Raw genomic sequence first — 57671 nt, forward strand, 5'->3', positions numbered from 1 at the left:
CCTTGAGCCCTGGTTTGGAGATTGCTTCGCTCCTACGTCGCTCGCAATGACGGGCTGTAACGAAGCAATCTCCTTATGCTCTGGTTTGGAGATTGCCACGCTCCTACGTCGCTCGCAATGACGGGATTAAACGGAAGTTCTAAGACATTAGATGTGAGACGTTAGGATTATGTACCTTAACAAACTGACGGGAAACCTCCATCGTTTTAGGTTCGACAAGGAAATCACTTAGCCTTTTCCAATGTCTGCCAAACCTGATACATGGCCCTGGGCACATGGAAACAACCCTTCCACTTGCCTCCTTTGAGGGTCAGCAAGGGATTTCCCCGCCGGTCAAGGTAACCAAACCACTCTCCATATTCCGGATCGGCAAAATGCTTCCAACAATATGCATGAATCCGCAAAAACCACTCGGCACACCGCCTGTCCCCGGTAAGCTGATACCCCTTTGCCAAGGCTACCAGCGCTTCCAAATGCACCCACCAAAGTTTTTGATCCCACTCCAACTGCTGAGGAGGATATCCCTTGACATCCTTAAAGTAGAAAATTCCTTCAAATTCCGAATCCCACCCGTATTCAACGAGGCTAATGGTCACGTCCACGGCCCTTTTTATCAGCACCGTATCTTTCTTGCGAACAGCCAAATCCATCATAAACCACATGGCTTCGATGCCATGTCCCGGATTGATCAACCTACCTTCAAAGCTGTCACTTTTACGACCGTCGGTATACAGGTTTTCATAGACCAAAAGCTGCTCTCGATCCAAAAACACCTCCATCACCTCGTATTCGCATTTGGCCAAGGTATCTTCTACCAAATGGGGGTCCAGCAGAGGTTCCAGCTCTAGGCACAAATTGCTTAGGATCATCGGCAGGGAAAAACCTTTCAAAGGTCGGGTGCCGGGATATGTTTTGCTATATTTTCCCTTCGGATTGTCTTGACGGGAAAGGATCTGTGCAAAGGTGCGCTTGGCCAAGTCAAGGCTTTCCTCGTCTCCCGCCGCCAGACCAAACTGGCTAAATGCCATGGCCGCAAAGCAATCTGAAAAAACATTATAGGGCTGCACCAAGGGAGCCCCTTCACGGGTAAGGGAAAAATAGAAATGACCGTCACGGTCCATTCCGTGCTTCTTGAGGAAATCTACGCCCAGCTTGGCCTGTAGTAACCAATTTTCATTCGTTGCTACCTTCCGATACAGCATGGAATAAGTCCAGGCCTGCCTACCCTGTAGCCACAAAAACTTATCCGTGTCAAACACCTGACCATCCCGCTGCAGGCAGGTGAAATAACCCCCATAAGCCTCATCCGGCGAATACCTGTCCCAAAACGGAATAACATCTTCCAGTAAGGCCGTCTTGTACAGCTTGCCCAATTCCCTTATTCCTTCCATTATCGGATCAGCTCATTAATGGGAACTACCTGAAAGGTCATGTTTGCCTGACTGCTTTCATAGAGGATGCCAAGATGGTCTTCGTCTATCACGGTCAGGCAGGTATACCCCCACCCGACTCCCTCATCCAACAGCAGCTGATTGGTCTCGGGCCAGGTCTTGCCTTCGTCAAAGCTGCTTTTAATGGTGATATTATACCTGCCGTCTGTGGTATTGGGATTGGAAAAGAAGAATATCGGAGAATCTTGTGCATAGGGATTGGCAATGATACTCGCCATGCAAATGGGCTCGACCAATGCACTGCGGTGGGAAACATGCTCTTCCCATGTTTCGCCCAAGTCCTTGCTTACCATCACTGCACGTGAACCTCCCCGATCATCGCGCATGTTTAACATAATGGCTCCGTCGTGCAACTCGACTACCTGAGCTTCGGTGGTGTGGCTACGGGCTCCTTTTCCCATATGCCAGGTATTTCCGTGGTCTTTACTATATATTATGGTACTGTGAGGCACCTTATCCGCATCCTTATACTGACCTGCAAACACGAGCGTGCCGTCGCGCAGGGTAATGCCTGCACCGGGGCCCGCCAAAAACAGGTGCCACGAGGGATCCTTTAGCGATGAGGTCAAATTTACCGGTTCAGACCAGGTGATGCCGTCATCCTCAGACTTCACCATCACCAATTGGCCCGTTTCCTCGGGTTTTATACCTGGCTGCGAACTGTTCCAAGCGGCCTCGGCAGGTTTGCCATGCATCCAAAGGGCCACTACCCAGATGGTACCTGTTTGTTCATCGACTAGAATGGCCGGATCACCCACGCCATTTTGATCTTGGGGCAAGCCACCCCATTCGCCCATATCGATAATCGTCTTCATAGGCTCCCAAGTCTCCCCTCCGTCGGTACTTCGGCTAAGACCAACATCCACATGGCCTTGCAAGTCGTTGGACCGCTCCCAACGCATATCGTACACGGCAAGCAAGGTTCCCCTTTTAGTAGTCGTCAAACCGGGGATGCGAAACGAATGCACCCCATCGTCTCCATGGTGGCGCAGGGCTTTCGCCAGTCGCCATTCGGACATGGTGTCTGCGGCACTTGGAACCGCCTTCTCCCCTCCCCACTCCAGAAAATCAACTTTTACCTGTATTTTTCCCAACAGGGAGGCATCCGTAGAGGGCTGCACCTGTAGCAAAAAAGACCGGACGTTTTCCTGCTTGTTACCGGAAAGTGGAATGGACAGTGGTCCGGAAATGGATCGGTCGGAAAATACTTCCTTGAGTTCCTCACCGATTTTTTCCAGCAAAACCACCCGTTCCAGGGGTGTTTGGGAGGTGAACGTCAGGCGAAGCTGCTCCAGTTCGCCGGAAATCGAAGGATCAACCTCCAGTTCACCCACCGTGGTCAAGCGTCCCTGAATAATCGGAATGCGCTTCATTTGCCATACGGCCTTCTCAGTCTCCAAATAGGCTGTATTATCTTTGCAACCAACACCTGCCAACAAGCAAGCAAGAATAAGAAAAACCATGTATAGTCTTGTCATACGATATCAGTTACCTACCGGTAAATTATGGGTTCCACTTAGCGCTTCAAAAAAACCCACCTGACGGAGTTCCTTTTCAAGCTCCAACCTTTGCGCTTTGCTCAAAGATACGACAGGGGCGCGAAACTGCCCAAAATCAAAGCCACACAATCCTAAAATAGCCTTTCCTGCAGCCGGTCCACCGTACTTTCCGTACAGCGCAATAAAATCAATGGACTTTTCCTGCAAGCGCAGGGCCGTATCCATATCCCCCTTTGCGTAAGCGTCCTGTATCTTTAGGTACAGTGGGGCCGCAAAATTATAGGTACTGCCTACCGCACCCTTTGCCCCCATGGATAGCCCCGCCAAAAACAACTCGTCCCAGCCCCAAAGCACATCGTACCTTCCTCCCTCAAAGCGGAGACACCGGTTAAACTCCATCAGGTCATTGTGGGTATACTTGATCCCGGCAAAATTGGGGATTCGCTCACTAGCCTGCTCGAGTAGTTCCAACATGGGCAATTCTACCCTCGTCAGTAGCGGGATATGGTAGAAATAAAGGGGCAGGTCACCGGCTGCTTCGGCGATAGGCAGCAGGTATTCGATCAATTGGCCTACATGGGAAGGCCTAAAATAATAGGGGGCAGTAACAGCGGTACCGTAGATTCCTTGTTCGCGGGCGGCCTTGGCTAGGGTAATTGCTTCCCGCTGACTCGTACCGGACAACATCAACAGCACCTTGAACCGGTCCTCATTGTGAGGTGCGTAGGCTTCCAATAAGTGCAGCTTTTCAGACAGCAGCAAGGAAGCGCTTTCACCGGTGGTACCTGCAATGAATGCCCCGCTGACTCCATCAGACCGCAGGCGATCTATCAGTGGCGGAATTGCTGCGAGGTTCAGTTCGCCGGAAGATCCATACGGGGTGAACGTGGCCGCAATCAACCCGGAAATTTTTGGGTATTTCATCTGTTTATAATTTGTTCTTTAGCGGTCATATGGAATCTCGCACGAATTACAATTGTCCCTCCGTGTGTCGCTTGCGTCGTGCTCGATTTCATGTGTCTATAATTGTTTTTTCAAAGGTCACATGGAATCTCGCATGTTTGCCCCGATAGCTATCGGGGCATCCCAGTGTGTGTTGCTTGCTTCATGCTCGATTTGATGAATTTTTTTATCAAAAATAACCCAAAAAACCCACCATTTCCAAACGGGCATTTTCGTTACGGAAGGTTTATCTAATGATTACGCCATTGTTACTGAAAGATTCGTCTCCCTTTTTGGTCATTTTAGGAGAAGTATTTGAAAGATTTGCCCACCTTCTTGCAAGATTCCTCCACCTTTTCCGCTTTCCCATTCTGTAATTTTATCGAAGCAACATCTAACTAATTTTCGTATGAAGAAAAAGTATTACTTAATCACGGTCTTATTGATCTGCATCGCTGCCCTTGCGCAAGCACAGACCAGGACCGTCAGAGGAACCGTTGTCTCGCAGGAGGACAATAGCCCCATCCCCGGGGTATCGGTTTTGGTGAAAGGTACGGGAACGGGAACCGCCACCGACATCGATGGCAATTACGCCGTGACGGTTTCCGGAGAAAACGCTGTACTGGTATATTCCTTTGTTGGCCTTGAATCACAGGAAATCTCCGTGGGCAATCAGTCCGTGATCAATGTATCGCTCAAGGCGGATATAGGGCAGCTAGGTGAAGTAGTGGTCGTTGGCTACGGTACCAGCCGACGCGCTGACCTGACCACGTCGATCGGGCAACTCGAAGACGTGCAGGCGACGGTCAATAGGCCCATTTCCAGTGTGCAGGACATGCTACAAGGACAAATCGCCGGTGTAACTGTCGTAGCTGGTTCCGGCGAACCCGGATCTACGCCCCGCGTGGTAATCAGGGGTGTGGGCACTTTTGGCGATGAATCTCCTTTGTATGTAGTGGACGGAATGCCCTATTACGGAGGCAGAATAAACCCCAACGACATCGAAAGCATGGTGGTCCTAAAGGATGCGGCAGCGGCGGCCATTTACGGTGCACAAGCCGCTTCCGGTGTAATCGTAATCACCACCAAGAGTGGCAAAAGCGGCGCGCCCAAAGTCAGTGTAGACTTCTACCAAGGGATGCAATCTGCGTATAAAACGCCGGAAGCCTTAAATGCCGAAGAATATGCCTCAGCGTACCGGTCAGCAGCGGCACATGCCGGAGCGGTGCCTCAAGCCGCCCACGATCCCTTGCTTAATCCCTGGAGCCAGGTAACCCGAACGGTATGGATGGATGAGATCTTCCGTACCGGGGCCATCACCAATGCGAACATCCAACTCAGCGGCGGAAGCGATCGAGGCAGGTTCAGCACATCCTTTGGCTACCATAACAAAGAGGGAATTTTGCTCAACACCAACTACGAGCTGTTTTCATTCCGTTTAAAATCAGAGTATGACGTAACGGATAAATTCCGAGTAGGGCAAAATGTGTACTTCAACCACTCCACTTCCAGAGGTGTGAATACCAGTAGTAGCTACAGCGGCGCAATCATCAATGCGATTTACATGAACCCTGCAGCACCTGTGTACGATGAATTTGGACAGTTTCATGGAACCGTTCCTTTTGAGCTTTCGCAGTTTGCAGGAGCCTATGGAGACACCTACAACCCGGTATCCCTATTGCTGCGTCCAACGGTTGCAAATCCTCGGACTAACGTCAATGCCATTGCCTATGCCGAGTACGATCTAATGGAGAACTTAACCTTTAAGTCCAGCTTTTCAATAGACCTTTGGAACTGGAGCGATAAAAATTTCAGCCCCAGAGCGCCGGAAATCGGAAGGCCCAGCAATATGAACTTCCTAAACCAAGGATCGGGAAGCAGCAATCGTTGGATATGGGATCAGCAGTTGAATTATAACAAGTCCTTTGACAAGCACAACCTAGGTGTCACGGCGGTATATACCGCGCAATTCCGAAAAGAGGAGGCCTTCAGCTTTCAAGTGCAGGATTTTGACCGGGAAGACGATTGGTTCCAATATGCTGGCAACGCAACGACCATCCTCCGGGTGCCGGATGCCTATGGCAACGAAGATGCGCTGACATCTGCCATCGGACGGGTAACCTATGACTTTGACGACCGCTATTTCTTTATGGGAAGCGTGCGGAGAGATCAAACCTCCAGGCTGCATGCCAACACCAAAACCGACTTTTTCCCGGCCGTTTCCGGTTCTTGGAAGATCTCCTCGGAGCGCTTCTTTAATTCCTCTCTGGTCAACCTGTTAAAACTAAGAGGCTCTTGGGGGCAAATAGGCAATATCTCCTCTGTTGGTCTGTATGCATTTAACATCCCACTGGCTTCGGGCAACAATGTAATTCTGGGTGAACCCGGCACCCGCAACCGGCACGTTTCGTTAAATGAAATGTCGAACTCCAACCTGCGTTGGGAGCGTTCCGAAACCGCCAATATAGGCTTGGATGCGGCATTTTTGGGCAATAGGCTGACATTCACCGCAGAATATTACGAAAAATACACGCGAGGCCTTATCTTGAGAAATGCCCCAGACCCCCACTCAGGTGTACCTACAGGTGCCCTTTCCAATGTGGGAACCGTGCTGAACAAAGGCATCGAATTAAGCACCTCCTACCACGGCGAAATCGGACAGCTCCGCTACCGGGTAAACGGGAACTTCTCCACGATTTACAATGAGCTATTAGACTTGGATGAGTTTACCAACGACTTCATCGTACACGGAAACGATCTGAGGGGCACAGTACGGCCGTTTAGAAGTGAACCCGGACAGCCTTTGTATGCTTATCATTTGATCCCTCACGATGGCATCTTTCAAAACCAAGCACAGATCGAAGCCTACGTAAATGCCAATGGAACGAAGATCCAACCCAATGCAAGGCCTGGAGACTTGATTTTCAGGGATGTGAATGGGGATGGTAGGATCTCAGACGACGACCGGGTATTTATGGGCAATGCCATGCCGGACTTCACCTACGGGCTGAACTTGAACCTGGAATACAAAAACTTCGATCTCTCCATCTTTGGTCAGGGAGTTGGCGGTGTGATGCTGTTCAACGGTTACAAGCATACCGCTTACAATGCCGGCCTTCAAGGGTACAACCTAGACCGAAGGGTACTGGAAGCTTGGACACCCAACAATCCCAATGCAACAATTCCAGTACTCTCCACCCAAGATCCTAACGGAAACTTTGGACAGCCGTCCGACTGGTATTTGGAAAAAGGGGACTACTTCAGGGTAAGGAACCTGACCCTTGGCTACACCGTGCCAGGAAACCTCATGAGCCGGGTCAGAAACGGCGCAGATGTGCGATTCTATCTCTCGGCCGAAAATCTGGTGACCTTTTCTCCCTATTCCGGCATCGATCCAGAGGTGGGTTCCGGAGCCGTGATCGACAACGGTACCTTCCCCGTTCCCAGAACTTTCTCAGCTGGATTTAATCTCAACTTCTAAGCAGGCATTCGAAAACAATTATGAAAAAGATTCTCATACCTTTCTTGGTGTTGGCTGGCATGCTCAGTGCGTGCAGCGACACCTTTACGGAACTCACCCCCTTGGGCAGTCCCACTTCCGGCAACTTCTGGTCTTCTGAAGAAGATGCCATTACGGCCGTCAATGGCCTCTACCAACACTGGGACGACGACCACCTCTTCGGTCGTGGACTGATGTACCTGATTGCTGCCTCGGATGACATCATGCAAGGAAGAACCGACGCAGCTGCAGCGGCTATTCGCAATTTCCAGGCCACCGGTCAAGAAGGGCGGATGGCGAATATTTATCCGCGTCTATACACGGTCATTCAGCGGGCAAACAATATTATCCGCTATGTGCCTACCATGAATATTCCGGAAAGCGTCAAAAACCGGGTGCTGGGCGAGGCTTATTTTATGCGCGGCCATACCTATTTCTGGCTTGCCCCTCGATTTGCCGATCACCGTGCGGGCATTCCGATCGTAACGGAGGAAAACATGGAAGACCTTTCATTTACACGACCCGCCAGTATCGTAGATAACTTCCGTCAAATTGAATCCGATCTGCTTCGGGCTGCTGAGTTGCTACCTTATTTTACGACGTATTCCAACACTGACCTCGGCAGGGCCCACAAGGATGCCGCACATGCCTTCCTTGCCAAAACCTACTTGTATTGGGCAAATCACGATGCCAGCAAATGGGCCAGTGTGGTAACTTACGCTGATTTGGTCATAAACTCCCCTACCGGACGGGCATTGATCAATACGGGCAATCCCGCAGAGGATTTTGCGAGTGTGTTCTATGTAGACAACAATTTCTCTTCCGAATATGTGTTCTCTTCCGTATCCAGCAACGAGCGCGGACAGATTCTACCCGGTGTGATGCTTGAAAATACCGGATGGGGCCTCTACAACGGTTGGGGTACCTTTTCGGCAACGCTGGAACTATACAATGCCTTTGAAGAAGGCGATCACCGTAAACAGGCTACATTGCTTGAGTTTGGTGATGAGTTCATGTTCTTGGGCAATCCCCGACGGTATTACTCCGGGAACTCGTGGACCGGTCTGCAGATCAACAAATACATGCACCCTTACCGGTTCCCCGAAGAGGTACATTTGAATCCGAATGGAAACTACGTGACCACCAACTTGAATATCCCGCTGATCCGATTTGCCGAAATCCTGCTGATGAAGTCAGAAGCCTTGATCATGCAAAACCAAAATGGCGACGCCCCACTTAACCAAGTGCGGCAGCGGGCAGGATTGGCGCCCAAAACGAACGCTACCTTGGAAGACCTTAAGCAGGAACGAAGGGTGGAATTTGCCGCTGAATATGCCGATCGGCATCTTGACCTGATCCGATGGGGTGATGCAAGAGAGGCCTACGCTAAACCAGCCACGGGCAGAAATCATTTCAATAAAACCGACCCCGATTCCGACTTTGAGGTCTACGAAGTGTGGCCTGGCAGGACGTTCAACCCGGAGATCCACCATGTTTGGCCTATCCCGCCCAATACCATCGCTGTTTCTGGAATTCCTCAAAACCAAGGTTGGTAACCCTTAAAATCACCCAAAGCACAAGCCACAGAGTGAAATCACTCAAAGGCTTGTGCGCTTTAAACCAAAACGTATGAAGAAATATATCAACTTGATTCTGCTTGCGGTGATAGCCATTTTCAGCAGCTGTCAGTCAGATGACAGCATCACCGTGGATGACCGCTTGTTAGGCGAGGAAATAACCTTCTCTCACATCAACCCACGAACGGGAGCACCCTACACCGGAAACGACGACCGCCCCTATAACGAGTTTCAGGATTTCTACCGAAGCAATATGAACGTGGAACTCGACATCGAGTCCACCTACGAAATCGAACGCATTGAAGTAGTGAGTCTGTTAAAGCGCGAACTGTTGGAGACTTTACAGGTAAACGGTACAAGTGCCAGCTTTTCCCACCCGGTAGCAGACCTAAACGTGCCGTTTGCCCAAAGCTCTCCACTCCTCTTTCACGTATATTTCAATGATCGGGGAGTGAAAGGTTTTGACTATCCCTCCATGAAGTCCTTTACCTACCTGGTAAGTGACGATGTGCCCTCTCCAGTGAGCTTTAAGCGCGCGGATGGTTCCATCACGGAAGTCAAGACCACCACCATCAATGTGGCTAGCCTTGCACCCGCACCCCAAAATGGCGGCATCATTGCCACCTTCAAGCCAAACGAGATTTCCTGCTTGCAACTGGAAAATGCCAGCTACCTGAAATTTGGCAATAATCGGAGCTTTTCCTTCAGCTTTTGGTTCCGTTCAGACCACAATGTAAGCGACCCGGCCATGATCGGCACCATGAACTGGAACAGCTCGAACAACACCGGCTGGGTGTTGGCTTACCGACGCGGTAACCTTCGGCTCGTGGCAGGGGAAGCCGGCGTAGGAAAGGTGGATTTTGCCGAGCCGAGTGAGGGTGAAGGCGGAACCCCTTGGATGACAGGCCAATGGCATTTTGTAACCTGTGTGCTAGACCGTGCAGGCACTGCTGCCATTTACGTGGACGGGCAACTAAGTGCCGAACGACCCATGACCCAAACCAATCTGGACAATGATAACCCCATTTACATCAACCAAGATGGTACCGGAACCTACGGAGACCGACTAGGTGCAGCGTATAGAAAAATCGTCATCTACGACTATGCCCTATCCCCTCAGCAGGTCGCTTCCGAATTTGAAGCTTCAAAAATCAATTAAATAAACGTACATTTAAACCACGGCGGCCTGCTGCGTGGCAGCGGGCCGCCGTATTTCTGATCGAATCTCCTTGCTATGTTGCACGTATTGACACGCGATAGTCTTCTGATAATACACCTCTTTCTGTCCGGTCTGACGGGACTTGCACAGGGAGAAACAAAAATCCACAGCCACAACGACTATATCCGGAATGCACCCTTTTGGGAAGCCTATGCAAACGGTCTGGAATCCATTGAAGCAGATGTCATCCTGATGGACGGCGAACTATACGTGGCTCATGAAAAAGAAAGTATTTCAAAGGAGCGGACCCTAAGAAGCCTTTACTTGGAACCGATTCGCCAAGCATACGCACTCCACATTCAACAACGGAAACCTTTTCAACTACTTATCGACATCAAAACCGAGGCTTATTCCACCCTAAAAATCATACAGGAGCAGCTCGAAGAGTATCCGGAAATTTTCGGTATAAACGGACAGAAAGCCATGGCCACCGCGGTCATTTCCGGAAATAGACCCAAACCGCAGGATTACCAAAAATACCCTGATCACATTTTATTTGACTATCAAAGTATCACCGAAACGGCCAACCTGCCACTGGAAAAAATCGCACTTTTTAGCCTGAGTTTTCGGGGCTTTTCAGACTGGAACGGCAAGGGCCGCCTCATTGACGAACACGAAGAAAACCTCCTAAAGGCCATTGCTGTGGCACATTCCTTCGGAAAACCCTTCCGCTTCTGGGCTACCCCCGACAGCAAAACCGCATGGAAAGCCCTCAAAGAGCTTGGAGTGGATTATATCAACACCGATATGCCCTTCCAGGCCCGGGAATACCTCTCCACCTTGGAAAACCGCCTTTACATTAGCCCCAACGTTCGAGAAATTTACACACCCACTTTTGCAACCGACGGCATCCAAGCGCCCGTAAAGAACGTAATCCTGCTGATCGGAGATGGATTCGGCCTCGCACCCTTTGCCGCTGCAATGTATGCCAATCAAAACCAACTGAGCCTGGCCACGCTACGCCATGTAGGACTGATCAAAACCCAATCTGCCGATGATTTCACCACCGACTCAGCGGCGGCGGGGACCGCACTGGCCTCCGGACAAAAAGTCAAAAACAGAAGCGTGGGGGCTCTGCCTGACGGATCTCCGGCACAAAACCTGCCGGAGTACCTGCAACGCTATCGGTTTCAAACGGGCATCGTTACGACAGATAACGTAACGGGAGCCACGCCAGGGGCGTTCTATGCACATCGGACAGAAAGGGATCTCATCCAGGAAATCGCCAGTGACCTCCCCAAAAGCCCACTCAATCTCTTTATTGGAGGAGGAAAAAGTGATTTTTTACGCTATGGAAACCCCGAACTGGAAAACTTGGAAAAGGCAGGATTTCAACTGGTCCATCGCTTGGATGACGTGGCGGAAAATCCCGGTCAACGGGTTGGGTATTTCGCCTCAAATCATCATTTGCCGAAGGTATCTCAAGGGCGAAAAGGCTTCCTGAAGACGGCCTTAGGCGCATCCGTATCCTTCCTTTCCAAGAAAGATCTTCCTTTCTTTCTAATGGTAGAAGGAGCCTATATCGACTCAGGTGGACATGCCAACGATCCTGAAATGGTGATAGAGGAAGGGATCGATTTCGATGAGGCTGTAGCCGAAGCCTTACGATTTGCAGACGAAAATGGGGAAACCCTGGTAATCATCACGGCCGACCACGAAACCGGTGGCATCACCCTACCACAGGGAAATATTGAAAAAGGGCAGGTAGAACTGGAGTTTTCCACCCAAGACCATACCGGAATCCTCGTGCCTGTATTTGCCTATGGGCCCCACGCCGACAGCTTTCAGGGCGTATACGAAAACACCGAAATCTTTCACAAACTCCTGGAAATCGTGGAGCAATATGTAGATGGGAATTAATTGGATAAGCCCACTTGGGGAGATTTTAAGGTCCCATCAAGTGGGCTTACAAGGGCAGACATTAAAATTAGCCCCGCATGATCGCCATAAGTCAGTTCCAATCCCATTCCTATTTAACGAGGTGGAAAGATCAATCAAAAGGGTACTGGAAACCAGTTTACCTATCGTTCCTGCAGCGCTCTGTGAATTTCATCAAAATTTGCTGGCTTCATAAAATATTGGCTTATTAACCCTGAATCCAATGCCGCTTGAATCTTTTCATCAATTTCAAACCCGGAGAGCATGAAAAACCTTTTGTCTTTAAACCTTTTTGAAGCCTCACCAATAAACTCAAGCCCATCCATTCCGGGCATTCTCATATCGGTAATAACAAATTTCAGGTCCGGTTCTTGATTTAGAATCTCTAAGCCCAAAAGTGCATTTTCAGCTGTATAAACCAGATACTCAGTGCCTAGGATTTTTTTTAAGATTAATAGGTTGATCGGCTCGTCATCCACACATAGGACTTTTCTGGTTGCATTCATACGTTTTTTGATTTGGGGACTTTAATACTAAAGACTGAACCTTCATTTACCTTTGAGGAAAACAACAATTGTCCCTCATGCTCGCGGATTATCGAATTGGCAATTGACAAGCCTAATCCTGTGCCCTTGCCAGGTGGTTTTGTGGTAAAAAAAGGATCGGCTATAACACCAAGATACTTATCTTCAATCCCACAGCCATTATCTTCAATAGTTATATGAACGAAACCGTTGCTTAAACGTGTTTCGATTATAATTTTACCTTCAGTATCAATGGCATCAATAGCATTTGCTAACAGATTTAGAATTGCTTGATGAAGCTTTCCATCATTACCTCGTATAGAGACTGACGATTCGGTAAACTTTTTTACAATCTCTATCCTATCCTTAGTCTTGTTATGCAGCATTAATAGACAATCGTCAATTACCTGGTGAAGATCGCAATCTTCCTCTCTTTCCTTATCGGTTCTGCAAAATAGGCTAAGACTTTTAACAATACCAATTGCCCTATCAGCTCCGGTTTTAATCCAACTTAAATATTCTTTTAATTCTTTCTTGTTGCACGCTTCCTTCGATTCGAAATCCTGCAATATAGCCGTATAACCACCTACAATATAGTTTAGCGGATTATTTAATTCATGTGCTACGCCTGCAGTCAACACCCCTAGTGAAGCCATTTTTTCGGATTGAATCAATTGCGTTTGCGCTTCCTTTAGGGTGTTGAGGGCCTTTTCTCGTTCATCTGCCAATTTCATTTCCCTGGACACATCCCAATTGGTCCCATAAATTTCTATGGGATTTCCCTTATCGTCATACGCCAGTTTTCCTTTGGCTCTAATATGGGATATATCACCCGTTGTGTGCCGAACTACCCGAAACAAAGAATCAAACTCGTTGTTTTTTTCAATTGCTTCATTTAACTCTTTGACTACCCTTTCCTTATCTTGGGGATGAAGACTTGACTCCCAAGCCTCATAAGCTCCGGAAAAGCTATTTTTATCAAGACCATAAAGGTCATACATAATAGCATCCCACGCCAAGGACTTGTTTATGATATCATAGCGCCAGACACCCGATTTGGAATGTTCCGCTGCCAGCCAATACAATTCCAATTCTTTTGAAAGCTCTATGGCTTTTTTGGCTCGCTCCTCAACCAATTTCTCTAGGCCTCTATTAAGCTTTTCCAGCTCCAGCTCCGCTATTCTTTGTTGTGTTATATCCAATCCTATGGAGTCCCAAATTACGCTACCGTCAATTTGCAATGAAGGCACTCCCCGCATATCCACCCATTTTACTCTACCATCAGGGAATTGAAGACGATGTCTAAATTTCCATAGACAAAGGTCTTTTGCCGACGCCTGTATGGTAGCGGCATATTCTTTCAGGTCATCTTTATGAACTCTGTCCCATAACAATTGATTGTTGGACAGAGCCTCTTCCGGTGAAACTTCAAATAATTCACTTGAACCATTACTTATATAAAGTAGCTCATCGGTACCATTTGGGTAAATCTTGTACCGTAACACAATTCCAGGTAAATTATTAGCGATATTAAGGTACCTTCTTTGACTTATTCCTAGTTCATACTCAATATTTTTTTGCGCAGTAATGTCTAAAAGCACACCACTGTGAACGATATTTCGTTGGTCATCTTGAACACCATGTGAAAATCCCTTAATCCACACCGTATGGCCACTTTTATTTATAGCCCTGAACTCAGCAGTCCAATACGAATCGTCATAATTAGCCTTAAAAATAGAATGTATCGTTTTTTCATAGTCATCAGGATGGATACAGGAAAAGAGAAAATCAACATCTTGCAATTTTTCTTTGGTATACCCTAAGAGGTCTTGAGATCGATCACTGATGAATGGCATAGCGTAGGTGCCGTCATTATTTAATCTAAACTGATAGATAGTTCCGGGAACAGAATTGGTTATTTCCTTGATTTTTTGCTCAGCTTCCTTCCTTTCCCGTTCGGTTTTTCTTTTATCGGTTACATCGATTAACGTAGTTAAATTGAGATTTTTACCTATTCGCTTTATATAGTACTCTACGATTCTTATTTCTCCATCCTTTCGTTTAACTTCAATCTCCCCTGCTTCCTCTTCCTCCTTACTATCATTTTCTTTCAACTTGCTATTGAGGCAGATTGGATCCTTCTCTATTTTTATCACCGCGGATTCCGATATGGAAGTTAGCTCCTCGTAGGAATATCCGAGAAGATCGCAGGCCTTTTCATTTGCATCTTGATAATTCCCATCATCATCTGCTAAAACCTTTGCTACGCTGGCATGCTGGAATAGGGCCTTAAACTTTTGCTCACTTTCCCATAACGCTTCTTCCGCCTCCTTTCGCTTCGTGATATCTATAAATGAAGTGGGGTAAATTTCATTTCCGACTTCATCATAGGCAATGCGTGCGTGCATTAATATATCAAATTGGCTTCCATCTTTTCGTTTAGCTTTAAACTCCAATATGGACTCTCCGTTCCTTCTAAGTTCATCTACCATGCGGTTCCTCACCATCGGATCCACCAAGTGGGGATCCAGCGAAGTACCGACTATTTCTTCGGCACGATCATAGCCAAACATCCTACCGAAAGATTTATTGATATAGATGATCTTTCTTTCGCAATTCAATATAAAAAATCCATTTAATGAATTATCGATGGCCTGACGCAGCAATTCCAGTTGTCGATCCTTTCGTTTCGACTCTGTGATATCATTTCCCATAGAGACAAAGTATTCTCCCATCGGAGTAGTTGTCATGCTCAGGAATTGATCAGTCGGTTCGAAGTATTCAACCCACTTGATGGGCTTATTGGTTTTGAAGGCCAGTTGTATTCTCCGCATGAATTGAGTCGTCGCGTCATACTTGAAAATTTCATTGGTAGTCTTGCCGATGACTTCTTCTTTCGTTTTATCCCAGGACTTTAGGGCCGCAGGATTTGCATCTACCAATTCCCAGGTGACAATTTCGCCATTCTCGTCTCGTACCAACTTCCATTTATGGACTTCATCTCCAAGGTTATTAAAAAGATACCGATAGTTCTGATTACTTAAATTTAATTGAGACTCCAACAAAAAACACCGCTGTTCAGACGCTTTCAATTTGTCTTCAAGCAATTTTATTTGCGCGTTTACGCCTTTTGCATCCATTGGTGTTTTTTTAATGGCCTTGGGCATAGCTAGTGTCCGGCAGGAGGTTTACTATACACGAAGTAGGACTGACATCATCTTGGAGTGTGAATTACCTAATTTCTGGCTAAATTACCACAAATAAAAATCATTCATTGGGTAAACGAAAAAAAACAACTCAGATACGATGGTCCTTCACGGCCAAGCAGGAGAGTATCTCCTCTGATTGCCCCATTTTCTGGATGTAAGGGTCTACTATTGGACTAAAAGCAAATTTTCTAATCGCTCCTAACCCATACTTTATGGGGCTTTTGGACAAGGACAAAAACCGAGTGATGGGAAAATCCATCTGTGATTTTTCCGACAAGAAGGACCACCGGCACTTTTCAATCCCGAAAGATGCGTCTACTGGGCACCCCGCGAAGCTTCTAACCACCAGATCACATAACCTATCGAAGTGCAGGCTGACCCCGAAATTCCGCCGCGCTCCACTTCGGTGTAACTCTTATTCATCCAATTTCTCAAAGCATTTATATACGGATGTTCTGATTGCCTTTTTATAAATTTCATCAATATAGTCATTACTAGCATCTGATGATTTAACCTCAAAAAAAGCAGTTGATGAACAAAACCTTATAACATTATCCTTCTCATTTAATAACTCAATTTTTGTATCAAACTGAACATATTCTCTCTCATGAAACGTATGAGCAGAAAACTCTTGATATCCAATCAATATATAACAATTAACTTTAATTTCTTCTTCGCTGTTTGTGAAATAAGACCTTATCTGATTTTTAATCAACTGATTATGTTCTTCGGACAAGATAGGCGAAACTTTATCAAATTGACCTGGAAAAGAAATCACAGGTATTTTTATTTTCTCATCTGTGATATTCGACCTTTTATCAATAATATTAAGCCCTGACACGTTGCCAGATAGGGAAACTTTATTAGTTTCATAATTTTGATTTAAAATTGAATATTTAGACACACAACTTGAAAACATTGACACTGCTATCAATATAAAAATTATCTTAAATAGTTGCATAGCTTATTAAATTACTTTTAATCTGTTTATAATTTGAATATGCATTTATCTCATCCTTAAGAAACAGTATTTACGATGCCCGTTCGAATATTGGGCAATTGGTTCACGAAGAGGGGTCTACGTACTGTTTTCATAAATCTTAGCGGGGTTCGTGAATGCTGCCGCATTACAGTAGCCTCATCACTCGTTCATACTAGCTATCGTCAGCACCTTTCGGCTTTCATTCCGCTCCATCAGTACTCAACCAAAGGGATCATTGTCCCCGTTTTTCCTGCCCTCTCACCGCCTAATTGTTTCCCAGATGTGCAACGCAAGGTAGTTTGCGGATGATTCCTATTATCTTTAGCGGAATCCGCGATTCGCTAACGCTTAATTGATGGCTGCCCCCTGACTGCGTCAGGGTATCGGAGTGCCTCTCTATTGGTCACCCAATAGTCCTCCATCCATTTCAAACCATTCAGCCCCCATTCAAGTTACAGTGGGGATTCAGCTTGGAGACGGCGGGCTTTCGAATCCGTTCTCTTCCAACCTACTCCTAACCTATTAAAGATAGTAAACTGTCAATTTACTTGGAACCGCCCGCTGTCTTCCAAGCTGATGTTAGCGAAAGTTGCTTTTTATCTTTTTACCCAGTTTTCAATCTGGATACCAGAGATTCTTTAAAACTCTTTCAAATTTTCTGTCACCATTATTAGGTCTTTTTGTATTGCTGTACATCCAATCAATAGGTCAAAATCACTGATCTGCAAGCCTATGGATTTTAATCAGGCTTTCTCTTTTCCATATAAGTAATTTGCGCTAAAAATCGTAATTATAACGCAGGATTACCTAATCTTTTTCCAGGAATAACCAAAAGCCAAACCGCTTCGCAACCTGCCTTCGGGCAAGCAGCACCCCCCTTCCACAGCTCCTGACCTACATCCGGAAAAAAAAATGGGGGACGTACTCCGCCGAAATCAGGCCGGATCCGATAAATCACGGAAATGCCTACCACCATCACCCATCGCTCGCACAACCCTTTCACTCGCTTACGCAATAAATACCCAGAATTACGGAAGCTGCATCCCTTTATTGGAAAAAAAATCCGTACTTTGTGCAATCGATTGCCTAGTCCCGCTAGGCTACCAATGCAGGGATTACTGTCTCACAACGCGAACACATGGAACACATACTGAAGCCCAAGACCGGCACCTTTCTGTCCGAGGATTTTCTACTCCAATCGGATTTTGCAAAAAAACTCTATCACGGGCATGCTGCCAAAATGCCCATCATCGACTATCATTGCCACCTTTCGCCTCACGACATAGCCGTCAACCGGCAGTTTAAAAACATCTCGGAGGTATGGTTGGCGGGCGACCATTACAAGTGGCGTGCCATGCGGACCCTGGGAGTGCCCGAAAAATTCATCACCGGCGAATCCACCGACCAGGAAAAATTCCAAAAATGGGCTGAAACCGTGCCCTATACCATGCGCAACCCCCTATATCACTGGACCCACCTAGAGCTTCAGCGGTACTTCGGGGTAGACAAACTACTGACCGCCGAAACCGGTCCGGAAATCTACGAATCGGCTTCCTACCAACTGCAGGAAGAGGACTATCGTGTCAGGGGACTGCTGAACAAGATGAACGTGGAAGTGGTCTGCACCACCGACGACCCCACCGATAGCTTGGAATACCACCAACAGGCCAAAAAGGAGGGGATTGCCCTGAAATTGCTTCCGGCATTCAGGCCGGATAAGGCCTATGCCGTTGAAAATCCGGCGGACTACCAAGCCTATGTGCGAAAACTGGAAGCGGTAAGCGGTATCGGAATCGGGTCTTTCGAAGACCTATTGGCGGCCTTGGAAAACCGCGTGGCGTACTTCCACGAAAATGGCGGCCGGCTTTCCGACCATGGGCTGGAGCAACTGTACTTCTTCCCACAGGGAAAATACCCTATCGAAACGCTCTTTGCCTCGGTAATGGCCGGCAAGGCACTTTCCATAGAAGAAATCGCCTACTTTAAGTTCGAGACGCTGACGGCGCTGGCAAAGATGTACCACGCCAAGGGATGGACCCAACAGTACCACCTGGGCGCCCTGCGAAACACCAACGAGCGCATGCTGCGAGTATTGGGACCCGATACCGGATTTGATTCCATCGGCGATTTTACCCAAGCAGTCGCCTTGGCCAAATTCATGAACAACCTGGATAACAGCGATCAGCTCGCCAAAACGATCCTGTATAACCTGAACCCCTCCGACAACGAAGTGATGGCCACCATGGTGGGCAACTTCAACGACGGATCAGTGAAGGGAAAGGTACAGTTTGGCTCGGGATGGTGGTACCTGGATCAGAAAGATGGCATGGAAAAACAGCTGAACGCCCTCTCCCATATGGGAATTCTAAGCTGCTTTGTGGGTATGCTGACAGACTCCCGAAGCTTCCTCTCCTTTCCCAGGCACGAATACTTCCGAAGGATTCTCTGCAACCTGATCGGCAAAGACGTGGTAAACGGGGAACTTCCTGCGGACGAAGCCTGGCTGGGACAGCTGGTGGAAGACATCTGCTATCGAAATGCCAGGGACTTTTTTGGATTCTATGACGCATAAGTAGCGCCCGACACGCTGAAAAACCAACGCACCCTGGAGGATTCCTGCCCCTTGGATCAAGGACACTCCGGGGTGTTTTCACTTTTCTCCCAAGAAACCTACTGTCGCTTACCGTACAAGGTATAAGCCATAGGCATTGAATGCTTCGAGTCCAGGAGTACACCTAGTCGGTGTCTGCGGTCAGAACCATCCTCCTATAGCGGGTGATTGCCGGCGTTCCCCGGTCGGTCACTTCTAGGATCAGATGCAGCTCTTCTCCCTCGGACATATCGGGAAATGCAAACCGAACCTTTTGGGCATTGGCTTCCATTTGGAAAGGGACGGGCATTGCAGGTTTGTAGATTTCCTCATACACAAACCAACGAAAATCCAATGCATGCCCATCCGGGTCGGTACTTGCCGACGCATCCATGTCAATCATTTCGCCGGGTCGCGCCTGTATAAAAATCGGCAAAGTCCCCGCTACCCCGTTGACTACCACCTGGGGAGGGTGGTTGCAGTTTTCTACGGACTCCGTGGCCCACTGTACCCTCGCTGCAAAGTCCCGCTGAAAGGCCATACGCCACCTCGCCACCGTATGCCGCTCATTGAGTTTACCGCCCATAAAATCAGGGGCATCGATGAAAAGCCGTTGCGTTATCTGCCGGTACCTGCCGCCCCAGCCACCCCACTCGGGTTTTTCCGGAACATTCAGGCCATTGGCTATCAACCCCAAGAAAGATGGGCTATCCCCCTCCTTCATCCCATTGGTGCCGTGGCCATGAAGCTGATACCGATCGCTCAGCGGGCCATTCCCATGGATATTAGCTCGTACCCAGTCCCCATCCTGCATGCTGATGTCCCCTGTCATGTACATCCCTCTAAAGGCAGACAACTCCCGTATTCCGGTACTGCCCTGCCAGGCAAACCCATTGGCAATAAAGGGAAGCTGTTTGAAATGTTGTAGAATCCACTGCCTGTGGCCGTCCTGATCGCCGATGGCGTGCACAAGAAGTTTTTCGCAAAATGCCGCTAATTCGGACTCGCTCCGGGTGTTCTTTACCTTCCACAGGGCCTGTGCAAGCTCCCGGAGCCCACCCCAAACGGGAATGTGGACCAGGTCCGTGGATTCGTCAACCACTTGGATCAGGTAATCCGAAGCCTCCGAATCAAAGCCCTCCCCCACCTGCTGTTGGTTTCCCCGTCCGTCCTTGATGATGGACTCGAGGTAATCCGGCGAAGGGTACTCCTGCGAATGCAGCCGCAAATTGGGGTATACCTCCCGATAGGCCTGCACATGGGCACGAATCAGCTCGGGTTTGGTATCCTGCCCATGCCCCAAGCGGCTTGTAGCACAGAGCGCCTTTATATCCAATTGATCCGCATAATAGAGAAATCGGGTCAAGCTTTGCTCGTCATCGGTATCCCCTCCGATATCGGTCAGCAGAAAGACCTGCGGCTTGGGCTGCGCATAGGCCGTTCCTACCGCCATCATAAAAATGAACATTACATGCCAAACCAATCGCATTATTCTAGTTACTTAAATTGATGTTTCAATGCACTCACTATCGAACTCCCTTCATTTATCTGAAAGAATACAAAAAAGAGTGGCCGATTTGGGGTTAAATATACCACATTCACGCTTCCCTGCAAGCAGGACTGGTGGCTCCCGAAAATCCTAGCCAGAATATTACAGAAAACTATTCGTTAAAATTGATATTTTGAAAATATTATATCAACTTATCTAAAAAATTACCCAACAAACCCATTATAAACCGGTTCTTTACATGCATACCAGAATCAATAGTTGTTGGACATGGAGGGTCTGCATGGCTTTCACGTCCCTGGTCAGCGGGCGTCACTATTACAAACCGGTTAAGCAGGCCGTACCGGTGTATTCCGAGAGCGCAGCGGAGAGCGTCGAAAATTGGGGAGATCGGATCCAAATACCACTGGCAGCGATTCAGAAAAAAGAAATAATCGAACGAGACGAAGAAAAAAGTACCCGAAGGACGGTGGCTCCCTTCCTGGGTTTCCTGCTGGGAATCAACATCCTTATCTCCATTTTAGAGTTTTGGTCTGGATTTTCGATGGGTCTTTAAATGTCGGCAAATTTTAGTTTTACTGTTTTTATCGGTAATATTGATTGGATAAAAGAAAGCCCCGTGGCCATTTTCTCTTTTTAACCCCAAAAAAATAACCCATGACCCCTCCTCCAATTGACCGTCGCCATTTTATCAAAGGTTCCACCGCTCTTCTTGCCCTTAACAGCGTAGGGGCCAGTGCCTTTACGTCTCCAGTAGCCGCCAAGACCTACCGGGTGGGCCTGATCGGTGCCGGCTGGTATGGAAAGAGTGACCTGTTTCGACTGATACAAGTGGCTTCAGTGGATGTAGTGGCACTGTGCGACCCGGATGCCAACATGCTAAAGGATGCCGCGGAACTGGTCAGCAAAAGGCAGGCCTCTGGGAAGACTCCGAAAACCTATTCCGACTACCGCAAGTTGCTGGCGGAAAACAGGCTGGACATCGTGGTGATCGGCAGTCCGGATCATTGGCATGCCCTGCAGGCGATAGACTCCCTGAAAGCCGGTGCCCACGTATATGTGCAAAAGCCGATCAGCGTGGACGTGCTGGAGGGAGAAGCCATGGTAGCCGCCGCGCGCAAGTACAACAAAGTGGTGCAGGTGGGAACGCAGCGCAAGAGTACGCCCCATTTGATCGAAGCAAAAAAACGATTTGTGGATTCGGGCATGCTGGGGAAAATATCCCATGTAGACATGTGCTGCTACTATCACATGCGGGCCAACGGAAGCCCCGAGGTGGAACCGGTTCCGGATTTTTTTGACTACGACCTGTGGACCGGCCCAGCGCCCTTATTGCCCTATACCGGTCTGCCCCACAAGCGATGGTGGCGTACCATGATGGAATACGGCAATGGTATCACCGGTGACATGTGTGTGCATATGTTTGATACGGTGCGCTGGATGCTGGATCTGGGCTGGCCCAAGCGAATCAACGCAAGTGGTGGCATTTACGTGCAAAAAGGCGGGCGATCCACCATTGCGGACACGCAAACCGCTACCTTTGAATACGACGAACTGAACTGCGTATGGCAGCACCGCTCTTGGGGAACCCCTGCCGATCCGGAGTACCCTTGGTCCTTTGTGCTTTATGGAGATAAAGGAACCTTAAAGGGCAGTACCATGCGCTACGATTTTATCCCCCATGGACAGGGAGAGGCCGTAAGAGGAGATGTGGTGTACGAGCGGGAAAAATACCCGGAAGATATCACCGAAGCAGATATCGAGTTAAACGCCGCTCCCGCTACCCGCCTGCATATGATGGATTTCCTCAAAGCGATAGAAGAAGGCGGCCGACCGGTAGCGGATATCGAAGAAGGACACATCTCCACCGCAAGCTGCATACTGGCCAACCTATCCATGCAGCTGGAGCGACCCTTGGTATACGACCCTCAGAAGAAGGTGGTGGTGGGAGATGCCGAAGCCACCAACCTACTCAAACGCCCCTACCGAGCTGACTGGAAACATCCCTACGAAACGTAGCGAACGCAGGCCTTTAAAACGTAAATTGCAGGGTGGTATAAAACCCCCTACCATCTGCCGGGATGATTCCAGGGCCGGGGTAGGCATCCGCCCGTCGGGTAAAGTACCGTTCATTGAACAGGTTGTTGATACTTGCCTCCAGTGAAAAAGACTTCCACTGGTACATGGCCGTAATATCCGTCACAGCGTAGGAAGGGATCAACCCCTCCACCGCTGTAGCTGTGAGAATGGCATTTGATGCATCTGAGAAATGTTCGGCCACGTAGGAATACTGCCCCGAAAAAGAAAACGACCGGTATCGAAGGGTGGTCCCAAGCTTTGCGGTAAAGGGCGGCACCATCTCTACCTGTTTGTTTCGGATGGACGTATCATCGGTTCGGATATACCTCGCATCTATTATCGAAAGATTGCTAAAGAAAGTCCATTTCAGATCTGCCTGCTTCCGCTGCAGCAGATCCATGAGCGAAACCTCCCCAAACGCTTCAATCCCGATATTGCGGGCATCTGCGATATTGGTCCGGTACCGATAGTCGTTGAACAGCACAGAATCCGTACGGAGGACCTGGCCAATTTTGCCAAAATACCGCAGGTAAAAGAGCGTGACTTCGTAATTGAAAGTTTCCCCTTTAAATCCCTTCACGCCCAGATCAGCGGTGTATCCGGTTTCATCCGCAATATTCGGATCTATGCGTAAGTTGGGATTGTTGATTCTCAGATCTGAGAAGTTGATGGCCCGGTAGTTTTGGGAAAAATTCCCGTAAAACTCCATCGACTCACTTTTCCGATAGCTGGTACCAAGCCCAAAAAGAAGGAAACTACGCTTTCGTTCGAGTTCTTCGTCAAAGCGGTTTTCGACGATGGTATTGCCGGCACCGTCGAAGACAAACTGCTTATAGTAGCCCTCCGCAAAGGTCTGTATGTTTTCAACCCGCAGTCCCGGGGTAAGGCTTAGTTTAGGACTCAAATTGAAGATATTTTCCGCAAAGACCGCATAATTCCGATTGGGGAAAATATAGTCTGAATTTTCCAGGTTACCGGGATTGAGGTAACGAAAATCGGGGTCACTGCCCCTGCTTCCCAGTCCTTGTTGGGCGGTGGTGGTTCCCAGATAGGCCCTTGTACCTACCAACAGGGTATTGATTTCATCACCCAACTGGTACCAGTGTAGGAACCTCGTTTCATTTCCGAAATTTCGGAAGTCTCCGGCAATCAAGGTTCGCTCCTCTCCAAAATCGGCCACATTGATGCGCTCTAGGTTGCCGATGGACTGCCGTGAGGCCAACAAGGCAAAATTTCGGGTATTGAGTTGGGTTTTGTCAGAGAATTTATACGTAAATGTCAACGCTCCGAGATTCCAATCTACTTCAAACCAATTCCGATCACGAAAGGATCGTCTGGGGTCTTCCTGAAACTGCCGATCTGTAAGACCGCCAGCCTGTTGGGTCAGGTATTTCATTTTAGTGAGCTCCAGGCTGGACGAAAATTTTTCATTAAAAGAATAATCCAGGGAAACGTACCCATTTTGGGCGCTAAACCCGGAGTTTGGCCGGTATCCGTTGCCCTGCTTGTGTTGAAAAAAGGTGTAATAACGGAGCTTTCCCACCTTCCCTTCCAAGCTATTGAATGATCCAAAATAGCCCCATGCCCCGGCTGACTGCCTACTGACCAAGCTGATTTTGGTATCTTCCCTACCTCGTCTAAACCTGAAATTAAGCATACCCCCAAACTGGGTTCCATATTGTAGGGAAGCAGCCCCTCTAACCACCTCGATTTTTTCGAGTGCTTCCACCGGAGGTGTGTAATAGGACTCCGGATAGCCCAGTGCATCCGCGGAAATATCGTATCCATTCTGGCGCACGTTGAAATTTGAAGTGCGGTTAGGACTTAGCCCCCTACCCCCAATGCCCAATTGAAGCCCTGTCTGGTCACTTTCCCAGATATTCAGCCCGGTAATTCTTGAATACACTTGCCTGGCATTATTGGTAGCGGTATTGACGACCATTTCCTTTAAGAGAACCACCTCGCTCTTCCGACCATCGTAGATGCCGAAATTTTCCACCGATCTCAACCGGGAAACAGAAAAACTGTCGCCCGCCTTACCGTCCACTTGAATATCATCCAGGAGATTTTCAATATCCCCAATCACAAGTTCCAACCCTGCCTTATCGCCATTAACCTCCAAAGTCAATTGGGCTGTTTGCTTTCCAAGACAAAATGCCGCAATCGTTTGGCTTCCCCTAGGTACTCCTCTCAAGCGGAAGTCACCGGCTTCATTCACCTCTGCCACCAACTCAGAACCAACCAAAGCTACCTTTGGAGTTTCCAAAGGAGCTTCACCCTGAATAATGACCCTCCCCGAGAGCGTAAAGGTCTGTGCATGGGCACCGCATGCCACCCCTAGCCAAAGCGAAATCGCAAACCAGGTAATAAGGGAACAAGCAGCATGTCTACCTTGTAGGTATATGCTATGGGTAAACAACATCTTCCGTATTCGTTTTATAAGGTAAAATCCACTTTTTAGCTTTGAAGGAATCTGACTCCTTCATCAGATCAACGGTCGGATCCAGCAGTAATTGACTCGGTCGTGCGTTAAGGGTCACATACACTTCGGCACGCACCTCTGGTTTATGCACGCCCTTTTGGGCGTAATGGTCTCCGAGAAAATGGGCAAACTGAAGGATCATGTCGGGCTGCATGGCCATTTGTTTTTCCTGATGGGGGTTTAGGAATTCGCTATTGTCCACAATCCCTTCCCTGCCAGTTTGGCTATCTTTTACGTAAAATGTTGCCGTACCGGCCTTTTCCATCAGCATCACACGCCATCCAAAACGATATCCCTGCTCCGTCCAAAACAGGTTACCATCGTACAGCAAAAATCTCCAGGGAAAGAGCAACTGGAAGGCTACGTGTAATACCAATACTGCCAATACGATGCGCTCCCTCGGAGAGGTGCGATCAGCCGCAGGCAAGATACCGTCTGAGTTCCTTCCAAAATCAAAGAAAATCAGGGTGCTCCCTATCATGACAAGCGGAAAAATTCCAATTTGAAACAGCAACCCCGTAAGGGTGTGGAAAACTATAACCGTCAGATAGGCATAGATCCTGGTGGGCCGGTAAAGCAGAAAAAAAACAATCAGCGTGTCATATAGCATCCCAAACCAAGAAAAAAGATACGGGGTAATGGCCCAGGTAAATAGTGGACCGATGATGGGAATATCGTCATGGGCGGGAAGCCAGATCTTGAGAGGTAGGGCGTTTATCAGCCAATCATAATTGATCTTGGCCAAACCGGCATATACATACACAATGGCTATCTGGACCTGGAAGATTACGATTACCCATCTGGGAATCCGTGCGTGGGTATTCCAAATCGCCGGAGGTGAGGGAACGATGCAAAGCAGCGCACAGACGATGCTAACGAAATAATAATGGTTGAGATAATAGGTCAGGTCGATGAGTTCGGTGTAGGTAAAGGTCAGAAATAAAAGTACCGCAGACAGCCTAAAAACCCATTTGGTACCCAGCATCACGCCGAAAGCGGAGAGAATCATCACATAATGGATCCCATAAAGCACCGGTGCCGAGAACGGGACTACCCATCCAAAACCGTAGTACTTGAAATGAAAAACAGGATCCACATAATGGTCCTCGATCCACCCCAGCCAAATAAACCGGACGGCCCCAAATGCCATCAATAGGCCAAAAACAGCCCTAAAGACAGAAAAGGGAGTCGCCGTAACGCGCTCCCTCAACCTGATTGAGATGTTTTTTAATGAAATGGAAGGAATGATTTTCACAAATAAAGGATAAATAGAAACCTTACATACCGGTCGACGTTTCTGAAAACCCTGTCGTCAATCAGTCTCCATCCCCACTGCTAAAGGTGATGGAAATTCCCAATAAGGAAGACATATCGCTTTTAAAGAAACGGGTATGCCTTTGCAATTCGGTATGAAGCCTGTCTGCCGCCTCGGGGGAGGTTTGAATTTGCGCTGAAAGCGGCGTGTCTGTTGGAATGGCGGATAAGGCGGCCCTAACCTCTACCAACTGATTTTCGGTGGCAGTGACAAGCGCCGGCCCACCTACTACCGATTCCAGGTAATCCCGAAACCCGATACCTGCTTGCCCTTGCCGTGTTCTTCCATACCAAATATTCTCTACTGCATTTAAATGCCCGGCTATCATGGCAACCGATTTTCCGGAATAGTATGCCTCCACGAGAGCAGGTTCGGCCTGTGTCTGCCCGGGACGCAGCCCGAGGGGCAATCCCAATTTGAAGTTCTTCAGGCCTTCAAAACTCTTTACGAATTCATTGTAAAGCATGGACGTACTGCTTCCCACATCCGTTCCTTTGTTTTGGATAAATCCGGAAACATAGCCGTCATTCCAGGCAGTGAGGACTTCAGTTACCCGTCGGTCTATGTCTGCAACCGCCCCGGTTAAAAACGCCCCCCTTTCCTGTGCCGCAAAATCCTCGACGATTTCCGATGTGGATGCTCCACTGCCGAAAATCAAGTATTCGACGGCCAAAAAACCACGGGCATCCCGGTTAAAGTCGTTAAAGTTAGGTGAATTCACGATGGCATCTTCTATCTTTTCGGCAGATACGGGAAAGGTTCCTATCTCTTCTACCAAAGCCCTCCTGACACCTTGTGCACCAGCAGGCCCAAAGTTATAGGCGTTCGCATATTGCCAAGAGGTATAGGCTTCCTCCCAGGCATTCTGAAGGTCAACTAATGCGCTTTCGGTTGGATTTTGTACAAAGGCTTCCGCACTATTTTCCAGCGAGCCGACCTTTGACTGCAAATCCGTATACGCGGGAATTACCAGATTGCGGGCGAAATTTTCAAGCATACTCCCTCGGTCAAAGGAAGTGATCTCCGGCCCTTCCGTTTCTTCACAGGACGCAAACCCAATCAAGACCAGCATGACCACCAACACACTGGGATAAATTCGTCTAGTCATTTTTATTCAGTATTGAATTGTTTTCCTAATCACTCAATCTAGCCTAGGCAAATCACCGGCCCTGCTCGTTCACCCAGTTCTTCTCAAAATCGATGATATCTTGGTCCGTAAATTGATAGATAGCCTGTAACTGATCCATTACCTGCGAAAGCTTGGGCAATTCATTGACCGCATCCGTCACAAATTTGTACGAAGTGGGTGTTCCGTTATAGGGCGCATTGAGCAGTACCAAGATGGCATCGATCTGCGCATCGGTGATCCGCTTATGTTCCTGTGGAATCGTCCTCCACCCATGTATAAAGCCCACCGCTTCGCCATAAGCATGAAGCCCGGCGCCAATATCACTCGAAGTGGGGTTGGTCGCACTTAGCCTGCTGATTGTGGCATGACAATAGTTGATGATCGTGGCGGCATTCGCTTTTTCCCAAATCAATTTGATATCATCTATGGCTTCCAACTTTTCCGCCTGATATTCGGAACCTGCCGCAGTGGCTGCCTGAAGCTTTAAAAAGGCCGCCTTTATCTGAGAATACAGACCGTTTCCATCGTTCTTATCCCTTCTTGCGGTATAATTGGCCATAAACCGATCGCGCACGTCGGATGCCACGTTATTCGAGCTGGAGTTGGAGAATGCCGGTGTAGCGCCAAAAACCGCCAACACCTGATCCACTTCCTCAGAAGTCATATCTCCGGAAAGAAGGGTGGTGGCATGATGGTACAAGGCCGCCCCAAAAAGCCCTTTCTCGACCATCTGCTCGAGTTCAAGCCCATTCTCGTCAAAAAGGTAGCCGCCTAGTGTGCCTCCTTCACCCACAGGAACTCCGGGAGTATAGACGCTGCCGCCGCTTGCCTTAGCCAACTCATCCAGCCAAGCACCTGTTCCGGTTATCAAACCTGCGTAATAAGGGGTCGCTACTGCCTCTACACTTGGATTCCCCCCACTAAAAAGATCTTCAAGCGTTTCTTGGGTCACGGCTTCACCGATTCTTCCACGCTGCATTTCTACGGTCAAGGCAGAAAGCTGATTAAGCACGGCACGTTGCACGGTAGTGGCAGTCGTGAAATTGGCCCCATCGTAGGAAGCGGGGATCTGCAAGTCAGGACGGATATCCACACCGTTGTCCTCACAGGAAAACAACAACATGCCGGCCAATGCCACACCTGAAATACGGGAATAATAGTTGTTAAAGAAGGTTTTCATCTGTCTATAATTGATTTTTAATGGTCAGATGGAATCTCGCACGAATTACAGTCGTCCCTCTGTGTGTCGCTTGCGTCGTGCTCGATTTCATGTGTCTATAATTGTTTTTCAGTGGTTAGTTAAAATCCCTGCCTACCGGCAGGCAGGTTCGATTTCATTGGTTTGTTGAAAGATTAATAAGTTGATCGATGACTCATTCCTGTTGGTCCAACGATGCAAAGATAAAAAAAATCAATTTATTTAAACTAATTCTAAATAAAAATAGCGACTTTTTTGTACAGCCCATTTCAGGTATGCTCTAAGACAGTGCACACAAGAAACACGGGGTTTGCGAGTCCTTAGTTTATCAAAAAGCAGCACAAATAGTGAGACGTAAGATATAAGACGTAAGATGTTAGATGTGAGGCTCGGGAAACATTCGACCCTACATCGTCGCCAGCATCGAAAATACAGTGCGATCCCCTTGCCCCAGTCATTGGGAGGCTTGGAGCTGCGTGGCAATGGGGATACGGTGTAGGAGACAATCGGAATCCATCGACAGGCCGTCAACTAGTCCCAGGCCGAAGCAATCACTTTTAAGACTTAAGGTATAAGATATAAGAATGGCTGTGCTTCCCTAAATAACCTTGACTGTTTGGTTCAACGGTTCGACAGTCAGACGATTCAACAAAAAAAGGAGGTTGGCGATGCCATGCTGATCACAGTAAGGTTTAATATCCTTAGTATTACCATTGGCAATGATGTCCGAGTGATGCTTGCACCAGTTCTCCCATCTACTATAGGTATACAAGTACCTCTTTGAGGGTGGGCCGCTCCTTGATCTCAGTGATCTCCATTAGTGATGGGGTTTTATGAACAGTTCGATTTGCATTACTGTGATCCCCATCCGGACACCTCCCTTAAAGCCATGTCCGGCCAGCCAGTTGCCGTTTACAACTAATGCCGGAACGATCTTCACAGGGCTCCAGCCAGTCGCCGGGACTTCAGCCGCAGCTTTATTTGTCTGGTTTTTTCCATCCGCAATTTTTCCTAAAAATCTCTTATGTAACTATTGGACGCAAAAAAAGAAGTAATTCCCAAAATATTAAAGAACTATCAGCTTTGTTATCGCCCCTTATTCCCGTATACTTGCAAGTATATATGATTTAAGGACGCAAAACAGTCTGATTATGGATAAAATAACTGTTATCATATCGAATTTGAGGAAGGAAAAGGGCTGGTCTCAATCTGATTTGGCCAATGAGAGTGGGGTGTCCCGGGAGATGATCAGCAAATACGAAAGGGGGTTGGCCATTCCTTCTGTTGATGCTGCCAAAAAGATAGCTGATGCTTTTGGTGTTTCTCTTGACTATTTGGTCGGGGAAGGCATTAACGCCTCCTTTGATAAAACAACTCTGAAGCGATTGCAGGAAATTCAGAACATGAAGCCCGATTTCAGGGTACATCTTTTCTCAGTGATTGATTCGGTTATTCGGGATTACAAAACACAACAGGCGTATTCACAATAAAAATTGGATCATGAAGGTACTACTCGACATAAAAGACAACAAAGCCCTGCACTTGCTGGAAGTGCTCAAAGGGCCGCCATACGTGAAAACCAAACAGCTTACCGATGCCAAAGCCCAACTCATGAGCGAGATCAGGGAGGCCGTGGAAGAGATGAAGCTAATCCGGGCGGGTAAAAAGCAGGCCCGTGACGCAGAAGATTTTCTCAATGAGTTATAGTGTAAAGTCCATTGAGGTTTTTGAGCGGCAGGCCAAGAAGCTCACCAAAAAATACCCGTCCCTAAAACCGGAGCTGCTGGCCCTGGTACGGGAGCTGAAGGAAAACCCGGATCGGGGCACGGCCATTGGCAAAAGCTGCTACAAAATCCGCCTGGCTATCAAGTCCAAAGGCAGGGGCTAATCGGGCGGCGCCAGGGTGGTCACCAACTTTCTGGTGGCCGATGACACCGTTTACCTGCTCTCCATCTACGACAAGTCCGACAAAGAAACCCTCTCCGATAAAGAACTGGACGAACTCCTGCAGTTTGTCCCGGAATGGTAATGCCCCGGACGACTCTGGGATCTTTTCCCGCCACAAGCCTGGCGAGGATGCAGACAATACACTATATAATAAAAACATACTTAAAAAAATCCAAGAACTGTTCACCTCGTGCCAAATCAACACATCTTTTAAACGCTTTTTCTCGGTAGTTGAGATCCTCATACAGTTCTTTATTAATCATACAACTAATAAAATATTCTGCAAGAACCAGCAACACCTCCAAGAATCTACCCGCATCGGCAGCACATTGAAACAACTCCCCGTCAGATTCTGAATCCAAAATCTTAACCAATCCGGAGTTTTTCTCAATCACTAGTCTGTCATTGTCTTCAAATATACCTACGTAATAATAAGAAGGTGTCTCTCTTGTTTTTAACCCTAGCCTAACATCAGAAATATTAACCTTTTCCACGTTGTAAGAAGTCACTAGATCCCATAAACAGTTGGGGTATTCCTTATTGCCTACACGAATCATATTGAATCGGCTTTCCTCCTCCTGAATAAATCTTTATAAAGCCCATATACATTTAGCAAGCCAAAAATCTTGTCGCCCCCTTTTGGCCTATCGGCTCCTGTCCGAGAATGAAAAAGCTTTGTTACTTTCTGGTGGGGTGTTTTGGGAACCGCTGCTGCCACTTACCCCTGGTCTATATGGTGATGGACCAACTGGTCTCCTTTAAATTTTTGGGTAGTAGGATTTTACTCGATCCATTTATCATCCACTTTGATGTCTACATGCCGACCAGCCCTAATACTAGCCTTATTATCATCGCATAGCATATGAGGGGCATCTTCCATCATCCTGCGCCAAAAATACCTTGCGCTCCTCGGATGTTTATCAGCATTCAAATTTGATCTTGGACCGTCAGTCATAGGTATCTTTGGCGCATCTCTATAATATGCATCCGGAAACGGGTCGTATTCCTCCAATCCATCCAGGTCAACAAACCTTATTGGGTTGTTCCCCGCAAACTGGTAAGGTGTGTACCAGGGATAGTCTGCTGCCAACGGATCCACACTCAAAAACTTCGCTATGGAGGGGTTGTAGATCCTGAAACCGTAGTCGTAATGGCTCTTGGAACCCCATTCGCCGCTGCTGTCCTCCTCCTTCCCGTTGAAGCCATAAAGGTACGCACCCGCACGACCTTTCAGATTCTCCCCAACTCCCCTTCGATAACTTTTCCGTACCTGACGGCAGGTAAACTAAGAACGTTTCGCCCCTGCAGACTCCTATAAAGATAGTTTTTTCTTTCAGTTGAATAGTTTTCAGTTGCAAAAAAAGGAGGTGTGTGCGGGATCCCTTGTAAAAAACATATTCTTAAAAGAAAAAACGGAAAAAAAGATAGCCCCCAGTTTGGCTGCGTGGCCGGATGACGATGACGAACACCGCTTTACCTGTGAACATCGCCTTTGTACCAAGTGCTGTTTTGGTAGATTTCCCCTTTTACTGGTGGAGTTGCTATCCTTTCATCTTCTCCGGATCCTGCCTTGTATCAAAAAAATCTGTTATGTAGATGCAATCTTCCTCTATCCGGTAAATGATCTTAAAATTACCATCTATTAATCTTCTATGGCTTTTTTCGAGGTGCTCCAGATATTCTTCATATTGACCTACATGGGGATCGGTGGTCAGGCTGGCTGCCTTATCCAGTAATTGGTTTTTGATCTCCAATACTTTTTCTAAAGGGACCTTTTGGACCTTTAATAAAAACTGTATGGACTCCTCCAAGCTTTCAAAAGACTGGTCGGTATAAATTATTCTCATAGACCTAGCCTGTTATCCAGCTTCTTCTCGAACTCTTCCCTTGTGTAAACCCTGCCTTCCCTGATATCTTCTTCGGCTTTTAAAGCCCTTGAGGTGAGTTTTTCTTTAAGGATCGGATTTAAGCTGGACTTAACCAGTAAGGTCTTTATCGTCTCTAAAACATGAACGTCTTTCTCCTTCTCAATCAGCGCCCTTAACTCCTGTTTTATGTCTAGTTTTCCCATACCATAAAGGTAACAAATTATAGGGTTATTTAAGTTTATTTCCAACCCAAGGAATTGTGTTGCCTTACCACCTTTTTTCAGTTCCATCTATCCAGGCTTTTTGATTAGATCAGGTACTCAACTATGAAGGGGAGCTGCCCGGGGAGGTTACCCTGGAGGATAAACCGGAGTTTGAGCGCATAAAACTCATTAACCAACTCGACGAGGACGACCGCAGCACGGTATTCAAGATCATCGACACCATGCTCACCAAAAAGAAGTTCAAGGACTTCTTCCAAAAAAATGTGGCGGCTCTCTAACTTTTACAAAAAATTCAGCATTACTGCTTTTTTGACAGATTGAGCGCAATGAAAAAGCCCCTGAATACCAAAGGCTACTGGTAATTCATGATTCTTGTAGATTTAGACTGCCTGCCATGATGAATATTTCAAACCCATCACCGTCAAAAAGATAATTATAATTTGCTTTTTCGCTTTCTTCAATTGAATATTCTACCCCTAATTCCGGTAAATGGAATATTTCCGCCACGCTAATAAACTCCCACTCTTCATCTGCCCGGTCCTTGTTGACTTTGTACTTTAAGACTTCATTAAAAACCAACTTAAAATCCCTTGATTTTCCACCTTCAGAAGTTCTTAAATCAATAGTGATTGTATTCCTGCTGAAATCAAAATCAATTGACTTGATTTCAGAACCATACAACCCATTCAAGACATCTTGACTTACATTCATAGTTTTTCGTTCGCATTTATGATCTGCTGAATTTGCTCCGTGGGATCACTTGTAAATTCAATATGGGAAGTACGTATTTGGGCTGCATTAAAACCGGGCAACTTGGTTAGTCCTTTGGCTACCGCCTTGGAACCGTATTTGGAAGTAAGCTCACCTAAACCACCTCCTGCAAGGTCTCCAATAAAGCCCACAGCAAAATCCTGATAAAACTGTTCAGAATCATAACCACCGGGGTCATTTAAATAATTAGCAAAAACATCCCCTATGGCTGTTCCAGCTGCTCTACCTAATCTGCCCCCAGGTGCCTTCCAAGGTATTAAGCCCTCTAATCCTGATCGAGTAATCTGCCAGCCAATGACAGCACTGGATAAAGCCCCCAATCCGGCGGGTATGGGCAAAAAGCAAGGGAGTGGGGCGGTTTAAGGTGCGGTTGGCCGGCGGGCGGGTAAATAGCCCCGTGGACTTGCTTTTTGACGGATGGCGATGACGAACACCGTTTTACCTGTGGACGTTGTCGTTACTACAAACGTCATCTCGGGAATTTATCCTCATGGGGAAACAGCGTGGCTGATCAGTCGTAAATGTCCTTTCTGTGGCCTACTTTTCTGACATCCACTACCAGTACCTCATCGTCAATGGCATACACCACCCTATAATCACCTACCCTGATACGCCAGTTTTCAGACCCTCCCCGAAGCTTTATGGCACCGGCCGGCCTTGGGTCCCCTGACAGGGCCAATATGGCTTCGATGAGTTTGTTGTTCACCTGTTTGGGCAACTTGGACAGTTCCTTCGCAGCCGACTTGGTGACGGTTATCTCATATTGATTCATCCAGCCTGCCTTCTTCTTTCAAGGTCCTGATCACCTCGGCCAGCGGTATTTTTTCCTCGTCCCTCCTCTGCTCCGCTACCAGGTTGTCATAAAAATCCTCCCACAGTTTCCCGTGTTTTTTCAGGTCTATCTGAACAGCCACTTTCCTGTCCTTCTCATCGGTCACGTAATTTATCCCTTTCATCAGATTCATTTTTTCCTATCTAAAGGTAACGATTTATTTGTGTAATTGATTCACCTCAGCGGGTGGTGCCTCTGTACCGCCGCTTTCAGCTCTTCCAGCTGTGCTTGTTTGTATTTCTCGGTTGCCGACGGGTTTTTGTGTCCGGCAAAGACCTGGACTACCCTCAGGTCCTTGCCCCGCTTCAACAGATTGGCGATCACGCTTTGCCGTATCGTCAGGGCATTTACTTTTCTCGGACGGTAAACATCATCGTTCCGCCTGATGTGCTTCGTGATGTCTTCGGCTGTCATCAGCCCTTTCCGCTGTCCGACAACAAACGCTTGGTGACCAAAAACATGATCGTGAACTTCTTCGACCTGGCCATTAGGGATTTTAAGGCTAAACAGGCTTATTCCTCTTGAAAAACATAATCCGTAGCGAAAGACTCTACGGATTTCTTTTTATGGGGACAGCGTGCAAATCCCATAATAACCTCCCGAACCAAATACTTGGAAGAGTTACGAACAGCAGGAAAAAAAGGAATTAATTACAATAAAACCCATAAGGACTCAAGGATCCGAACTTTCTGCTTGTTGATTTTGGCAGCCTTTCAACATATTCCAAAAACTTGTCATATAATTCCGCTGGAGGCTCTGATTCATGGATATTAACTGATGGGATGTAGGCAATAAAATAACCCCAGCAATCCGTGTTGAAAACATAGGCTTTCACTACTTCACTTTCTAGGTCAGACATCTTCACATACAGCGGAGTCTTTACACCCACATATTTTATTTGTATGGGGATTTGAACTGGATATATATACAGAGTATCACTGCCTTTTATTAACCTTTCCCTTTCAATACCTTTAAACTCAAAATAAAGTTTATGATAGTATTCAGATAATTTCCTACCCTCTTCTTCATTTTCTCCAATTAAAGTTTGAAAGATCCCATCTGAATCAAACTCATATGCGTACATTATTAAAAATTCGGATTCTGCTTTTTTAAATAACCTCTTCGTTGTAAACTGCCAATAACCAACATACCCATACCACATTAGTGGTACTATTATGGAAATAATAGCCAAGGATTTCAAATATTTCTTTAAACTAAACCCCATACCGTCTATCACTTTTTGTAGTCTTTTTCCTTTTCTGAATAGGATTGCGACTTCCAATTTCCGTCAGATGTAATGTCAATTCCTCCATTTTTGTTATTTTTCTCAATAACTCCACTGAAAACTTTGACCCCGGTACTTTTACCATCAACCATAATTTCACTAAGTGCTTCTGTTGGCTTTTTACCTTCCTCACCAAGATAAATAGGTGTGTTTAGATACCAGCCTTTACCAGTTTTAATCTTTTCTGCTTCAGACTTTGAAATGGAAATTGATTCATAAATTACAGATTGGTCTCCTGTTTTAATGCTTCCGCCAATTCCGGCACCCGCTCTAATGCCAAAAACATTTTCGCCAAATTGCAAGCTACCTCCCCAGCCCCACTTAGCACCCACTGTGCTCATAGAAACTCCTATAGCTTCCATGGCATTTGAAAAAGTGGGTTTATTAAAAGCAAGACTAAACCCGGCGTCAACGCCCACTTCGGCTCCGGTAATCATCCTTGGGTTATCACTACTTTCATATAGATTTTGATTGCCCGGCCAGATAGCGGTATAGGCCTTAAACTGAGTTTTACCAATCATATCCCAGGCAGTGCCATTAGTAATCCCTATACTTCCACCATAAAAGTTTCCGATGCTGACACTAACTCCCTCTGAATAGATACTTGTAGAATTCCAATATTCCAATCCATCGAGATCAATCCCATCAATTGGACGGTTAGAAGCAAACTGATAGGGAGTCAACATGGGGTAGCTCTTCGTAAGGGGATCCACACTCAAAAACTTCGCTATGGAGGGGTTATAGATTCTGAAACCATAGTCGTAATGGCTCCTGGAACCCCATTCGCCGTTGCCGTCCTCCTCCTTGCCGTTGAAGCCATATCGGTACGCACTGTCCTGCACGCTACGACCATCCATGGCAAGTCCAAACGGATAATAGTCCGTGGTGTTGATCAAAGAGGTCCAAGTTGAATCTTGATTCAAGTGGATATTATCACTTACGACCGCAAGGACGTTCCCTAGATGGTTCGACAGCTCGTACTTCTTACCACCCAAGCTCCTATATCCAGTTTTCGAAGCGTAATTAACCAAACCAAGTCTTGAACTGCCGTAAATCGACTGTTCTTCAAGCTCTTGACCCTTATAGACGGCCATTACATTACCCGAAGCATCCCTCGCATATACCGTGGTATCTGTTGCAGTGATCTTGGCGATACGGTTTCCGGAAGCATCATACCTAAAGTGAACCTCGGTATTATCATCCTTAACAACCTTGCGTACCTTACCGTAAGGTGTCCACTCGATATTCGTAATACCTTCCTCCTCATCGAAATTCTCCCGCACGGCCTGGCCCCTCGCTAAAATGATCCTAAGGGATCATTTCTTAACGCTCGGTCCTCGATCTCGTCATAGGTGTAATTTTCGTCCTCCGATCCGTCGACGTTCTTCAGCTTGTTGCTAAAGGCGTAATATTCATATGTCAAATCATCCTGGACCGCCGTTTGCGAGTCAGTACGTTATAAAGTTAGAATTATTAAGATAAAAAACAGTAAAGATTAATAAAGACTATAGGCGTACCAGTTGTTTGACCCAATCAACAATCCGCTTTCTTGAATGTTCAATAGAGGTGTTTAAAATCGAAAATTGTTTTTATTTTAATTTACTCGCATTCAAGCAAGTAGGAATCTTAACGTCGGTCGGGAATAAGTTCTGTTGCACTATGGCTTAATTATGTCTATATTAATATTTAAGGTGTCACTTATTTTTTGATTATTAAATTCCTTTAAGGAAATATTATTCATTATTTTTATATGAATTTGAGAGGGTTTAGGATCTTTTATTACATATTCAAAAAGAGGTATACGACCTCCTTTGTTAACTCTAGTATTTGCTGTGTCGTTGTCAACTATAAATGTCAAGTCGGTAAATTCATCGTCAACTAATAAAGTTTGGACTTCAATTTTCAAAGTATCCATGAAAGTTACCCCTCCTTTGTTATGTATAATCGCATACAATGATTTCCCCTCCTCGCTGGTAATTTTCTTATTCAAGGAATCAAATTCAATACGGTATCTAAGGTTACCCTTAACGTCAAAAAGTCCATATGCTTCAATATTCCCATTTGGATAATAATAAGCGATACTTTCTATGACAACACCGTTTTCGTACTTACCAGTTACTTCCATATTTCCATTAGGATAGAATGAGGAAAAATCCCCATTCTTTCTTCCTAAGCTATCCACCCCAAAGTTGCTCTTGATATTTCCATTGGGATAAAAATTTTGTAATTGGTTTTCTTTATTCTTATCTCCATCCGTTTTGCTACTGCAAGATAATAATAAGGAACAAAATATTATAAAATGAAATCTCATACTGCTAATTGATACAGGTTTCTTATTCATTAACTCGTATTGTGTCGAACTCAGTGTGATGCCTCTGCGGTCTATCCATTTCTAAGGTGTCTCCGCAGACTACGCAAACTTTCATATATTTGTAATTTCCTATGTTAGGAGTTTGAGATTTTGGACTATGAGTCTTAGTTGTTAAATCGTTAATTCCCGTATAAATGTTCGATATTGTACTAGCAACTTCTTCAACTTCAAGCGTAGTGGGTCCTCCCGGACCAAACTTAGTTGAAGTTATATAGGTATAGAGGACTGAAATATCCACATTGTCTACCGGGTTCCTTGCTGATATAGTAGGAGATCCGCTAGCCCCTTCCGCATAAAAATGAATCCCCCCCGGTTGTGATCCTCCCCCGGAACCCTCTATGTCAAAATCCAACCAGCCTGAAACATTTTCCCACAAAGACTCCCAAAAACCTTTTTCAGTATGTTGAAGCATTTGCTGCTCTTTTACTATTTTAAAAATTTCATTGTGATCTGAGTCAAAAACTGTCAAAACATTTGGATTGGATTCATTCCAGTTAAAGGTTCCTGCGTTTACTGCTCCTTTGTATTCAATTTCAGCCCAGTTTCCAGCTGGCCGTGACTTATTTATTGAAGACAATGCCAACTGTTGGGAACGATCGACGTCACCAGTATTCCATGCTCGTTGTATCTCGTTGAGAAACCATGGGCTATTTATTACGATTTCCGCTTCTAAACCATCCCTGTCTATCGCAGCAATTGGTGTGTTTGAGGCGAATTGGTAAGGAGTGAGGTACGGATAAGTCGCAAACAACGGATCCACACTCAAAAACTTCGCTATCGTTGGATTGTAGATCCTGAAACCGTAGTCGTAGTTGTTCTGTCCGCCCCATTCCCCGCCTGCGTCGAGTTCCTTTCCGTTGAACCCATAACGGGACGTACTATCCTGCACGCTACGACCATCCATCGCCAAACCGAACGGATAATAGTCCGTGGTATTGATCAGCGAGGTCCAAGTCGAATCCTGGTTCAAGTGGATATTGTCTGAGACTACAGCTAATACGTTCCCCAGGTGGTTGGAAAGTTCATACTTTTTACCTCCCAAACTCCTATATCCAGTTTTGGAAGCGTAGTTAACCAATCCAAGCCTTGAGCTACCGTATATCGACTGTTCTTCAAGATTATTTCCCTTATAAACTGCCATTACATTACCCGAGGCATCTCTGGCATATACCGTGGTATCAGTAGCGGTGATCTTTGCTATGCGGTTCCCAGAGGCATCGTACCTGAAGTGAACTTCCGAGTTATCGTCTTTTACTACCTTTCTTACTTTTCCGTACGGAGTCCACTCGATGTTCGTAATACCTTCCTCTGTATCTGCTATTAGGTTGCCGATCTCGTCATACGTGTAGTTTTCATCCTCAGATCCGTCTACATTCTTGAGTTTATTACTGAACGCATAGTATTCATATGTCAAATCATCACGGAGAGACGTATTCTCTCCTCTTCGCTGTAAAGTTAAGCGCCCCCACATCCCGGCCCCTCGCTAAATTCATACTAAGGTATGAATTTTTTACGCTCGGTCCTCATTAGGATCATAAGTATAGTCAGCATCGTATTTCTTAGCTCCGGAAGTTCTCGCCGCATAGCCAGCAGGACCGTATTCGCTTAGGCTTCTCGCCTGTACAATACGATGAAGCTGATCGTAGCCGTAGACCATCCCCTGCATTCTATTTCCACCCAATCCCGGAAGGTTCGTGCTCATCCAGCTGATATTGCCGTTGTACAAGCCCTGCGCCGCCGTGGTGCCACGGATATCTTTATACGCATCCCATAAATTATCCCTACCGTCAGATACGGACACATTGGGGTTGATGGGTTTGTAGTCCCCCTCATAATACCCCAGCGCAAAGGCAAAGGCATCTCCGCCCGTGCGGAAGGTACCCAACCCGTCATCCCCCGGATCTCCCGCATAGGGTAGGTTTACGCCTTTCAGCCAACCAAAACAATTACGCCCCCGACTGCCCACCCTACAGCCTGGCCCAAGCCTAAAAATGCCCACTGGGCATTTTCTTAACGGCTCGTCCCCCTGTACGTTGTATTCTCCCAGTTCCACTCGTGCCAATGGCCCATGGGGATAATAATAATAGGAGGCATCACGGTTCCACACCAGCCCATCAGTACTGGTATGCACTTCCTCTAATCTGTTGTCGGCGTCGTAGCGGTAGCGGTGGATCAACTGGTCGGGATAGCCGGACTGGTAATGCACCTGGTTGACATTGCCGCTGACCAGGTCATAGACATACTCCGTTCGCTTTGATCCGATGCCCGGAAGGTCCTGGAGAAGTGCTTTTCCCACCCTGCATCCCGGCTCCTCCCTAAAATGATCCAAAGGGATCATTTCTTAACGGTCGGTCCTCGTGGGCGTCATAACTATAATAAGTGAAAACCGTATAAACCGCATCCCGCTCCACCATCGCCGTCCACGAAACCCGGCTGCGCAGGTAATCCTGCGAGAAGGTGGGGTCACGGGGTATGCCGGGACGGTCGTAGGCCGTCAGCGTCACGTCCCCGCAGCCGTAGGTACCGCAGTCCGGAAAGACGGCGTCCTCCAGCAGGGCCTGAAGCGCCTCGGCGGATTCCGTCGCCGTGATCTCCCCGGTCTCCGTCACCCGGCCCTGCCGGTCGTAGCGGGTATAGCTGTACTTGTCGCCGGCCGCCTGTTTGGCGTTCTGGGACAGGCGCAGCTGCCCCGCCCGGTTATACTAGAAACGGCTCCCGCCCCCGTCCGGACTCTCCTGCCACACCAGCTGGTTGCGGCTGTTGTAGCGGTAGCGCGTTTCCAGCCGGTGATACGGATGGATGGCCGTGCCGTTCTTCACCGAGGTGATCTGTCCCTCACTCAGCGGCTGCACACCTGCCGGCGGTATCGTCTGCACCAGGTTCCCGGCCTGGTCGTAGTAGTACAGGGTATAGTGATACTCTTTGGGAATATAGGTATAGGAAAGGGACTCCGCCGTCAGGTCCAGGCAGTTCCTCTCAAAGTTGGCATAGTACTCCCCTATCCGGCGCTCCATCATGGATGCCGCCGCCAGCTCCCTCAGCGAGGATGCCCGCGCCGCCCTGTCCGCCTGGCAGGAGTCCAGTACCGCCTCCCAGTCGGGGGTGAACACAAAGACACTGTTAAATTCAGACAACAAATCAATGCCACTTTTGTGACTCATTTGTGACTACCCCAAAGAAAAAGCCCTGTAAAACTGATTTACAGGGCTTTAATAATACATTAGTAGAGAGTGGGGGATTCGAACCCCCGGTACGCTTTGACACGTACGACAGTTTAGCAAACTGCTGGTTTAAGCCACTCACCCAACTCTCTGAAAATTCGGATTTGCGCGCTTAAGCGTTGCAAATATAAACCAATAATCGGCACTTAAACAAAAGCACCCTCCAATAAATTTCGGGATTAGCAATGGCTTTTTTTACCTCAATAGATAAACTTCTGTACCTCAGCAGGGATTTTGAGCTCAAAAAATCCCTGACCTCCCCTACACCGGTTCATTTTTACGGAAAAAATCCCGCACAAAGGCCAATAACTGATTTGGGGTCATCTTATCGCTGTTTTCTATGGCAACCCAAGCAGACCGAAAAGCCTTGTTTTCCTTAAGTCGGTTTCTAAGCTGCTCCTTGGCCTTGCCGGGACCGAAAATAAACACTTCCTTGTACCGAACCAGTTCCTGCTCCAACTGCTTTAGGTATTCTGTGGTCTCCTGCTGCTCGGTTTGGTGCTTGCGATACTCGTTATTGGATGTATGCTCGTGATTGGGCGTAAAGCGGGTGGTGTCATTGCCCTCTCCCTCTTCCCGCCGTCCCTTAGCCAGCGGTGAAGTGATGCGCTCCATTTCCCAAGCCTCTCCACCTGCATATCCAATCAAAATGGCTTGTCCATAATCTACCCATACTCCCAGTTGCGCTGCTTTTTCCATGGTCATCTTTTTTGTTTTATCGTAATCGGCATACCCAAGATACAGACTTTATCCATAAATGTAAAATCCCTTTTTAAATCCGGGCCTATTCGGTTTATTTGTAGCCAAACAACCCGTTTCCATGAAGATTATCGCCATCGGCAGAAACTATGCCGCCCACATAGAAGAACTTAACAACGAACGGCCGTCCGAACCGGTTGTGTTTATGAAACCGGATACGGCCCTGCTCAAAAACGGCGCACCGTTTTACCACCCGGAGTTTTCCGAAGACATCCACCACGAGGTCGAACTGGTACTGAAAATCAACCGGGAAGGAAAATATATTAAAAAGGAATTTGCACACAAGTACTACGATGAAATCGGATTGGGCATTGACTTTACGGCCCGGGATCTACAGCAGAAATGTAAGCAAAAAGGCCTACCCTGGGAGATCGCCAAGGCCTTCAACGGCTCCGCACCCATTGGAGACTTCCTGCCGGTGAGTGAGTTTCCAGACCAATCCAATATCAATTTTCACCTGAATATCAACGGCGAAACCCGCCAGAAAGGCAACACCTCCCTCCTACTGTTTGACTTTGGCGTGATCATCGAATACGTATCCCAGTTCTTTACCCTCAAAACAGGCGACCTCATATTTACGGGCACACCTGCCGGCGTGGGCAAGGTGGCCGTCGGGGATCACCTGGAAGGATTTATTGAAGGGAAAAAGATGTTGGATGTCGAAGTTAAGTAACCAAAACCTCTGGGCCTTGCTCCTTGGTATATTGACACAGGTATCCCTATATGCTCAGGTGCAGCAGGGTTATTTTACCTTTCCGATCAAGCCCGGGGAACGAAATTTTCTGGCCGGCACCATGGGGGAAATCCGCCCCAACCACTTCCACAGCGGCATAGACATCAAAACAGAAGGCAGGCAGGGTCTGCCCGTATTTGCTGCGGCAGACGGATACGTATACCGCATGAAAATCTCCTCCTTTGGGTATGGCAATGTGCTTTACGTCAAACATCCCAGTGGTAATACCACCGTGTATGCCCACCTGCGGGAGTTTGCGCCATCCATCGCAGACTATATGCGGGAGAGGATGTATGCTGAACGAAAAAACGAGCTGGAATACTTCCCGGAAGCACGGGAAATTCCGGTAAAAAAAGGCGAAATAATCGCCTATTCCGGCAATACAGGCTCCTCCATGGGGCCACACCTGCACTTTGAGATACGGGACTCCCTGGACAGGGCGTTGAATCCCCTTCATTTCGGGTTTAGCGAAATCATCGACCGCACCCCCCCTTTTGCGCAAAGGATTGCAATCACCCCCCTAGACCAACACAGCCGGGTACAGGGCATCTATGCCCGCAAAGAGTTTCCGCTCATACAAGCAGGAGAGGCCTTTTACCTGGTCTCTCCCGTTTCGGTCAGCGGCAAGGTAGGCATAGAAGTACTGGCCTACGATCAACTCGACGACATGTATAACCGTAACGGTTTTCCCACCTATGAGGTATTTGAGGCAGAACGCCGCATCTTTCGCAGCACGGTCAACCCCATCGACTTCTCCATAGGGCGATACATTCTTTCCCATACCTATCGAAACCAGTACACCCGTCTGTACAAGCTCCCAAACAACCGGTTTCCCTTCTACGAGCCGGACAGTGCCTGGGCCGGGGCGATACAGGTAACGCCTCATCAGGAGCGGGAATTTCGCATCAATATGCGCGACACCTACGAAAACGTACGAACGCTGCACCTGACCCTGACGGGTGAGGCAGCTTTAGAGAGGCTACACGTACCCAACACCACATCGGGTACCACATCCATTGCCTATGAAGGTAACCTATTGCTTGTTCACGACAATGCAAAAGTAGCTGGTGATTTTGCCACTTTCCACGTTAACGGCTATCAAATGGAGATGCCCTACGCATACCGCGATGCCAACAAACGGACCTATATCTGGGACATGTCCTTGGGCAGGCCCGACTCGGTGGCTCTCTGCTCCCATACCGTGTACCCGCAGGTAAACGCCTTGGTGAAGGTAGACACGGAAACGTTGTATGCCGATGATTATTGCGAAATCATTTTTGACGAAAAATCCCTGCTCGATGATCTTTACCTGCGGGTAAACCATCTTCGGGATGATACCGTTCCGGGCATCGTGATCAATGACCCCAGAGAATATCTGAGAGAGCCCATACGTATAACGTTCTCTCCGAAGGCCTACAGAGGAGATCGATCTCATACCCAAGTATATCTGCGCCATGAAAACGGCCGCCTAAGCTTTCAGGGAGGACAGTGGGAAGGTGACAAAATGCGGTTTACCACCCGTAGTTTAGGCACCTTTGTGCTGGCTACGGACTCCGTGCCTCCCCTCATTCAGCCCATGCGGGTAAGCGCTTCAGAGATACGCTTTACCATCCGTGACGGAATGTCCGGCATACGGGACTTTGAGGCTTATGTGGACGGGGAATGGGTCTTGATGCGCTACGAACACAAACAATCCATGATCTGGTCAGAAAAAAAATCCAACGAACCCTTTAACGGAGAAGTATTGGTAAAAGTACGGGACATGGCAAATAACGAGGCCATTTATAGGGGAAAAATTTAATTTATTGCGATATTTATGGCCCTAACCGAAACGACAAACCTAAACCTATAAAAATATGGCAATAGAAGTAGGTCAACAAGCACCGGATTTTGAAACAAAAGACCAAAATGGAAATACGGTCCGGCTCAGTGATTTCAAAGGCAAAAAGGTAATCCTCTATTTTTACCCCAAAGACAATACCCCCGGCTGTACCGCACAGGCCTGCGATCTTCGCGATAACTACGAGGCGCTTCAAAAAGCCGGCTATGTGGTACTTGGCGTAAGCTCCGACTCGGAAAATTCCCATCAAAAATTTATCCAAAAATACGAACTTCCCTTCTCGCTACTGGCCGATGAAGACAAGTCTGTGCACGAAAAATACGGTACCTGGGTAGAAAAATCCATGTATGGACGAACCTACATGGGAACAGCCAGGACGACCTTCGTGATTGACGAAAATGGAAACATCGCTCAGATCATCGACAAAGTAAAAACCAAAGAACACACCAATCAAATAATCAATTAATTCCTATTCATGGAAAAGCTTTCAACTGAACAATTAGAAAACATCTGTTCACAGGTGCGCAGGGATATCCTGCGTATGGTACACGGGGTAAATTCCGGGCACCCCGGGGCCTCGTTGGGCTGCACGGAATTTTTCGTAGCCCTGTATTTCCATCAGATGGAACACAATAACGACTTTCAGATGGACGGGGTGGGTGAAGACCTGTTCTTTCTATCAAATGGCCACATCTCACCGGTTTGGTATAGCGTGCTGGCTCGGTCCGGGTACTTTTCTACTGAAGAACTCGCTACCTTCCGAAAAATCAACAGTAGATTACAGGGACACCCTGCTACCCACGAGCATCTACCGGGCATTCGAATTGCCTCCGGTTCCTTGGGGCAAGGTTTGTCCGTCGCTATAGGCGCTGCGCTATCGAAAAAACTGAACGGTGATAACCACACCGTATATGCCCTCATGGGTGATGGCGAACAGCAGGAAGGTCAGGTTTGGGAAGCCGCCATGGCCGCCCCCCACCACGAAGTGGACAACCTGATCGCCACCATCGACCTGAACCGTCAACAAATAGACGGCCCCACGGAAAAAATCATGAACCTGCTGGATCTAAAAGCCAAGTGGGAAGCATTCGGCTGGCAGGTCATCGAAACCAAAGAAGGTAACAACATGGCAGCCGTCCTTGCCGGACTGGAAAAGGCGAAAAGCCTCCTGGGTAACGGCAAACCTGTCCTGAATCTGCTGCATACCGAAATGGGCTATGGTGTGGACTTCATGGTGGGAACCCACAAGTGGCACGGCGTAGCTCCCAACGACGAGCAGTTGGCGTCGGCATTGGGTCAATTGGAAGAAACCCTGGGAGATTACTAAGCAGATCAGCCACTCACTTGAAGGGCTGACAAAAAGAAACAGATCATGGAAAAGACATTGGATTTAAAATTCACATATACTGAAAAGAAAGACACCCGATCCGGTTTTGGAGACGGTTTTTTGGAAGTGGGGCGTAAAAACCCGAACGTGGTAGGCCTGTGTGCCGACCTTATCGGCTCGTTAAAGATGGGAGCTTTTCAAAAGGAGTTCCCAGACAGGTTCTTTCAGGTGGGCATTGCTGAAGCGAACATGATGGGTATAGCCGCGGGAATGACCATCGGCGGCAAAATCCCCTACACCGGCACCTTTGCCAACTTCTCCACCGGAAGAGTGTACGATCAGATACGGCAATCCATCGCGTATTCGGATAAAAACGTCAAGATATGCGCCTCCCATGCAGGCCTTACGCTTGGTGAAGACGGTGCTACCCACCAAATATTAGAGGACGTGGGCATGATGAAAATGCTACCCCACATGACCGTCATCAATCCCTGTGATTACAATCAGACCAAGGCTGCGACCATCGCCATTGCAGACCACGAAGGCCCCGTTTATCTCCGTTTTGGACGTCCCAGCTGGCCTATTTTCACACCGGCCGACCAAAAGTTTGAAATCGGCAAAGCCTGGAAAATGATCGACGGAAAAGACGTAACCATCTTCGCTACCGGGCACCTGGTATGGGAGGCTGTGGTAGCAGAAGCCATGCTAAGAGAAGAAGGCATATCCGCCGAAGTGATCAACATCCACACGATCAAGCCGCTCGACACCGAAGCGATCTTGGAATCCGTAGCAAAAACGGGCTGCGCGGTCTCCGCAGAAGAACATCAGTATAACGGAGGTTTGGGAGACAGCATTGCCCAGACGCTAAGCCGAAATCAACCCGCTCCCTTGGAATTCATCGGCGTGGATGACTCCTTTGGCGAGTCCGGCACCCCTACCGAGTTGTTGGAAAAATACGGTCTGAATGCCGCCAACATCGTGAAGGCTGCCAAAAAGGCCATCGCACGAAAATAACCTACAAAGGCTCAATCCCTTGGATCGATCTAGATCCAAGGGATTTTTTTTGACTGAGAGAACAATTTTTTGCTGAATTTCCTGTTAATTTAATGGAATAAAGAAGCCTAACTCAAACTTAAACCGTCTGATTACCCAAGGGCTCTGCACGGCCTATACCAAACCGACACCAATGATTCCGAACCTCCACCGTTATTGCGCCGGCAAACTTACCTGGTTGCTCTTCCTGCTTACCTCCACTCCTGCCTTTACCCAACAGTTGAATTGGAATTCCAATGCCCAGGGATTTGAGTTGACCGAAAACGGTAAAACCCGATTTTTCTATCAAACCGCCATCAAGGCCAAAGACGGGAAATACCCGCGAGCCAATTACATCCACCCCCTTTATGATTTAAATGGAGAAGTAATCACCGAAGATTTTCCAGACGACCACCTGCATCACCGGGGGATTTTTTGGACCTGGCACCAGCTTTACGTAGACGGTAAGCGGGTGGCAGATCCTTGGATCAGTGAAGGCATCACTTGGGACGTGCAGCAGGTGACACCACAGTATATCGATTCGGATCGAGCAGCGTTGGAAGCGGTCATCACATGGAACGTGGCCGGCAAGGATGTGGTGGAGGAATTGCTGAACCTGCATTACGAGCGCGTAGATCCGGAACTGTATAAACTGACCATCGACGTCCAACTCAAGCCGCTTGCCAAAAATGTGCAAATAGGTGGCTCCGAAGACCCAAAGGGATATGGCGGTTTCTCTCCAAGAATAAAACTGAGCGAGACCACCGGATTTTACGACCAACATGGTGTGGTGGTTCCGAATGAACTCCCTGTGGCAGCAGGCCCGTGGATTAATATTACCCAAGGGGGGCCGGAAGACCCCGGTGTGGTGATTATCGGGGAGCCTGATAAACTGCCCTCCTACCAAGGATGGATCTTGCGTAAGAAGAACAGCATGCAGAATATGGCCTTTCCGGGAAGGGAACCCCTCGCCCTGCCCAACAAGGAACCTTATCTTCACTTCAGAAACCAATTGCTGGTCCATCAGGGACTCCAAACGGCTGAGATTGAGCTCTTCTATCAAGACTTTTTGCGCACAGATAAGCGCTCCGGTCAAGCCTTCGTGGATTGAATCACCCGAAAGGTCAGGTTGATGCGCGGGAGGGATACGCGTTTTGCTTTAGGAAGCTGATGCTCCCAATAGCGCTGGCTTTCACCCTTCATTAGCAAAAGACTGCCGGATGCAAGCATCAGGTCTATCTTAATGGATTTATTTTCGTAGTATCGAAATTGAAACCTGCGTTCAGCACCTAGACTGACCGAGGCAATAATCGGCGTACTGCCCAGAACTTTTTCGTTATCCCGGTGCCAGCCCATGCTATCGGCACCATTCCGATAATAATTGAGCAGCACATGGGTAAAGGTCGTTTGTGCCAGGGTATCCAGCCGCTTTTTCAGCTGCGCTAACAGCTCAGTGAAGGGCAAGGATTGCATCGTAATGCCGGAATAGCCATAGGGTATGGAAGGGTCCCCGTACAGTGCGGTCAATCTAGGCTGCATGACCCGCCTGCCAAACATCCAAATTTCCTCCTGATTCCAATGAATATTCGATTTTAGCGCCAAAAAAAACCGATTACTTTCCTCCTTTGTCAAAAAGGAAGGATCATAATAAGCTTCGCCCCGATAGGGAAGCAAATTTTGAAGTACATGGGGAGTTATGCTATTCATAGGCATGTTGGGATAACACATGTAAGCCCATCCGAGTTTAAAAAAACGAGATTTCCCCCTGCTTACGATACCTTCCTTGCCATTCTATCCCTATTTTTGCAAAAAAGTATCATGCCTTCCTCCCGGATTTTCCATTTTGAAAAAACATTTGAGATTCTTTCTTTTCAAGTAGACCCCCGTGGAAAGCTCCGATGGAGCGCACTCGGTGACCTATTTCAGGAAGTAGCCTGGCAACATGCAGACAGCGGGAATTTCGGCCAAAAGCTGTTTGACATGGGCTACCATTGGGTATTGTCCCGCCTCCACATGGACGTGCAGCAGTTGCCCCATTGGGGAGACATCATTCAACTAAAAACGGCTTCTAGAGGTATTGAGGGACTATTTGCCCTGAGGGAGTTTGAAATGACGGACTCCTCCGGTGCGGTTTTGGCGTGCGGCATGTCCTCTTGGCTTCTGTTGGATAGCCAAAGCAAGCGACCAAAAAGACCCAATCAGTTTCTTCCAGCGGATCTATTTCCCGAAGTCGCCAAGGGAACCCTTCTCCCTGCCAAACTGCCTACGCCCAGCGAAACCTCCAATCCGAAAATTTTTACCGTACAACCCTCTGATCTGGACATGAACAACCACGTGAACAACGTCACCTATATCCGATGGATCGAAGACTATTGCCTAAGCAACAGCCTGCCCTACGGGAAGCTGGAGATCAATTTTTTGGCCGAGGCCGTTTTGCATCAGGATGTGGAAGTAACTGCCCATAATTCCGAAGCGGGATCGATCCTGGTTGGTAAGGTAACTAATACTCCCATTTTTTTGGCCCGAACCAGCGGATAAATCGGGCTTTAACCTCCGTTCTACAGACCTTTAACCAACGGTAAACAGAAAATACCGACCAAGTTGGCAATGTTTACCCTGGAATAGGGAGAGATTAGTATACATTTTGCTATTTTTAAGAGAAGGACAAAACTACCATTGCCTTTTTTGAATAAAAATACGCCGTCCTAGCGGTGTAAAACCTACCTGACGGTTTGGAACCGTCAGGCAGGTGAACCTTTAAAAATCAATTATAGACACATGAAATCGAGCACGACGCAAGCGACACACAGAGGGACGACTGTAATTCGTGCGAGATTCCATCTGACCATTAAGAATCAATTATAGACAGATGAAAGCATCCGACCTATTTATCAAAGCCCTGGAGAACGAGGGAGTGGAATACATTTTTGGTGTACCGGGAGAAGAAAACCTTGACTTTCTGGAATCGCTGAGTAATTCAACCATCAAGTTAATCGTCACCCGCCACGAGCAAGGTGCCGGTTTTATGGCAGCCACCTATGGACGGCTCACCGGCAAACCCGGCGTATGCCTATCCACCCTCGGCCCCGGAGCCACCAATTTGGTCACCCCCGCCGCCTACGCCCAGCTAGGGGCTATGCCCATGATGATGATAACCGGACAGAAGCCCATTAAAAAAAGTAAACAGGCCCGCTTTCAGATCATCGACGTGGTGGACATGATGCGCCCACTGACCAAGTACACCAAGCAGATCGTCAACAGTAACGTCATCGCATCGCAAATCAGGGAAGCATTTCGCCTAGCCACTGAGGAACGTCCGGGAGCGGTCCATTTGGAATTTCCAGAGGACATTGCCCAGGAGGATTGCACGGAAGAGCTCTTTGATGTGGTAGATTATATCATGCCCAAAGCAGACAGCAAAGCCATCGATGCAGCGGTCAAGATGATCGAGGAGGCCAAAAACCCCCTCCTCCTCATAGGGGCGGGTGCCAATCGCAAAATTACCTGCCAGGCCTTGGCTCGCTTCGTAGACGAGACCGGCATCTACTTTTTTACCACTCAAATGGGCAAGGGAGTCATCGATGAACGCCACAAGAGGTACCTAGGCACTGCCGCTCTTTCCAGCAATGACTTTGTGCATGCCGCCATAGACGAGGCGGATTTGATCATCAATGTGGGACACGATGTGATCGAGAAGCCACCCTTTTTCATGAAAAAAGGTGGAAAAAAGGTCATTCACGTAAATTTTGCACCAGCCGAGGTGGATCCGGTATATTTCCCTCAGCTGAATGTAGTGGGCGATATTACCAGTTCGGTCAACCTTCTGGCCGATGAGCTTAAACCCCAGTCTCATTGGGATTTTTCCTTTTATGCCAAAGTGCGCGAAGAGGTACGTGGCCACTTAAGCACCTACTTTAAGGATGAGCGCTTCCCCATGCTTCCACAGCGATTGGTACATATTTTACGGGAAAATCTGGGCGACAAAGATGTAATCACACTTGATAATGGCATCTATAAAATCTGGTTTGCCCGCAACTACACTTGCTATCAACCCAATACCCTCTTGCTGGACAATGCATTGGCCTCCATGGGTGCCGGACTGCCCTCAGCGATGACCGTAAACCTGCTCTATCCCGACAGAAAAGTGGTGGCTGTCTGTGGAGATGGGGGCTTCATGATGAACTCCCAGGAACTGGAAACGGCCGTGCGGCTAAAACTAAATCTGACGGTAATCATCCTCAACGACTCGGCCTACGGCATGATTAAGTGGAAGCAGCAAGATATGGGCTTCCGCGATTTTGGCCTGGACTACCAAAACCCCAACTTTGTGAAGTACGCCGAAAGCTACGGTGCACATGGATATAGGCCGGAAAGCGACGCCGATTTCATTCAAATCCTGAACCAATCCCTGCAAAGCGATGGCGTCCACGTCATCGATTTACCGGTGGACTATTCGCTAAACCACCCCATTTTGAACGTAAAATTGAAGCAAAAAACATCAGAACTATGAGCAATATGTTAAAAGTAACCTCCCCCTATGACCATCACCTCATCCGGGAACTCCCGATGATCGATGGCCGGGAGTTGGAAGCTACCATTCACACCGCCTATACCTTATTTACAGATACCTCCTCTTGGATTCCCGCCCACAGGCGGATAGCCCTACTCGAAAAAGTACGTGAAATCATGGAATCACGCGTGGAGGAACTTACCAAACTAGCCGCTGAAGAAGGCGGCAAGCCCTATCAGGATTCCAAAGTGGAAGTCCTGCGGGCCATAAATGGGGTGAAGATAGCCACCGAAGAAATCGCCCAACTAGCTGGAAAACAGATCCCTATGGGCCTGACGGAGGCATCTTCAAATCGTATCGCCTTTACCATGCGGGAACCCATTGGCGTGGTGGCATCCATTTCCGCTTTTAACCACCCCCTTAACCTGATCGTCCATCAGACTATTACGGCATTTGCGGCAGGATGTCCGGTGATTGTCAAACCCGCGGGAACTACCCCTCTTTCCTGCCTAGCCCTAATGGAAATCCTGGACGAAGCCGGCATTCCCGAAGGCTGGGTCCAATCCATCATTTGCGATAATGAGCTTGCCGAAAAACTCGCCACCGACAAACGGATCAACTACCTTTCCTTTATCGGATCCGCAAAGGTCGGCTGGTACCTAAAGTCGAAATTGGCTCCGGGCACGCGCTGTGCACTGGAGCACGGAGGTGCCGCCCCGGTTATTGTTGAAGACGATGTGGAGGTAGAAGCCATCGTGCCTCCACTGGTGAAAGGAGGGTTCTATCACGCGGGTCAGGTCTGCGTGTCTGTTCAGAAAGTGTTTGTTCAGGAATCTCTCGCGAAGAGCGTGGCGGAGAAAATGGCAGAACACGCCCAAAAGCTAAAGGTAGGAGATCCCCTCGACAAGGATACGGAAGTGGGACCGCTAATCAAGACTTCCGAAGTAGACCGCGTAAATGAATGGGTTAACGAAGCCGTGTCCAAAGGGGCCGAATTACTTTGCGGGGGCAAAAAAATCGGAGACACCTGCTACGAACCTACCGTCCTGTTCAACCCGCCCCACGATGCCCACGTATCCACAGAGGAAATATTTGGACCTGTGGTATGCGTCTACTCTTACAAGGATCGCGAGGAAGCCATCCGCTTGGCCAACAGCCTGGATTACCACTTTCAAGCTGCGGTATTTACGAAAGATATCGATATTGCCATGGATACCGTTCGAAAACTAAACGCAACCGCGGTCATGGTCAACGACCACACCGCTTTCCGCGTGGATTGGATGCCCTTTGGGGGCCGGGATGCCTCTGGGGAAGGCCTGGGCGGCATACCCTATTCCATGCATGAGATGACGAGGGACAAGCTTATGGTGATCAAAAGTAAGCTGTTGCCTTAGAGCAAACCCGTTCTTCCCGGCCATTACCTATGGCCGGGAATTTTTTAGCCTTGCATAAATGGAAAAAGAACCACATTTCTTTAGATTAGCGGACGAATATCCGGCACTTTGGAAAATCAACGCAAATCCGACCATTGCCCCAATTGTGGGTGTAACCTGCCCAATCAGGAGAATTTCTGTCCGGCGTGTGGGCAAGAAAACAAGGACCATAAAGTCCCCTTCTTCGTCTTCCTAAAAGACTTCTTTGAAAGTACCCTCGCCTTGGAAAGCACTTTTTTCAGGACATTGATCCCATTCTTTACCAATCCTGGACACCTCACCCGAGCCTTTGTGAGCGGTAAACGAAAAAAATACACCCACCCAATCAAACTTTACCTGATCTGTTCACTGCTCTATTTTTTTGTGATCGGACAGTTGATTCCATCCGACCTAATCGACCGGATACTCATTGGCGGTACAAACGAGTTGGAAATGGAACGCACGCCATCGGTTGAAATCATTGATCAGACAGAGGCAGATCCAACCCAAACTCTCACACGGGAAAACCAAGTAGAATCACAGGCTGAGGTGAACCTAGCCGTGCCAAGTCAGCGATCTTGGAAAACCCTCAAATTCCTTTCGTTAGATCCAGCGGTAAGCGACGAAGCTTTTCAGCATGCGCTTGATAGTGCAGGCATCTCTCTTGGGCTTCAGTTAGCTACGGAAACCAAACGGAAATTTATCGCAAACAGCAACCTCTTTATTGCGAAATCTGCACAAAACCTTCCGATCATGATGTTTTTGCTCCTGCCGTTTTTTGCGCTGTTGATGAAACTCTTGTTCTTTCGGGGAAACAGCTACTACGTAGAACACCTTATTCACGGCCTTCACCTGCATGCCTTCGCGTATGTAGTGTATGGCTTTATGATTTCGCTGGCATTACTCCTTAACCCCACGGGCAGCGGCTTTTACCTTTATCCGTTCCTACTTGTGAGCCTCTATGCCTTTATATCCATCTGGAGAATTCAACGGCAACCGTTTTTCAGGACATTATTAAAATTTTTACTCTTGGGCGCTGTTTATTTTTTAGTACTGTTTATAGCAGTATTGGTGGAGCTCTATAGCTCGATTTGGCTGTTATAAGCGCAAAACCATCCTGCTATCTCAGATCTACAAGAAATCGAGCACGACGCAAGCGACAGACACTGGGATGCCCCGATAGCTATCGGGGCAAACATGCGAGATTCCATCTGACCACTAAAAAACAAATTATAAACAGATGAAAAAAACACTATTAAATCCAAAAAATTTTACCGGGGATTGATTAACTTTAATTGTGGAAAACGAAAAAACCAAAGCCATTGTTAAGGAACCCGATCTGAGTTACGGGCATTATTCCTACGCCGACTACCTGGCTTGGGAAATGGAAGAGGTGGTGGAGTTGATAAAAGGTAAAATATTCAAACGTGCCGCAGCAGCTCCAAGTCGCATCCATCAAAGGCTCGCAGGGGATCTATATACCGAGCTAAACCTGTTCCTAAAAGGCAAACGATGCCAAGCTTATATAGCTCCTTTTGATGTGCGGCTACCGGTCAAGTCCACCAAAAACGAAAAAATCCATACGGTCGTACAACCCGACATATGTGTCGTGTGCGACCTCGAAAAGCTCGACGACAGGGGTTGCCTCGGTGCCCCTGATCTGGTGATAGAAGTTCTTTCCCCCGGAAATAAGCAGCTGGAACTACAACACAAATACGAAGTGTATGAGGAATCCGGCGTGAAAGAGTATTGGCTGATGGATGCGCTGGGACAGACCCTCTTGATTTACACGCTGGTCGGAGGGCGGTATCAAAGTTCCCGATTGATGACTTCCGGAGATACGGCTAAGTCTACGGCAGTAGTAGGCTTCGAACTGGACCTAACAACATTTTTTGCTGATATCAAATAAACGCGTAGCAACCTAAATGACGACTCGTTGCAACTATCTCAGCAATAAGACACTATTCAATATCCCCAAAAAACTCCTCTAAATCCAGCTTAAACCCAGGGAGTACACTTGACTCCACCAAGTCCCCGGAAGTGAGCAGCCTAGAAGGCACGTAGCGGCCATTTTCCAGGCTGTAAATCAAAAGGTCCTGCGTTTCCGCATGGATTATCCAATATTCCCGAACCCCATGCGACTCGTAGAGCTCGTACTTGTGCTTCAGCTCCGTTTTGCTATTGCTTGGAGACAGGATCTCTACAATCAGGTCGGGGGCCCCGATACAGCCCCGTTCATCCAGTTTTGCGGGATCGCATATCACGCAGATATCCGGCTGCACCACGTTGAAAATGTGCTTGTCTTCTTTGGAAGTTTTTGGAAATCGGACATCAAAAGGGGCGCCGTATACTTGGCAGTGTTTTCCGTCCAGAAAAACATAAAGCCTTGTCAGTAGTTTTGCAGAAATCCGCTGATGAATACGCTTAGGCGCAGCGGCCGCTTTTTTAAACACCTTCCCCTTTATCAGTTCTACGACGTCATCCATCTGCCAGGTAAGGTAGTCGGCATAGGAATAATGGCCGTACGTTAGATCCGGTTCGTTGACTACTTGTTTATTTTTATCGTCCATAGAAAGGGCTTCGCAGTTTCAAGGTCGCTTCGGATTCAGTTCAAAAGGTCGGCTGGTAGATTTGTCGGCGCTAGGAAAATCAGCAGGTACGGGAATGGTAACCTCCCCTGTCGCGGCCCATTCGGCTCCCCGTACGAAAGAGACGATAAACCCTACGCTTTCGATGGAATAGTCATCGTGGCCCAACGTCGTGTGAAAAATTCTGCCTTTGTCATAATCAATCACCATTAGCATGGGCTCGTGCCGATCGGTAGGCGCATTGCCCGAAATATCCTTCCCGGTAGCCAAAATGGTCATATTCTCGGCCGGCCCCCGCAATTTGGCGTAGCATTCGTCCTTGGTGGTCAGCCACACTTCCGGCATTCCGCGGGTAATGGGATGGTCTTTTTCGCGTACGGTAATGGGAAAACTATGACTGGGCCCATGGGCCCCACTGCTTCCGGGGGAACTATCACGTATCAGTTCCACTTCATTGGTGTAATACACGTAGGGCCCATCCTTCTCGGTACGGTCTCCCCAGCCACCCAAACCGATCATCCTATTGTATTCCAGCCAATCGGGAAATGAATTGTCAGCTGCATGTACGGAAACAAAGCCTCCACCGTCGGCAATGTATTTCTCAAATGCTTTCTGGGTAATCTCCGGCCAATTTGCCGCCTTCCAGCCAAAATTTGAAATCACTACATCGTATTTCTCGAAGGCAGGGGAAAAATCCGGATCCGATTGGGGGTTCTCCAAATCGGTGGTCTCGCCAACTCCCGCCAAGGGCAGGTAATCGGCTTCCCTCTTGGCATTCCAGGTATACCGGGTTCTATGGATGTCAACTTCAAAAAGTCCGGTTTCCTCCAGGTACTGCTTCATCATGATGGTAGATTTGGGCCATACCTCGTGGTTGTTTTGCCCATCCACAATCAATGCCTTAATCAGATCGGTACGCTTAGGTACATTTTGCCCAGCATTTGCGTCGGATACGGATTGGTTTTCCTGACGATCTGTATTAGTGCCTTTGCACCCACTGAATCCCAATGAAACCAATACGAGTAAAATGATGGAAATTCTATTCATTTTTTTGCTTTTAAGATCCCCTATTACTTGATATCGCCAAAAAACTCCTCCAAATCCAACTTAAAACCGGGAAGCACAGCGGACTCCACCACATCCCCGAAAGTAAGCAGCCGGGAAGGCACGTATCGTCCTTCTACCAAGGTGTAGATGAGTAAATCCTGCGTTTCCGCATGGATAATCCAGTATTCCCCTACCCCATTCGACTCGTAGAGCTCGTACTTGTGTTTCAGTTCCGTTTCGCTATTGCTTGGAGACAGTATCTCTACAATCAGGTCGGGGGCCCCGATACAGCCCCGGTCATCCAGTTTCGCGGGATCGCATATCACGCAGATATCCGGCTGCACCACGTCGAATATTTGCTTATCTTCGTTGGATGCCTTTGGAAATCGGACATCAAAAGGGGCATCGTACACCTGACAGAGCGCTCCTTCCAGAAAATTATAGAGTTTGGCAGCTAATTTAATTGAAATCCGCTGATGAATCCTTCGGGGTGCTGCTGCAGCCTTTTTAAAAATTCTCCCGTTGATTAGCTCGACCACTTCCTCCATATTCCAAGTGAGGTAGTCGGCATAGGAATAATGGCCGTACGCCATATCCGGTTCGTTGACGATTTCGGGCTTTTGATCATCCATAGGATAAATATACTGATTTTGTTTCCGTTAATAAAGTCAAAAAACAGTCTAAACTACTCAGATTTAGCCACAAACTAAACATCCAGCTAAATGGCACCCCTTCCCTGATTGCTACGTTGCTCCAAAAAGCATTTCGTTTATACCAACCATTGGTCAGAAAAGCGTTCAGTGGCTAACCAAAGACAAATACCT

Annotated in this window: 55 protein-coding genes and 1 tRNA gene; 22 read left to right on the forward strand and 34 right to left on the reverse strand. The window is 47.7% G+C overall.

Annotated elements, in window-relative coordinates:
• Nucleotides 1–224: 224 nt before the first annotated feature.
• Genes IAQ59_RS02045 through IAQ59_RS02055 form a run of 3 tightly spaced genes read right to left on the reverse strand, consistent with a single transcriptional unit; the run spans nt 225 to nt 3874 of the window.
• Entirely contained in the window at nt 225–1391 is a 1167-nt protein-coding gene (locus IAQ59_RS02045; RefSeq protein ID WP_209329122.1) for a n-acyl-d-glucosamine 2-epimerase, read from the reverse strand.
• Nucleotides 1391–2929, reverse strand: a complete 1539-nt coding sequence (locus IAQ59_RS02050) for a sialidase family protein (protein ID WP_245189378.1) — start codon at nt 2927–2929, stop codon at nt 1391–1393. The genes IAQ59_RS02045 and IAQ59_RS02050 overlap by 1 nt, the downstream gene beginning before the upstream one ends.
• A gap of 6 nt (nt 2930–2935) precedes the next feature.
• Nucleotides 2936–3874, reverse strand: a complete 939-nt coding sequence (locus tag IAQ59_RS02055) for a dihydrodipicolinate synthase family protein (RefSeq protein ID WP_209329123.1) — start codon at nt 3872–3874, stop codon at nt 2936–2938.
• A gap of 427 nt (nt 3875–4301) precedes the next feature.
• On the opposite strand from IAQ59_RS02055, the gene IAQ59_RS02060 reads away from it, so the two are divergent.
• The 4 genes from IAQ59_RS02060 to IAQ59_RS02075 all read left to right on the forward strand — a co-directional run bounded on the left by IAQ59_RS02060 (nt 4302) and on the right by IAQ59_RS02075 (nt 12047).
• Nucleotides 4302–7373 carry a SusC/RagA family TonB-linked outer membrane protein gene (locus IAQ59_RS02060; protein WP_245189379.1) on the forward strand — a complete coding sequence of 1024 codons (3072 nt, stop codon included), beginning with the start codon at nt 4302–4304 and terminating at the stop codon, nt 7371–7373.
• Between the two features lie 20 nt (nt 7374–7393).
• Nucleotides 7394–8947 (forward strand): RagB/SusD family nutrient uptake outer membrane protein, encoded by a 1554-nt coding sequence (locus IAQ59_RS02065; protein WP_209329124.1) that lies wholly within the window; start codon nt 7394–7396, stop codon nt 8945–8947.
• Between the two features lie 73 nt (nt 8948–9020).
• The gene (locus IAQ59_RS02070) at nt 9021–10127 is read left to right on the forward strand and encodes a LamG domain-containing protein (RefSeq protein WP_209329125.1); all 1107 of its coding nucleotides are present in this window, start codon (nt 9021–9023) and stop codon (nt 10125–10127) included.
• 75 nt (nt 10128–10202) lie between these two features.
• Complete coding sequence (locus tag IAQ59_RS02075) at nt 10203–12047, forward strand: alkaline phosphatase (RefSeq protein WP_209329126.1); 1845 nt, start codon at nt 10203–10205, stop codon at nt 12045–12047.
• Between the two features lie 161 nt (nt 12048–12208).
• Here the strand turns inward: IAQ59_RS02075 and IAQ59_RS02080 are convergent, their stop codons facing one another.
• The 3 genes from IAQ59_RS02080 to IAQ59_RS02090 form a co-directional block, all read right to left on the reverse strand.
• Nucleotides 12209–12571, reverse strand: a complete 363-nt coding sequence (locus IAQ59_RS02080) for a response regulator (protein ID WP_209329127.1) — start codon at nt 12569–12571, stop codon at nt 12209–12211.
• Nucleotides 12568–15756 (reverse strand): PAS domain S-box protein, encoded by a 3189-nt coding sequence (locus IAQ59_RS02085; RefSeq protein ID WP_209329128.1) that lies wholly within the window; start codon nt 15754–15756, stop codon nt 12568–12570. The genes IAQ59_RS02080 and IAQ59_RS02085 overlap by 4 nt, the downstream gene beginning before the upstream one ends.
• A gap of 457 nt (nt 15757–16213) precedes the next feature.
• On the reverse strand, nt 16214–16759 hold the full coding sequence (locus IAQ59_RS02090; protein WP_209329129.1) for a hypothetical protein: 546 nt from the start codon (nt 16757–16759) through the stop codon (nt 16214–16216).
• Between the two features lie 1159 nt (nt 16760–17918).
• Between IAQ59_RS02090 and uxaC the strand changes: the two genes are divergently transcribed.
• Nucleotides 17919–19352, forward strand: a complete 1434-nt coding sequence (gene uxaC, locus IAQ59_RS02095; protein ID WP_209329130.1) for a glucuronate isomerase — start codon at nt 17919–17921, stop codon at nt 19350–19352.
• 163 nt (nt 19353–19515) lie between these two features.
• On the opposite strand, the gene IAQ59_RS02100 is transcribed toward uxaC, so the two are convergent.
• Nucleotides 19516–20826: a DUF1593 domain-containing protein gene (locus IAQ59_RS02100; RefSeq protein ID WP_245189380.1), complete on the reverse strand. Its 1311-nt coding sequence runs from the start codon at nt 20824–20826 to the stop codon at nt 19516–19518.
• Nucleotides 20827–21118: 292 nt separating this feature from the next.
• Between IAQ59_RS02100 and IAQ59_RS02105 the strand changes: the two genes are divergently transcribed.
• Both IAQ59_RS02105 and IAQ59_RS02110 read left to right on the forward strand, forming a co-directional pair.
• On the forward strand, nt 21119–21433 hold the full coding sequence (locus IAQ59_RS02105) for a hypothetical protein (RefSeq protein WP_209329132.1): 315 nt from the start codon (nt 21119–21121) through the stop codon (nt 21431–21433).
• Between the two features lie 101 nt (nt 21434–21534).
• Entirely contained in the window at nt 21535–22896 is a 1362-nt protein-coding gene (locus IAQ59_RS02110; RefSeq protein WP_209329133.1) for a Gfo/Idh/MocA family protein, read from the forward strand.
• Between the two features lie 13 nt (nt 22897–22909).
• On the opposite strand, the gene IAQ59_RS02115 is transcribed toward IAQ59_RS02110, so the two are convergent.
• The 4 genes from IAQ59_RS02115 to IAQ59_RS02130 all read right to left on the reverse strand — a co-directional run bounded on the left by IAQ59_RS02115 (nt 22910) and on the right by IAQ59_RS02130 (nt 29062).
• Nucleotides 22910–25378 carry a TonB-dependent receptor gene (locus IAQ59_RS02115; RefSeq protein ID WP_209329134.1) on the reverse strand — a complete coding sequence of 823 codons (2469 nt, stop codon included), beginning with the start codon at nt 25376–25378 and terminating at the stop codon, nt 22910–22912.
• Nucleotides 25362–26693 (reverse strand): HTTM domain-containing protein, encoded by a 1332-nt coding sequence (locus tag IAQ59_RS02120; protein ID WP_342450674.1) that lies wholly within the window; start codon nt 26691–26693, stop codon nt 25362–25364. Before IAQ59_RS02120 ends, IAQ59_RS02115 begins: the two co-directional genes overlap by 17 nt.
• 61 nt (nt 26694–26754) lie before the next feature.
• Nucleotides 26755–27861 (reverse strand): imelysin family protein, encoded by a 1107-nt coding sequence (locus tag IAQ59_RS02125; RefSeq protein WP_209329135.1) that lies wholly within the window; start codon nt 27859–27861, stop codon nt 26755–26757.
• Nucleotides 27862–27913: 52 nt separating this feature from the next.
• Nucleotides 27914–29062: a hypothetical protein gene (locus IAQ59_RS02130; protein ID WP_209329136.1), complete on the reverse strand. Its 1149-nt coding sequence runs from the start codon at nt 29060–29062 to the stop codon at nt 27914–27916.
• Nucleotides 29063–30231: 1169 nt separating this feature from the next.
• Between IAQ59_RS02130 and IAQ59_RS02135 the strand changes: the two genes are divergently transcribed.
• From IAQ59_RS02135 to IAQ59_RS22600, 4 genes are read left to right on the forward strand one after another with little or no spacing between them, the layout of a single operon-like run.
• On the forward strand, nt 30232–30570 hold the full coding sequence (locus IAQ59_RS02135) for a helix-turn-helix domain-containing protein (RefSeq protein WP_209329137.1): 339 nt from the start codon (nt 30232–30234) through the stop codon (nt 30568–30570).
• Nucleotides 30571–30580: 10 nt separating this feature from the next.
• Nucleotides 30581–30787: a hypothetical protein gene (locus IAQ59_RS02140; protein ID WP_209329138.1), complete on the forward strand. Its 207-nt coding sequence runs from the start codon at nt 30581–30583 to the stop codon at nt 30785–30787.
• A complete protein-coding gene (locus IAQ59_RS22595) occupies nt 30777–30968 on the forward strand; it encodes a hypothetical protein (RefSeq protein ID WP_342450675.1) in 192 nt (63 codons plus the stop codon). Before IAQ59_RS02140 ends, IAQ59_RS22595 begins: the two co-directional genes overlap by 11 nt.
• A gap of 15 nt (nt 30969–30983) precedes the next feature.
• Nucleotides 30984–31109 (forward strand): hypothetical protein, encoded by a 126-nt coding sequence (locus tag IAQ59_RS22600; RefSeq protein ID WP_342450676.1) that lies wholly within the window; start codon nt 30984–30986, stop codon nt 31107–31109.
• Nucleotides 31110–31170: 61 nt separating this feature from the next.
• Here the strand turns inward: IAQ59_RS22600 and IAQ59_RS02150 are convergent, their stop codons facing one another.
• From IAQ59_RS02150 to IAQ59_RS02240, 19 genes are all read right to left on the reverse strand, one after another.
• Nucleotides 31171–31584, reverse strand: a complete 414-nt coding sequence (locus IAQ59_RS02150) for a hypothetical protein (RefSeq protein WP_209329139.1) — start codon at nt 31582–31584, stop codon at nt 31171–31173.
• A 224-nt stretch (nt 31585–31808) separates the two neighbouring features.
• Complete coding sequence (locus IAQ59_RS02155; RefSeq protein WP_245189412.1) at nt 31809–32261, reverse strand: RHS repeat domain-containing protein; 453 nt, start codon at nt 32259–32261, stop codon at nt 31809–31811.
• Between the two features lie 307 nt (nt 32262–32568).
• Nucleotides 32569–32874 carry a type II toxin-antitoxin system RelE/ParE family toxin gene (locus IAQ59_RS02160; protein WP_209329141.1) on the reverse strand — a complete coding sequence of 102 codons (306 nt, stop codon included), beginning with the start codon at nt 32872–32874 and terminating at the stop codon, nt 32569–32571.
• A complete protein-coding gene (locus IAQ59_RS02165; RefSeq protein WP_245189381.1) occupies nt 32871–33185 on the reverse strand; it encodes a hypothetical protein in 315 nt (104 codons plus the stop codon). Before IAQ59_RS02165 ends, IAQ59_RS02160 begins: the two co-directional genes overlap by 4 nt.
• A gap of 17 nt (nt 33186–33202) precedes the next feature.
• On the reverse strand, nt 33203–33376 hold the full coding sequence (locus tag IAQ59_RS02170; RefSeq protein ID WP_209329142.1) for a hypothetical protein: 174 nt from the start codon (nt 33374–33376) through the stop codon (nt 33203–33205).
• Nucleotides 33377–33482: 106 nt separating this feature from the next.
• Nucleotides 33483–33830 (reverse strand): YxiG family protein, encoded by a 348-nt coding sequence (locus tag IAQ59_RS02175; RefSeq protein ID WP_209329143.1) that lies wholly within the window; start codon nt 33828–33830, stop codon nt 33483–33485.
• Complete coding sequence (locus IAQ59_RS02180) at nt 33827–34228, reverse strand: hypothetical protein (RefSeq protein WP_209329144.1); 402 nt, start codon at nt 34226–34228, stop codon at nt 33827–33829. The genes IAQ59_RS02175 and IAQ59_RS02180 overlap by 4 nt, the downstream gene beginning before the upstream one ends.
• 173 nt (nt 34229–34401) lie before the next feature.
• Nucleotides 34402–34662: a type II toxin-antitoxin system RelE family toxin gene (locus tag IAQ59_RS02185; RefSeq protein ID WP_209329145.1), complete on the reverse strand. Its 261-nt coding sequence runs from the start codon at nt 34660–34662 to the stop codon at nt 34402–34404.
• Entirely contained in the window at nt 34649–34846 is a 198-nt protein-coding gene (locus IAQ59_RS02190; RefSeq protein ID WP_245189382.1) for a hypothetical protein, read from the reverse strand. Before IAQ59_RS02190 ends, IAQ59_RS02185 begins: the two co-directional genes overlap by 14 nt.
• A 50-nt stretch (nt 34847–34896) precedes the next feature.
• On the reverse strand, nt 34897–35280 hold the full coding sequence (locus IAQ59_RS22605; protein WP_342450680.1) for a tyrosine-type recombinase/integrase: 384 nt from the start codon (nt 35278–35280) through the stop codon (nt 34897–34899).
• A gap of 88 nt (nt 35281–35368) precedes the next feature.
• Nucleotides 35369–35947 (reverse strand): hypothetical protein, encoded by a 579-nt coding sequence (locus tag IAQ59_RS02200; protein WP_209329147.1) that lies wholly within the window; start codon nt 35945–35947, stop codon nt 35369–35371.
• Nucleotides 35948–35955: 8 nt separating this feature from the next.
• The gene (locus IAQ59_RS02205; RefSeq protein ID WP_209329148.1) at nt 35956–37290 is read right to left on the reverse strand and encodes an RHS repeat domain-containing protein; all 1335 of its coding nucleotides are present in this window, start codon (nt 37288–37290) and stop codon (nt 35956–35958) included.
• A gap of 374 nt (nt 37291–37664) precedes the next feature.
• Complete coding sequence (locus IAQ59_RS02210; protein ID WP_209329149.1) at nt 37665–38348, reverse strand: toxin-antitoxin system YwqK family antitoxin; 684 nt, start codon at nt 38346–38348, stop codon at nt 37665–37667.
• Nucleotides 38341–39792: an RHS repeat domain-containing protein gene (locus IAQ59_RS02215; RefSeq protein ID WP_209329150.1), complete on the reverse strand. Its 1452-nt coding sequence runs from the start codon at nt 39790–39792 to the stop codon at nt 38341–38343. The genes IAQ59_RS02210 and IAQ59_RS02215 overlap by 8 nt, the downstream gene beginning before the upstream one ends.
• 96 nt (nt 39793–39888) lie before the next feature.
• Nucleotides 39889–40716 carry a hypothetical protein gene (locus tag IAQ59_RS02220; protein ID WP_209329151.1) on the reverse strand — a complete coding sequence of 276 codons (828 nt, stop codon included), beginning with the start codon at nt 40714–40716 and terminating at the stop codon, nt 39889–39891.
• Nucleotides 40694–40882, reverse strand: a complete 189-nt coding sequence (locus IAQ59_RS02225) for a hypothetical protein (RefSeq protein ID WP_209329152.1) — start codon at nt 40880–40882, stop codon at nt 40694–40696. Before IAQ59_RS02225 ends, IAQ59_RS02220 begins: the two co-directional genes overlap by 23 nt.
• 198 nt (nt 40883–41080) lie before the next feature.
• Entirely contained in the window at nt 41081–41539 is a 459-nt protein-coding gene (locus IAQ59_RS02230) for a hypothetical protein (protein ID WP_209329153.1), read from the reverse strand.
• A 63-nt stretch (nt 41540–41602) separates the two neighbouring features.
• A tRNA-Ser gene (locus tag IAQ59_RS02235) sits at nt 41603–41691 on the reverse strand.
• A gap of 169 nt (nt 41692–41860) precedes the next feature.
• Complete coding sequence (locus tag IAQ59_RS02240) at nt 41861–42298, reverse strand: hypothetical protein (RefSeq protein ID WP_245189384.1); 438 nt, start codon at nt 42296–42298, stop codon at nt 41861–41863.
• A 121-nt stretch (nt 42299–42419) separates the two neighbouring features.
• Here IAQ59_RS02240 and IAQ59_RS02245 point away from each other — a divergent pair, with 121 nt between their 5' ends.
• The 6 genes from IAQ59_RS02245 to IAQ59_RS02270 all read left to right on the forward strand — a co-directional run bounded on the left by IAQ59_RS02245 (nt 42420) and on the right by IAQ59_RS02270 (nt 48401).
• Nucleotides 42420–43031, forward strand: a complete 612-nt coding sequence (locus IAQ59_RS02245) for a fumarylacetoacetate hydrolase family protein (protein WP_209329155.1) — start codon at nt 42420–42422, stop codon at nt 43029–43031.
• On the forward strand, nt 43015–44892 hold the full coding sequence (locus IAQ59_RS02250) for a M23 family metallopeptidase (RefSeq protein WP_209329156.1): 1878 nt from the start codon (nt 43015–43017) through the stop codon (nt 44890–44892). Before IAQ59_RS02245 ends, IAQ59_RS02250 begins: the two co-directional genes overlap by 17 nt.
• Nucleotides 44893–44947: 55 nt before the next feature.
• On the forward strand, nt 44948–45397 hold the full coding sequence (gene bcp, locus IAQ59_RS02255; RefSeq protein WP_209329157.1) for a thioredoxin-dependent thiol peroxidase: 450 nt from the start codon (nt 44948–44950) through the stop codon (nt 45395–45397).
• 9 nt (nt 45398–45406) lie between these two features.
• Nucleotides 45407–46258 (forward strand): transketolase, encoded by an 852-nt coding sequence (locus IAQ59_RS02260; protein WP_209329158.1) that lies wholly within the window; start codon nt 45407–45409, stop codon nt 46256–46258.
• Nucleotides 46259–46303: 45 nt separating this feature from the next.
• Nucleotides 46304–47272, forward strand: coding sequence for a transketolase family protein (locus IAQ59_RS02265; RefSeq protein ID WP_209329159.1), 969 nt, complete (start codon nt 46304–46306; stop codon nt 47270–47272).
• A 172-nt stretch (nt 47273–47444) separates the two neighbouring features.
• Nucleotides 47445–48401 (forward strand): DUF6807 family protein, encoded by a 957-nt coding sequence (locus IAQ59_RS02270; protein ID WP_245189385.1) that lies wholly within the window; start codon nt 47445–47447, stop codon nt 48399–48401.
• On the opposite strand, the gene IAQ59_RS02275 is transcribed toward IAQ59_RS02270, so the two are convergent.
• Nucleotides 48383–48997 carry an alpha-ketoglutarate-dependent dioxygenase AlkB family protein gene (locus tag IAQ59_RS02275; RefSeq protein WP_209329160.1) on the reverse strand — a complete coding sequence of 205 codons (615 nt, stop codon included), beginning with the start codon at nt 48995–48997 and terminating at the stop codon, nt 48383–48385. The two genes, IAQ59_RS02270 and IAQ59_RS02275, sit on opposite strands and share 19 nt — an antisense overlap.
• Before the next feature lie 111 nt (nt 48998–49108).
• Between IAQ59_RS02275 and IAQ59_RS02280 the strand changes: the two genes are divergently transcribed.
• The 5 genes from IAQ59_RS02280 to IAQ59_RS02300 all read left to right on the forward strand — a co-directional run bounded on the left by IAQ59_RS02280 (nt 49109) and on the right by IAQ59_RS02300 (nt 55121).
• The gene (locus tag IAQ59_RS02280; RefSeq protein ID WP_209329161.1) at nt 49109–49828 is read left to right on the forward strand and encodes an acyl-[acyl-carrier-protein] thioesterase; all 720 of its coding nucleotides are present in this window, start codon (nt 49109–49111) and stop codon (nt 49826–49828) included.
• Nucleotides 49829–50159: 331 nt separating this feature from the next.
• Nucleotides 50160–51800, forward strand: coding sequence for an acetolactate synthase large subunit (locus IAQ59_RS02285; protein WP_209329162.1), 1641 nt, complete (start codon nt 50160–50162; stop codon nt 51798–51800).
• Nucleotides 51797–53194: an aldehyde dehydrogenase family protein gene (locus tag IAQ59_RS02290; RefSeq protein ID WP_209329163.1), complete on the forward strand. Its 1398-nt coding sequence runs from the start codon at nt 51797–51799 to the stop codon at nt 53192–53194. Before IAQ59_RS02285 ends, IAQ59_RS02290 begins: the two co-directional genes overlap by 4 nt.
• 108 nt (nt 53195–53302) lie before the next feature.
• Nucleotides 53303–54316 (forward strand): DUF3667 domain-containing protein, encoded by a 1014-nt coding sequence (locus tag IAQ59_RS02295; protein ID WP_209329164.1) that lies wholly within the window; start codon nt 53303–53305, stop codon nt 54314–54316.
• A 193-nt stretch (nt 54317–54509) separates the two neighbouring features.
• Nucleotides 54510–55121, forward strand: coding sequence for a Uma2 family endonuclease (locus tag IAQ59_RS02300; protein ID WP_209329165.1), 612 nt, complete (start codon nt 54510–54512; stop codon nt 55119–55121).
• Nucleotides 55122–55173: 52 nt separating this feature from the next.
• Here IAQ59_RS02300 and IAQ59_RS02305 read toward each other — a convergent pair whose 3' ends face one another.
• From IAQ59_RS02305 to IAQ59_RS02315, 3 genes are read right to left on the reverse strand one after another with little or no spacing between them, the layout of a single operon-like run.
• Nucleotides 55174–55782, reverse strand: coding sequence for a Uma2 family endonuclease (locus tag IAQ59_RS02305; protein WP_209329166.1), 609 nt, complete (start codon nt 55780–55782; stop codon nt 55174–55176).
• 18 nt (nt 55783–55800) lie between these two features.
• Nucleotides 55801–56847 (reverse strand): ThuA domain-containing protein, encoded by a 1047-nt coding sequence (locus IAQ59_RS02310; protein WP_209329167.1) that lies wholly within the window; start codon nt 56845–56847, stop codon nt 55801–55803.
• Nucleotides 56848–56870: 23 nt separating this feature from the next.
• Nucleotides 56871–57479, reverse strand: coding sequence for a Uma2 family endonuclease (locus tag IAQ59_RS02315; protein ID WP_209329168.1), 609 nt, complete (start codon nt 57477–57479; stop codon nt 56871–56873).
• Between the last annotated feature and the right edge of the window lie 192 nt (nt 57480–57671).

The sequence above is a fragment of the Lunatimonas salinarum genome (assembly GCF_017811155.1).
Lineage (GTDB): Bacteria > Bacteroidota > Bacteroidia > Cytophagales > Cyclobacteriaceae > Lunatimonas > Lunatimonas salinarum.

What these genes read in the sequence shown, in the direction of transcription:
- IAQ59_RS02045 (WP_209329122.1), bottom strand. Translation starts at nt 1,391, where the DNA reads ATGGAAGGAATAAGGGAATTGGGCAAGCTGTACAAGACGGCCTTACTG.
- IAQ59_RS02050 (WP_245189378.1), bottom strand. Translation starts at nt 2,929, where the DNA reads ATGACAAGACTATACATGGTTTTTCTTATTCTTGCTTGCTTGTTGGCA.
- IAQ59_RS02055 (WP_209329123.1), bottom strand. Translation starts at nt 3,874, where the DNA reads ATGAAATACCCAAAAATTTCCGGGTTGATTGCGGCCACGTTCACCCCG.
- IAQ59_RS02060 (WP_245189379.1), top strand. Translation starts at nt 4,302, where the DNA reads ATGAAGAAAAAGTATTACTTAATCACGGTCTTATTGATCTGCATCGCT.
- IAQ59_RS02065 (WP_209329124.1), top strand. Translation starts at nt 7,394, where the DNA reads ATGAAAAAGATTCTCATACCTTTCTTGGTGTTGGCTGGCATGCTCAGT.
- IAQ59_RS02070 (WP_209329125.1), top strand. Translation starts at nt 9,021, where the DNA reads ATGAAGAAATATATCAACTTGATTCTGCTTGCGGTGATAGCCATTTTC.
- IAQ59_RS02075 (WP_209329126.1), top strand. Translation starts at nt 10,203, where the DNA reads ATGTTGCACGTATTGACACGCGATAGTCTTCTGATAATACACCTCTTT.
- IAQ59_RS02080 (WP_209329127.1), bottom strand. Translation starts at nt 12,571, where the DNA reads ATGAATGCAACCAGAAAAGTCCTATGTGTGGATGACGAGCCGATCAAC.
- IAQ59_RS02085 (WP_209329128.1), bottom strand. Translation starts at nt 15,756, where the DNA reads ATGCCCAAGGCCATTAAAAAAACACCAATGGATGCAAAAGGCGTAAAC.
- IAQ59_RS02090 (WP_209329129.1), bottom strand. Translation starts at nt 16,759, where the DNA reads ATGCAACTATTTAAGATAATTTTTATATTGATAGCAGTGTCAATGTTT.
- uxaC (WP_209329130.1), top strand. Translation starts at nt 17,919, where the DNA reads ATGGAACACATACTGAAGCCCAAGACCGGCACCTTTCTGTCCGAGGAT.
- IAQ59_RS02100 (WP_245189380.1), bottom strand. Translation starts at nt 20,826, where the DNA reads ATGATGGCGGTAGGAACGGCCTATGCGCAGCCCAAGCCGCAGGTCTTT.
- IAQ59_RS02105 (WP_209329132.1), top strand. Translation starts at nt 21,119, where the DNA reads ATGCATACCAGAATCAATAGTTGTTGGACATGGAGGGTCTGCATGGCT.
- IAQ59_RS02110 (WP_209329133.1), top strand. Translation starts at nt 21,535, where the DNA reads ATGACCCCTCCTCCAATTGACCGTCGCCATTTTATCAAAGGTTCCACC.
- IAQ59_RS02115 (WP_209329134.1), bottom strand. Translation starts at nt 25,378, where the DNA reads ATGTTGTTTACCCATAGCATATACCTACAAGGTAGACATGCTGCTTGT.
- IAQ59_RS02125 (WP_209329135.1), bottom strand. Translation starts at nt 27,861, where the DNA reads ATGACTAGACGAATTTATCCCAGTGTGTTGGTGGTCATGCTGGTCTTG.
- IAQ59_RS02130 (WP_209329136.1), bottom strand. Translation starts at nt 29,062, where the DNA reads ATGAAAACCTTCTTTAACAACTATTATTCCCGTATTTCAGGTGTGGCA.
- IAQ59_RS02135 (WP_209329137.1), top strand. Translation starts at nt 30,232, where the DNA reads ATGGATAAAATAACTGTTATCATATCGAATTTGAGGAAGGAAAAGGGC.
- IAQ59_RS02140 (WP_209329138.1), top strand. Translation starts at nt 30,581, where the DNA reads ATGAAGGTACTACTCGACATAAAAGACAACAAAGCCCTGCACTTGCTG.
- IAQ59_RS22595 (WP_342450675.1), top strand. Translation starts at nt 30,777, where the DNA reads ATGAGTTATAGTGTAAAGTCCATTGAGGTTTTTGAGCGGCAGGCCAAG.
- IAQ59_RS02150 (WP_209329139.1), bottom strand. Translation starts at nt 31,584, where the DNA reads ATGATTCGTGTAGGCAATAAGGAATACCCCAACTGTTTATGGGATCTA.
- IAQ59_RS02160 (WP_209329141.1), bottom strand. Translation starts at nt 32,874, where the DNA reads ATGAGAATAATTTATACCGACCAGTCTTTTGAAAGCTTGGAGGAGTCC.
- IAQ59_RS02165 (WP_245189381.1), bottom strand. Translation starts at nt 33,185, where the DNA reads ATGGAACTGAAAAAAGGTGGTAAGGCAACACAATTCCTTGGGTTGGAA.
- IAQ59_RS02175 (WP_209329143.1), bottom strand. Translation starts at nt 33,830, where the DNA reads ATGAATGTAAGTCAAGATGTCTTGAATGGGTTGTATGGTTCTGAAATC.
- IAQ59_RS02185 (WP_209329145.1), bottom strand. Translation starts at nt 34,662, where the DNA reads ATGAATCAATATGAGATAACCGTCACCAAGTCGGCTGCGAAGGAACTG.
- IAQ59_RS02190 (WP_245189382.1), bottom strand. Translation starts at nt 34,846, where the DNA reads ATGAAAGGGATAAATTACGTGACCGATGAGAAGGACAGGAAAGTGGCT.
- IAQ59_RS02200 (WP_209329147.1), bottom strand. Translation starts at nt 35,947, where the DNA reads ATGGGGTTTAGTTTAAAGAAATATTTGAAATCCTTGGCTATTATTTCC.
- IAQ59_RS02210 (WP_209329149.1), bottom strand. Translation starts at nt 38,348, where the DNA reads ATGAATAAGAAACCTGTATCAATTAGCAGTATGAGATTTCATTTTATA.
- IAQ59_RS02220 (WP_209329151.1), bottom strand. Translation starts at nt 40,716, where the DNA reads ATGATCCCTTTGGATCATTTTAGGGAGGAGCCGGGATGCAGGGTGGGA.
- IAQ59_RS02230 (WP_209329153.1), bottom strand. Translation starts at nt 41,539, where the DNA reads ATGAGTCACAAAAGTGGCATTGATTTGTTGTCTGAATTTAACAGTGTC.
- IAQ59_RS02240 (WP_245189384.1), bottom strand. Translation starts at nt 42,298, where the DNA reads ATGGAAAAAGCAGCGCAACTGGGAGTATGGGTAGATTATGGACAAGCC.
- IAQ59_RS02245 (WP_209329155.1), top strand. Translation starts at nt 42,420, where the DNA reads ATGAAGATTATCGCCATCGGCAGAAACTATGCCGCCCACATAGAAGAA.
- IAQ59_RS02250 (WP_209329156.1), top strand. Translation starts at nt 43,015, where the DNA reads ATGTCGAAGTTAAGTAACCAAAACCTCTGGGCCTTGCTCCTTGGTATA.
- bcp (WP_209329157.1), top strand. Translation starts at nt 44,948, where the DNA reads ATGGCAATAGAAGTAGGTCAACAAGCACCGGATTTTGAAACAAAAGAC.
- IAQ59_RS02260 (WP_209329158.1), top strand. Translation starts at nt 45,407, where the DNA reads ATGGAAAAGCTTTCAACTGAACAATTAGAAAACATCTGTTCACAGGTG.
- IAQ59_RS02265 (WP_209329159.1), top strand. Translation starts at nt 46,304, where the DNA reads ATGGAAAAGACATTGGATTTAAAATTCACATATACTGAAAAGAAAGAC.
- IAQ59_RS02270 (WP_245189385.1), top strand. Translation starts at nt 47,445, where the DNA reads ATGATTCCGAACCTCCACCGTTATTGCGCCGGCAAACTTACCTGGTTG.
- IAQ59_RS02275 (WP_209329160.1), bottom strand. Translation starts at nt 48,997, where the DNA reads ATGAATAGCATAACTCCCCATGTACTTCAAAATTTGCTTCCCTATCGG.
- IAQ59_RS02280 (WP_209329161.1), top strand. Translation starts at nt 49,109, where the DNA reads ATGCCTTCCTCCCGGATTTTCCATTTTGAAAAAACATTTGAGATTCTT.
- IAQ59_RS02285 (WP_209329162.1), top strand. Translation starts at nt 50,160, where the DNA reads ATGAAAGCATCCGACCTATTTATCAAAGCCCTGGAGAACGAGGGAGTG.
- IAQ59_RS02290 (WP_209329163.1), top strand. Translation starts at nt 51,797, where the DNA reads ATGAGCAATATGTTAAAAGTAACCTCCCCCTATGACCATCACCTCATC.
- IAQ59_RS02305 (WP_209329166.1), bottom strand. Translation starts at nt 55,782, where the DNA reads ATGGACGATAAAAATAAACAAGTAGTCAACGAACCGGATCTAACGTAC.
- IAQ59_RS02310 (WP_209329167.1), bottom strand. Translation starts at nt 56,847, where the DNA reads ATGAATAGAATTTCCATCATTTTACTCGTATTGGTTTCATTGGGATTC.
- IAQ59_RS02315 (WP_209329168.1), bottom strand. Translation starts at nt 57,479, where the DNA reads ATGGATGATCAAAAGCCCGAAATCGTCAACGAACCGGATATGGCGTAC.